At 72.3% G+C, this 55,570-nt stretch carries 52 protein-coding genes and 1 pseudogene (1 of these 53 only partly in view); 18 read left to right on the top strand and 35 right to left on the bottom strand.

What is annotated here, in order from left to right; all coding sequences use genetic code 11:
* Positions 1–145: 145 nt before the first annotated feature.
* From ABZ370_RS26330 to ABZ370_RS26320, 3 genes are all read right to left on the bottom strand, one after another.
* A complete protein-coding gene (locus ABZ370_RS26330; protein ID WP_358625411.1) occupies positions 146–757 on the bottom strand; it encodes an ATP-binding protein in 612 nt (203 codons plus the stop codon).
* 504 nt (positions 758–1,261) lie between these two features.
* The gene (locus ABZ370_RS26325) at positions 1,262–2,251 is read right to left on the bottom strand and encodes an acyl-CoA dehydrogenase family protein (RefSeq protein ID WP_358625558.1); all 990 of its coding nucleotides are present in this window, start codon (positions 2,249–2,251) and stop codon (positions 1,262–1,264) included.
* 8 nt (positions 2,252–2,259) lie between these two features.
* Positions 2,260–3,423, bottom strand: coding sequence for an acyl-CoA dehydrogenase family protein (locus ABZ370_RS26320; protein WP_358625409.1), 1,164 nt, complete (start codon positions 3,421–3,423; stop codon positions 2,260–2,262).
* 177 nt (positions 3,424–3,600) lie between these two features.
* Here ABZ370_RS26320 and ABZ370_RS26315 point away from each other — a divergent pair, with 177 nt between their 5' ends.
* Entirely contained in the window at positions 3,601–5,148 is a 1,548-nt protein-coding gene (locus tag ABZ370_RS26315; RefSeq protein WP_358625407.1) for an AMP-binding protein, read from the top strand.
* 46 nt (positions 5,149–5,194) lie between these two features.
* Here ABZ370_RS26315 and ABZ370_RS26310 read toward each other — a convergent pair whose 3' ends face one another.
* Together ABZ370_RS26310 and ABZ370_RS26305 are read right to left on the bottom strand one after the other, a co-directional pair.
* The gene (locus tag ABZ370_RS26310) at positions 5,195–7,882 is read right to left on the bottom strand and encodes a protein kinase (RefSeq protein WP_358625405.1); all 2,688 of its coding nucleotides are present in this window, start codon (positions 7,880–7,882) and stop codon (positions 5,195–5,197) included.
* Between the two features lie 161 nt (positions 7,883–8,043).
* On the bottom strand, positions 8,044–10,167 hold the full coding sequence (locus tag ABZ370_RS26305) for a serine/threonine-protein kinase (protein ID WP_358625403.1): 2,124 nt from the start codon (positions 10,165–10,167) through the stop codon (positions 8,044–8,046).
* Between the two features lie 213 nt (positions 10,168–10,380).
* On the opposite strand from ABZ370_RS26305, the gene ABZ370_RS26300 reads away from it, so the two are divergent.
* A complete protein-coding gene (locus tag ABZ370_RS26300) occupies positions 10,381–11,556 on the top strand; it encodes a serine hydrolase domain-containing protein (RefSeq protein WP_358625401.1) in 1,176 nt (391 codons plus the stop codon).
* 56 nt (positions 11,557–11,612) lie between these two features.
* Here ABZ370_RS26300 and ABZ370_RS26295 read toward each other — a convergent pair whose 3' ends face one another.
* Positions 11,613–13,319 carry a glycerol-3-phosphate dehydrogenase/oxidase gene (locus ABZ370_RS26295; RefSeq protein WP_358625399.1) on the bottom strand — a complete coding sequence of 569 codons (1,707 nt, stop codon included), beginning with the start codon at positions 13,317–13,319 and terminating at the stop codon, positions 11,613–11,615.
* Positions 13,320–13,564: 245 nt separating this feature from the next.
* Between ABZ370_RS26295 and ABZ370_RS26290 the strand changes: the two genes are divergently transcribed.
* Entirely contained in the window at positions 13,565–14,836 is a 1,272-nt protein-coding gene (locus ABZ370_RS26290) for a nucleotide sugar dehydrogenase (RefSeq protein WP_358625397.1), read from the top strand.
* Positions 14,837–14,898: 62 nt separating this feature from the next.
* On the opposite strand, the gene ABZ370_RS26285 is transcribed toward ABZ370_RS26290, so the two are convergent.
* Together ABZ370_RS26285 and ABZ370_RS26280 are read right to left on the bottom strand one after the other, a co-directional pair.
* Positions 14,899–17,136: a DUF6049 family protein gene (locus ABZ370_RS26285; protein ID WP_358625395.1), complete on the bottom strand. Its 2,238-nt coding sequence runs from the start codon at positions 17,134–17,136 to the stop codon at positions 14,899–14,901.
* A gap of 65 nt (positions 17,137–17,201) precedes the next feature.
* Complete coding sequence (locus ABZ370_RS26280; protein WP_358625393.1) at positions 17,202–18,350, bottom strand: rod shape-determining protein; 1,149 nt, start codon at positions 18,348–18,350, stop codon at positions 17,202–17,204.
* Positions 18,351–18,655: 305 nt separating this feature from the next.
* Here ABZ370_RS26280 and ABZ370_RS26275 point away from each other — a divergent pair, with 305 nt between their 5' ends.
* Entirely contained in the window at positions 18,656–19,312 is a 657-nt protein-coding gene (locus ABZ370_RS26275) for a hypothetical protein (protein ID WP_358625391.1), read from the top strand.
* Positions 19,313–19,412: 100 nt separating this feature from the next.
* Here ABZ370_RS26275 and ABZ370_RS26270 read toward each other — a convergent pair whose 3' ends face one another.
* The 4 genes from ABZ370_RS26270 to ABZ370_RS26255 form a co-directional block, all read right to left on the bottom strand.
* Positions 19,413–20,537, bottom strand: coding sequence for a GuaB3 family IMP dehydrogenase-related protein (locus ABZ370_RS26270; protein ID WP_358625389.1), 1,125 nt, complete (start codon positions 20,535–20,537; stop codon positions 19,413–19,415).
* A gap of 83 nt (positions 20,538–20,620) precedes the next feature.
* On the bottom strand, positions 20,621–22,123 hold the full coding sequence (gene guaB, locus ABZ370_RS26265) for an IMP dehydrogenase (protein ID WP_358625387.1): 1,503 nt from the start codon (positions 22,121–22,123) through the stop codon (positions 20,621–20,623).
* A gap of 127 nt (positions 22,124–22,250) precedes the next feature.
* Positions 22,251–22,862, bottom strand: a complete 612-nt coding sequence (locus ABZ370_RS26260; protein WP_358625385.1) for a sigma-70 family RNA polymerase sigma factor — start codon at positions 22,860–22,862, stop codon at positions 22,251–22,253.
* Between the two features lie 302 nt (positions 22,863–23,164).
* A complete protein-coding gene (locus tag ABZ370_RS26255; protein WP_003948568.1) occupies positions 23,165–23,776 on the bottom strand; it encodes a response regulator transcription factor in 612 nt (203 codons plus the stop codon).
* Positions 23,777–24,173: 397 nt separating this feature from the next.
* Between ABZ370_RS26255 and ABZ370_RS26250 the strand changes: the two genes are divergently transcribed.
* Positions 24,174–24,488, top strand: a complete 315-nt coding sequence (locus ABZ370_RS26250; protein ID WP_009715795.1) for a WhiB family transcriptional regulator — start codon at positions 24,174–24,176, stop codon at positions 24,486–24,488.
* A gap of 177 nt (positions 24,489–24,665) precedes the next feature.
* Here ABZ370_RS26250 and ABZ370_RS26245 read toward each other — a convergent pair whose 3' ends face one another.
* On the bottom strand, positions 24,666–25,586 hold the full coding sequence (locus ABZ370_RS26245) for a LysR family transcriptional regulator (protein WP_358625382.1): 921 nt from the start codon (positions 25,584–25,586) through the stop codon (positions 24,666–24,668).
* A gap of 158 nt (positions 25,587–25,744) precedes the next feature.
* On the opposite strand from ABZ370_RS26245, the gene ABZ370_RS26240 reads away from it, so the two are divergent.
* Positions 25,745–26,518, top strand: a complete 774-nt coding sequence (locus ABZ370_RS26240) for an SDR family oxidoreductase (protein ID WP_358625380.1) — start codon at positions 25,745–25,747, stop codon at positions 26,516–26,518.
* A gap of 162 nt (positions 26,519–26,680) precedes the next feature.
* On the opposite strand, the gene groL is transcribed toward ABZ370_RS26240, so the two are convergent.
* The 3 genes from groL to ABZ370_RS26225 form a co-directional block, all read right to left on the bottom strand.
* On the bottom strand, positions 26,681–28,303 hold the full coding sequence (gene groL / locus ABZ370_RS26235; protein WP_358625379.1) for a chaperonin GroEL: 1,623 nt from the start codon (positions 28,301–28,303) through the stop codon (positions 26,681–26,683).
* Positions 28,304–28,443: 140 nt separating this feature from the next.
* Positions 28,444–28,752, bottom strand: coding sequence for a co-chaperone GroES (gene groES, locus ABZ370_RS26230; RefSeq protein ID WP_358625377.1), 309 nt, complete (start codon positions 28,750–28,752; stop codon positions 28,444–28,446).
* A 218-nt stretch (positions 28,753–28,970) separates the two neighbouring features.
* Positions 28,971–29,861 (bottom strand): polysaccharide deacetylase family protein, encoded by an 891-nt coding sequence (locus ABZ370_RS26225; protein ID WP_358625556.1) that lies wholly within the window; start codon positions 29,859–29,861, stop codon positions 28,971–28,973.
* Between the two features lie 77 nt (positions 29,862–29,938).
* On the opposite strand from ABZ370_RS26225, the gene ABZ370_RS26220 reads away from it, so the two are divergent.
* On the top strand, positions 29,939–31,117 hold the full coding sequence (locus ABZ370_RS26220; protein WP_358625375.1) for a methyltransferase domain-containing protein: 1,179 nt from the start codon (positions 29,939–29,941) through the stop codon (positions 31,115–31,117).
* Here ABZ370_RS26220 and ABZ370_RS26215 read toward each other — a convergent pair.
* Entirely contained in the window at positions 31,114–31,575 is a 462-nt protein-coding gene (locus ABZ370_RS26215; protein ID WP_358625373.1) for an ATP-binding protein, read from the bottom strand. The two genes, ABZ370_RS26220 and ABZ370_RS26215, sit on opposite strands and share 4 nt — an antisense overlap.
* A 158-nt stretch (positions 31,576–31,733) precedes the next feature.
* Between ABZ370_RS26215 and ABZ370_RS26210 the strand changes: the two genes are divergently transcribed.
* The 3 genes from ABZ370_RS26210 (at position 31,734) to ABZ370_RS26200 (ending at position 33,199) form a co-directional block, all read left to right on the top strand.
* Positions 31,734–32,585 carry a helix-turn-helix transcriptional regulator gene (locus tag ABZ370_RS26210; RefSeq protein ID WP_358625371.1) on the top strand — a complete coding sequence of 284 codons (852 nt, stop codon included), beginning with the start codon at positions 31,734–31,736 and terminating at the stop codon, positions 32,583–32,585.
* A gap of 10 nt (positions 32,586–32,595) precedes the next feature.
* A complete protein-coding gene (locus ABZ370_RS26205) occupies positions 32,596–32,799 on the top strand; it encodes a DUF397 domain-containing protein (protein ID WP_358625369.1) in 204 nt (67 codons plus the stop codon).
* A gap of 76 nt (positions 32,800–32,875) precedes the next feature.
* Positions 32,876–33,199, top strand: a complete 324-nt coding sequence (locus ABZ370_RS26200; protein WP_358625367.1) for a hypothetical protein — start codon at positions 32,876–32,878, stop codon at positions 33,197–33,199.
* A 44-nt stretch (positions 33,200–33,243) separates the two neighbouring features.
* Here the strand turns inward: ABZ370_RS26200 and ABZ370_RS26195 are convergent, their stop codons facing one another.
* From ABZ370_RS26195 to tsaB, 5 genes are all read right to left on the bottom strand, one after another.
* Entirely contained in the window at positions 33,244–33,861 is a 618-nt protein-coding gene (locus tag ABZ370_RS26195; protein WP_358625365.1) for a hypothetical protein, read from the bottom strand.
* Positions 33,862–33,981: 120 nt separating this feature from the next.
* Positions 33,982–34,236, bottom strand: a complete 255-nt coding sequence (locus ABZ370_RS26190; RefSeq protein WP_358625363.1) for a hypothetical protein — start codon at positions 34,234–34,236, stop codon at positions 33,982–33,984.
* The gene (tsaD, locus tag ABZ370_RS26185) at positions 34,233–35,357 is read right to left on the bottom strand and encodes a tRNA (adenosine(37)-N6)-threonylcarbamoyltransferase complex transferase subunit TsaD (RefSeq protein WP_358625361.1); all 1,125 of its coding nucleotides are present in this window, start codon (positions 35,355–35,357) and stop codon (positions 34,233–34,235) included. The genes ABZ370_RS26190 and tsaD overlap by 4 nt, the downstream gene beginning before the upstream one ends.
* Entirely contained in the window at positions 35,350–35,853 is a 504-nt protein-coding gene (rimI, locus tag ABZ370_RS26180; protein WP_358625554.1) for a ribosomal protein S18-alanine N-acetyltransferase, read from the bottom strand. The genes tsaD and rimI overlap by 8 nt, the downstream gene beginning before the upstream one ends.
* Before the next feature lie 35 nt (positions 35,854–35,888).
* Complete coding sequence (tsaB, locus tag ABZ370_RS26175) at positions 35,889–36,563, bottom strand: tRNA (adenosine(37)-N6)-threonylcarbamoyltransferase complex dimerization subunit type 1 TsaB (protein WP_358625359.1); 675 nt, start codon at positions 36,561–36,563, stop codon at positions 35,889–35,891.
* Between the two features lie 126 nt (positions 36,564–36,689).
* On the opposite strand from tsaB, the gene ABZ370_RS26170 reads away from it, so the two are divergent.
* Complete coding sequence (locus ABZ370_RS26170; protein WP_358625357.1) at positions 36,690–37,250, top strand: hypothetical protein; 561 nt, start codon at positions 36,690–36,692, stop codon at positions 37,248–37,250.
* A 78-nt stretch (positions 37,251–37,328) separates the two neighbouring features.
* Here the strand turns inward: ABZ370_RS26170 and ABZ370_RS26165 are convergent, their stop codons facing one another.
* The 4 genes from ABZ370_RS26165 to alr form a co-directional block, all read right to left on the bottom strand.
* Complete coding sequence (locus ABZ370_RS26165; protein ID WP_358625355.1) at positions 37,329–37,523, bottom strand: hypothetical protein; 195 nt, start codon at positions 37,521–37,523, stop codon at positions 37,329–37,331.
* 140 nt (positions 37,524–37,663) lie between these two features.
* Positions 37,664–38,161: a tRNA (adenosine(37)-N6)-threonylcarbamoyltransferase complex ATPase subunit type 1 TsaE gene (gene tsaE, locus ABZ370_RS26160; RefSeq protein WP_358625353.1), complete on the bottom strand. Its 498-nt coding sequence runs from the start codon at positions 38,159–38,161 to the stop codon at positions 37,664–37,666.
* A gap of 122 nt (positions 38,162–38,283) precedes the next feature.
* Positions 38,284–39,507, bottom strand: a complete 1,224-nt coding sequence (locus ABZ370_RS26155) for an alpha/beta hydrolase (RefSeq protein WP_358625351.1) — start codon at positions 39,505–39,507, stop codon at positions 38,284–38,286.
* A 2-nt stretch (positions 39,508–39,509) separates the two neighbouring features.
* A complete protein-coding gene (alr, locus tag ABZ370_RS26150) occupies positions 39,510–40,664 on the bottom strand; it encodes an alanine racemase (protein ID WP_358625349.1) in 1,155 nt (384 codons plus the stop codon).
* Positions 40,665–40,772: 108 nt separating this feature from the next.
* Between alr and ABZ370_RS26145 the strand changes: the two genes are divergently transcribed.
* Complete coding sequence (locus ABZ370_RS26145; protein WP_358625347.1) at positions 40,773–42,221, top strand: NAD(P)H-hydrate dehydratase; 1,449 nt, start codon at positions 40,773–40,775, stop codon at positions 42,219–42,221.
* A 485-nt stretch (positions 42,222–42,706) separates the two neighbouring features.
* Entirely contained in the window at positions 42,707–43,474 is a 768-nt protein-coding gene (locus ABZ370_RS26140) for a maleylpyruvate isomerase family mycothiol-dependent enzyme (RefSeq protein ID WP_358625345.1), read from the top strand.
* On the opposite strand, the gene ABZ370_RS26135 is transcribed toward ABZ370_RS26140, so the two are convergent.
* From ABZ370_RS26135 to ABZ370_RS26125, 3 genes are all read right to left on the bottom strand, one after another.
* Positions 43,384–44,550: a winged helix DNA-binding domain-containing protein gene (locus ABZ370_RS26135; RefSeq protein WP_358625343.1), complete on the bottom strand. Its 1,167-nt coding sequence runs from the start codon at positions 44,548–44,550 to the stop codon at positions 43,384–43,386. The two genes, ABZ370_RS26140 and ABZ370_RS26135, sit on opposite strands and share 91 nt — an antisense overlap.
* 7 nt (positions 44,551–44,557) lie before the next feature.
* The gene (locus ABZ370_RS26130) at positions 44,558–45,589 is read right to left on the bottom strand and encodes an aldo/keto reductase (RefSeq protein WP_358625341.1); all 1,032 of its coding nucleotides are present in this window, start codon (positions 45,587–45,589) and stop codon (positions 44,558–44,560) included.
* Between the two features lie 82 nt (positions 45,590–45,671).
* Positions 45,672–46,094, bottom strand: a complete 423-nt coding sequence (locus ABZ370_RS26125) for a VOC family protein (protein ID WP_358625339.1) — start codon at positions 46,092–46,094, stop codon at positions 45,672–45,674.
* Positions 46,095–46,256: 162 nt separating this feature from the next.
* Here ABZ370_RS26125 and ABZ370_RS26120 point away from each other — a divergent pair, with 162 nt between their 5' ends.
* Positions 46,257–47,243, top strand: a complete 987-nt coding sequence (locus ABZ370_RS26120) for a transcriptional regulator (protein WP_358625337.1) — start codon at positions 46,257–46,259, stop codon at positions 47,241–47,243.
* 49 nt (positions 47,244–47,292) lie between these two features.
* Here ABZ370_RS26120 and ABZ370_RS26115 read toward each other — a convergent pair whose 3' ends face one another.
* Together ABZ370_RS26115 and ABZ370_RS26110 are read right to left on the bottom strand one after the other, a co-directional pair.
* Positions 47,293–47,832, bottom strand: a complete 540-nt coding sequence (locus ABZ370_RS26115; RefSeq protein WP_358625335.1) for a GNAT family N-acetyltransferase — start codon at positions 47,830–47,832, stop codon at positions 47,293–47,295.
* Positions 47,832–49,109 (bottom strand): hypothetical protein, encoded by a 1,278-nt coding sequence (locus ABZ370_RS26110; RefSeq protein WP_358625333.1) that lies wholly within the window; start codon positions 49,107–49,109, stop codon positions 47,832–47,834. The genes ABZ370_RS26115 and ABZ370_RS26110 overlap by 1 nt, the downstream gene beginning before the upstream one ends.
* A 141-nt stretch (positions 49,110–49,250) precedes the next feature.
* Between ABZ370_RS26110 and ABZ370_RS26105 the strand changes: the two genes are divergently transcribed.
* Positions 49,251–49,562 (top strand): hypothetical protein, encoded by a 312-nt coding sequence (locus tag ABZ370_RS26105; protein WP_358625552.1) that lies wholly within the window; start codon positions 49,251–49,253, stop codon positions 49,560–49,562.
* Here ABZ370_RS26105 and ABZ370_RS26100 read toward each other — a convergent pair.
* Positions 49,552–49,741 (bottom strand): annotated as a pseudogene (locus ABZ370_RS26100) (TetR/AcrR family transcriptional regulator); the annotation flags it as partial. The gene ABZ370_RS26105 and the pseudogene ABZ370_RS26100 sit on opposite strands and share 11 nt — an antisense overlap.
* A 144-nt stretch (positions 49,742–49,885) precedes the next feature.
* Here ABZ370_RS26100 and ABZ370_RS26095 point away from each other — a divergent pair.
* Positions 49,886–50,422, top strand: a complete 537-nt coding sequence (locus ABZ370_RS26095) for a GNAT family N-acetyltransferase (protein ID WP_358625331.1) — start codon at positions 49,886–49,888, stop codon at positions 50,420–50,422.
* A gap of 14 nt (positions 50,423–50,436) precedes the next feature.
* On the top strand, positions 50,437–50,802 hold the full coding sequence (locus ABZ370_RS26090) for a hypothetical protein (RefSeq protein ID WP_358625329.1): 366 nt from the start codon (positions 50,437–50,439) through the stop codon (positions 50,800–50,802).
* A gap of 324 nt (positions 50,803–51,126) precedes the next feature.
* On the opposite strand, the gene ABZ370_RS26085 is transcribed toward ABZ370_RS26090, so the two are convergent.
* Together ABZ370_RS26085 and glmS are read right to left on the bottom strand one after the other, a co-directional pair.
* A complete protein-coding gene (locus ABZ370_RS26085) occupies positions 51,127–51,495 on the bottom strand; it encodes a holo-ACP synthase (protein ID WP_358625327.1) in 369 nt (122 codons plus the stop codon).
* A complete protein-coding gene (glmS, locus tag ABZ370_RS26080; RefSeq protein WP_358625325.1) occupies positions 51,492–53,339 on the bottom strand; it encodes a glutamine--fructose-6-phosphate transaminase (isomerizing) in 1,848 nt (615 codons plus the stop codon). Before glmS ends, ABZ370_RS26085 begins: the two co-directional genes overlap by 4 nt.
* Positions 53,340–53,508: 169 nt before the next feature.
* Between glmS and coaA the strand changes: the two genes are divergently transcribed.
* Positions 53,509–54,525, top strand: a complete 1,017-nt coding sequence (coaA, locus tag ABZ370_RS26075; RefSeq protein WP_358625323.1) for a type I pantothenate kinase — start codon at positions 53,509–53,511, stop codon at positions 54,523–54,525.
* Positions 54,526–54,588: 63 nt separating this feature from the next.
* On the opposite strand, the gene glmM is transcribed toward coaA, so the two are convergent.
* A protein-coding gene (glmM, locus tag ABZ370_RS26070; RefSeq protein WP_358625321.1) for a phosphoglucosamine mutase crosses the window boundary here: on the bottom strand, positions 54,589–55,570 show its 3' portion. 377 nt of this gene lie beyond the right edge of the window; 982 of the gene's 1,359 nt are visible here — the last part of the coding sequence; the start codon falls outside the window, past its right edge — the gene reads right to left on this strand; the stop codon is at positions 54,589–54,591.

Below are 55,570 nucleotides of genomic sequence, written 5' to 3'. Positions count from 1 at the left end.
CCGGCGCCGAGCCCTGATCAGACGCCGGGCCGCGACCCGCACTCGCCAAGGAACGGCCTCGCGAACACACGGTTCACGTAAGACCCACAGCCCTCGGCGTCCCCTCGCGACGAATCGCTGATCCTAGAGTGATCACTCGGCCACGTCACGTCAACACCTGGTCTGGACTTTGTGGGTTCCGGCCCAGATGCGAGGGCGCACGGGAGGCGCCATGCCCCGTCAGAAGGGGCTTTTCGCGCGCCCCGTGATCGTCGCGCTCGACGCGCTCCGCGCCGTCCGCGCACTCTTTCCGCCGATCGCGGTCGATTTCGCACCAAATGCGCTTGCCCGCGCCCTCGGGCTGCCAGCCCCAGCGATCCGCGAGGCCGTCGACCAGCTCCAGCCCGCGACCGTTGGTGGCCTCCTCGTCGGCGCGGCGCTGACGCGGGGCGCGGGCGCTGACGTCCGCGACCTCGACCCGGACGGTGCCCAGTTCGGGCCCCTCGTCCGCGGCGGACTCCGCGGACCCGTCACCGCCGCCGCCATCCCCACCGGCGGTGCCGCTCTGCGCGGGGAAGCGCATGCGCAGCACGGCGGGACAGCCGGTGTGCACCACGGCGTTGGTGACGAGTTCGGAGATGAGCAGGATCAATGTCTCGGCGAGCGGCTCATCGGCCCCGATACCGGACCCGGCGAGCCGCGAACGCGCCCACCGACGGGCGCGGCTCACCTCCGCGGGGTCGGGCCGAACCTCCATCTGCATCTGAAGCACCTGCACCGCTCACACCATCCGAACCGGCGGACACATCGCCTCATACCTCCAAGAGGTCCTCCAGGAGGTCACGGAACGTGACTCTCCCCCGGCTGCCGCCGGGAGGTACCCCCTTGCGAGAAAGCATGGTTGACGTACAGTCACCCCAACAAGCGCTTCGGTCATATTCCAGCGCCAAGGAGTATGCGTGGGGCATACTGTGCGACGCACGCCCCGAGGACTCGAACAGCGAGGCTTTGCCGGAGCGCGCCCCGTGCGAGCGGGGCACATCGGCGTGCCCGGAGTCGCCCCACGGGCCACGCCGGGTTCGTTGTACCCCAAAACCGCTCGCACCCAACGGAGAGTACCCGAGCCGGAGCCCGACTCCGCCCTGTGACGAGTCACGCCTAGGAAACAACCCGATATCAACGCTCGGTCACCTCAAAGCCTCCGGGGATCTCTCCCAGAGAATGCGACATCCCAACAATTCAGGCGTATCCATGGAGCCGGGTTACAAACCTGTTTCACCGGTCAACAAGAGTCCGGCAGGAGTCCGGCGGCGAGTTCCTCCTCGGCCGCGGCCGCCGTCTGCCACTGCCCGGCGCGCACCCAGGCCCGTTTGAGGTGCAGATGGACATCGGCTTCCCAGGTGAAACCCATCCCCCCGTGCACCTGAAGACAGTCGCGGGCGTTACGGACGGCCGCCTCGTCGGCGAGCAGTTTGGCGGCGGCGATATCACTCGCCTCTTCTGTGACCGCGGCGGCGTACACCACACTTCTGGCTGATTCGGCGCGTACGAGCATCCGCGCGCACAGGTGCTGTACGGCCTGGAAGGCGCCGATCGGACGGCCGAACTGCGAGCGCGCCGTGGCGTGGTCGACCGCCATCCGGACCGTACGGGAGGCGCTGCCGAGCTGTTGGGCGGCGGTCAGCAGGGCCGCCTCGCGGCGCAGCCGGGCGGCGGCGCCGGTGTTCCGCGCGGCCCCGGGGGTCACGGCCGGTGGGTGCACCCGGTGCAGTGGCGTGGCCGGGTCGACGGAGCGGATGCGCCGTGCCGAGTCCCCGAGCGCGGCCGCCGGACACACCTCGGCGTCCTCGCCGTTCAGCACCAGCACGGCGTCGGCCGCCGCCAGATGCTCCACCAGCCGGTCCGCCCCGGCCTCGTCGGTGCCGAGGTCCAGCGCGGTGATGACGGCCGACCCGTCGGCGGCGTGCGCGGCGCCCAGGCCCGCCGCGAGCTGGGTGGCGACCAGCGGCCCCGGGAGCAGCGCGCGGCCCGCCTCCTCCATGACCAGCACCGCCTCCGGCAGTCCGAGCCCCACCCCGCCCGCCGCCTCGGGCAGCCGCAGCGCGAAGAACCCCACCGTGCCGAGCTCCCGCCACAGGGCGCGGTCCGGCCCTGCTCCCACCCCGGGGCCGTCCACCACCGCCCGTAACCGGGCGCGCGGGAAGCGCCGTTCCAGCAGTTCGCGCGTTCCGTCCCGCAGCGCCCGCTGGTCGTCGTCAAGCTGGAAGTCCACGGTCCGGGTCACCGCCCCTTCGGCAGGCCGAGGATGCGCTCGGCGACGATGTTGCGCTGAATCTGCGAGGTTCCGGCCGCGATGGTGTACGAGAGGGACGACAGCCGGTCCGCGACCCACTCGTGCCCGGCGTCCAGCGCGTCCGGGCCCAGTACCTCGGCGGCGGCCTCGTACAGCTCCTGCCGTACCTCCGAGAAGCGGAGCTTGAAGACCGAGCCGCCGACGCCCGGCACCCCGCCGGTGCGCTGCGCCTCGCTCACGTTCCACTGGGTGAGCCGCCACAGCGCCGCGCAGTCGGCGGCGAGCCTCCCGAGCCGCCGCCGCAGTACGGGGTCGTCCCAGCGCCCGTTGGCCTTGGCGGTGCGGGCCAGGGCCTCCAGTACCCGTCGGCAGGCGACGACCTCGCCGACGAAGGCCGTGCCGCGTTCGAAGGAGAGGGTCACCATGGTCACCCGCCAGCCGTCGTTCTCGGCCCCGATGCGGTGGTCGACGGGCACCCGCACCTCGTCGAGGAAGACCTCGGCGAACTCGGCGGTCCCGGCGAGGGTGCGCAGCGGCCGTACGGTCACGCCGGGCGCGTCCATCGGCAGGGCGAGCCAGGTGATGCCCCGGTGCTTCGGCGTGTCGGGGTTTATGGGCGCGGTGCGGACCAACAGTTCGCACCAGTCGGCGATTTCGGCGTGCGAGGTCCAGATCTTGCTGCCGCTGACGAGGTAGCTGTCGCCGTCCCGTACGGCCCGGGTGCGCAGGGAGGCGAGGTCGGACCCGGCGTCGGGTTCGGAGAAGCCCTGGCACCAGACCTGGTCGCCGCGGAGGATCGGCGGCAGCCAGCGGGCCCGCTGGGCGGGGGTACCCTCGGCGGCGATGGTGGGGCCCGCGTGCAGCAGGCCGACGAAGTTGGCGCCGACGTAGGGGGCGCCCGCGCGTTCGGTCTCCTCCAGGAAGATCAGGTGCTGGGTGGGAGTGGCGCCCCGGCCCCCGGCGTCCTCGGGCCAGTGGAGTCCGGCGTATCCGGCGTCGTACAGCATGCGCTGCCAGCCGCAGTCGTAGGCGCGGCGGGCGGGCCAGTCGGCGGGGTCGGGGCGGTCGGGCAGGGTGGGGAGGACGTTCGCGAGCCAGGCGCGCAGTCGGCGCCGGAAGTCCTCCTCGTCCTCGGTGCAGGCGAGATCCATCGGCGGCCGTCCTCACGTTTCTGATGACTCGTCAGACCAGGCGGCAGGGGAAGGCTAGTCCGCGCCCCCTGGACCGACAAGACAGTCGGCCTTACGCTTCCCGCATTATCTGACGAGACGTCAGGTCTACGAAAGACGTCAGATCTACGGGTAGGCCACGGGCCACGGGAGGCCGCGATGACCGACACCGCACATGCCCTCGGCGCGTCGGCGACGCTGTGGGAACTGCTGGAGCGGCGTGCCGAGCTCACCCCGGACGCCCCCGCGCTGATCCAGGCCGCCGCCAGCGGCCGGTACGACCGGCGGCTGACCTTCCGCGCCCTGCTCACCCGCGCGGAGCGCACGGCGGCCGGGCTGTACGCGATGGGGGTGGGCCCCGGCAGCCGGGTCGCCTGGCAGCTGCCCACCCGGCTGGAGACGGTCGTGCTGACCATGGCGCTGGCCCGGCTGGGCGCCGTACAGACCCCGCTGATCCCGTACTACCGCGACCGCGAGGTGGGGTACGCGCTACGGGCCTCCGGCGCCCGGTTCTTCGCCGTCCCCGGGACCTGGCGCGGCTTCGACCACACCGCGATGGCGCACCGGCTGGCCGCGCGGCTGCCCCGGCCGCCGCGCGTCTTCGAGGCGTACGACGCGCTTCCGGTGGCCGACCCGAAGGCGGCGAAGCTGCCGCCGCCGCCCACCGATGGGACCGCCGTCCGCTGGATCTACTGGACCTCGGGCACCACCTCCGACCCCAAGGGCGTGCTGCACACCGACCGCAGCCTCATCGCCGCCGGGTCGTGTCTCGCCCACGCGCTGCGGCTCAGCTCCGACGACGTCGGGTCGATGGCCTTCCCGTACGCCCATGTCGCCGGGCCCGACTACACGGTGATGCTGCTGCTGTACGGCTTCCCCGCCGTGCTGCTGGAGCACTTCGCGCTGCCGGACTCCCTCTCCGCGTACCGGCGGCACGGGGTGACGGTCGCGGGCGGCAGCACCGCCTTCTACTCCATGTTCCTGGCGGAGCAGCGCAAGGACCCCGCGCACCGGCTCATCCCGACGCTGCGGCTGCTGGCCGGTGGCGGCGCCCCCAAGCCGCCCGAGCTGTACTACGAGGTGGTGCGGGAGCTGGGGTGCCGCCTCACCCACGGGTACGGGATGACCGAGGTTCCCATGATCACGATGGGGTCGCCGGACGACGGTGACGAGCTGCTGGCGACGACGGAGGGGCGCCCGCCCGCGCAAATGGAGATCCGCGTCGTGGACGGGGAGGTGCGGCTGCGGGGCGAGGCGGTGTGCGCCGGATATCTGGACGAGGCACAGACCCGGGAGGCGTTCGACGCGGACGGCTTCTTCCGCACCGGCGATCTCGGCCATGTGACGGCGAGCGGTCATCTCGTGCTCACGGGGCGCGCCAAGGACATCATCATCCGTAAGGGCGAGAACATTTCCGCGAAGGAGATCGAGCAGTTGCTGTACCGGCATCCGGATGTGGGGGATGTGGCGGTGATCGGGCTGCCGGACGCGGAGCGGGGCGAGGTGGTGTGCGCCGTGGTGGAGCAGCCGGTGGGGGCGGCGCCGCTGACCGTGGAGGGCGTCGGTTCCTATCTGCGCGAGGTGGGGCTGTCGGTGCACAAGGTGCCGGAGCGGGTGGAGGTGGTGGACGCCCTGCCGCGGAACGAGACGCTCCGGAAGGTGCTGAAGTACCGGCTGCGGGAGCGGTTCGGGGGCGCGGTGCGCTGAACGGTTCGGGGGCGCGGTCCCCGCTGAGGCGGGCGTATCAGCCGGGTCAGCCCGTCGTGCTGTACGTGGCCGTCGCCTGCTCGAAGTGCTTGTTCACCGCGCGGCGCTCGTCGGCGGGGCCTATCGCCAGGACCACGTGGTAGCGGCCGCCGATCAGCATCGCCAGGTTGCGCGCGTACACGGTGCGGCCGCTGCTGTCCCGCCAGCTGAACTGGCCCTCGGCCATCGCCGTCTGCCCGACGTCGATCCGTTTCAGCCCGGAGGACGACGCCCACGCCGAGTCGCGGAACGCGGCCAGTTCGGCCTCCCGGTTCTGCTGGTACGCCATCGGGTCGCCGCCGAACTCGGACACCTTGTCCCGCCCGGCCACGATCACCAGCTCGATGTCGCCGCCGATGTAGCGGACCTGGCCGCGCGCGTTCTCGCCGCGCCGGGTCCAGTCCTCGTCGACGGCGACGGTGAAGCCCTTGGGGTCCTTGCGGACCGCGAAGCCCTTGGCGAGTCCGGCCGGTTCGGTGGACTGGGGTTCATCGGAGCCCGGGTCCGCCGTGCCGTCGTCGCCCTTGCCCGCCTCACCGCCCTTACCGGCCTCGCCCGCGGGTGACGCCGGGTCGTGGACGCTGGTGGGCGCGGGACTCCCGGCGCCCGCCGAGCCCGTACGGTCCTGGCCGCCGGTGTCCTCGTCGCGCGGCATGAACATCATCGCGTACAGCACCGCCGCCGCCAGGCCCAGCAGTATCAGCAGGAGCAGCATCCGCCCCAGCCTGCGCGGCTTGCGGCCCTCAGTCTGCTCCCGCCGCGGGGCCGGGCCCGGTTCGGGCGCGGGCTGCTTCGCCCGCTTGTGCCGCCCGTGCGCGGCCGCCGCCGCCCGGTCCGGGCGGCCCCGGCCCTTGCGCACCAGCCAGCCGCGGCGGCGCACGATCGGCAGCCGGTTGGGGTCGGACGCGCCTCCCGGGCCGAGCGACGGAACGGTGACCGTGCTGCTGCCGACGTCCGGTTCCGGCGCCGACCTGATCAGCGAGCGCAGCCAGCCGCGCAGCTCCTCGAAGTCGGGCCGCTCGGTGGGGTCCTGGCGCATCAACGACTCGACGACGGGGCGCAGCGGACCGCACTCCTCCGCGTAGGCGGGCGCCTCCGCGCACACCATCTGCACCAGCTCGGCGGCGTGCTCCTCGGGGTACGGGGCGTGGCCCTGGACGGCGCGGAAGAGCAGGACGCCGAGCGCCCACAGGTCGGCGGCCGGGCCGACGGGCGGCGCCAGCTGCCAGTTCTCGTGGACGGGACCGGCCTGCTCGGGCGCCCAGCGCTCGGTGACGGCGCCGACCACGACGATCCGCGCCTGCCGGGCCCGTTCGGCGGCGAGCGCGGTGGTGGGGCCGCGCGGCGGGCCGCCGTCCGCCGTGCCGCCGCCGTCCCAGGAGCCGCCGCCGTCCTCCCGGTTCGGCTGCCGGGGCACCACGACGGCGCCTTTCGGCGCACGGGAAGCGGAACCGGAAGCAGCAGCGGAAGAGGAAGCGGAATCGAAACCGGAACCGGAGGTGGTGCCGGGCCAGGGCGCGCCGCCGGTGAGCGGCCCCGGCTCCTGGGCGGGGTGCCGGGGGGTGGCGTCGGCGTTGGCCCGTGCGGCGGCCGCGCGGGCTCCTGCCGCGTACGCGGCGATGGCCTTCGCCCGTGCGGCGCGCGCGGCCGCTCCCGGTGCGTCGTCCGCGGCGCCGCCCTGTGGGTCGTCTCCCGCGCCCTGCGCCGGAATGTACCCGGACCCGTCGGCGGCCCATTCGTCTTTGGACTCCGGCCCGTCCCAGGCGCCCGGACCGATGCCCATGCCGCCCACGTCCGGGCGCCGCCCGTGGTGTTCGTGCGGTCCGGCCGACTCCGGGTAGCCGTGCGCACCGGGCCCCTGGTCGGCGTCGTCCGCGCCGCGCGGAGCGGGGAAGCCGCCCGCCATGCCCTGGTCGCGGTAGACAGGGCCCCGCGCGGCGTGGTGCCGGTCGGGGTCGGCGCTCTCGTAGCCGTGCGGCAGGGCCGGGGTGGGGGCGGCGGCGATGGGAGTGCCGTCGGGCGGCGTGGGGGTATACCCCTCGTCCTCGGCGGCCGTGCCCCGCGGCGACGCGGGCCCGGCACCGGGCCCGGCCGGGCCCCCGTCCAACGGCCTCGGCACCGGGTCGTAGCCGCACAGCGCCTCCTCCGCCGCGCCCGCCGCCAGGCCCATCAGCATCGCGCGGCCGTCGTCGCACAACAGCACCGTGCGGGTGGTGATGTTGCGGTGCGTCCAGCCGTGGGCGTGGAGCGCGCGGAGCGCCGTCAGCACGTCGTTGGCGACCTCGGCGGCGCGGTGCGGGGACAGGTTCTGCTCGGTGAGCAGCGCGGCGAGCGGGCGCCCGGCGACGAGCTCGCTGACGATCCACAGGCTTCCGGCCTCCGCGAAGACATGGAAGACCTGGCCGAGCCTCGGGTGGTCGGGGACCTGCGCCGCGGCGGTCGCCGCGTCCAGGGCGCGCCGTACGGCGGGGTCGCCCGCGCCCCGGGCGGCCGCCCCGCCCGGCGCCCGGCCGGGGTGGCCGTCGTCGTCGACGACTTCGGCGTCGACGACCTCCGGAAGCGGTATCTGCCGCAGATGGACCTGTTGTCCGCTGTAGGTGTCGAAGGCGCGGGTCTCGACGAACTCGTACGCGTCGGCGGGCGGCACGGGCAGGCGATAGCGGTCGGCCAGCACCCGGCCCGCGAACTCGTCCACGACGCCTCCCCTGGCGCACGATCGGCGCGATCAACGTCCCTTTATGCGATCAGCACAGTGCTATCCGTCAATTGTGGTCGTTTTGGCGGGTTCATGCGACTGCGCACGGTCTACGGGCACTCACGATACGGGCCCGCGCGACGCTTCGCCGACAGGAGTGCTCAGTCCGTGATGTCGAAGGTTTTGAACGCCGTGTCGCGCAGCGTGCGGCACTCCTTGTCGTCCCACTTGCTCGCCTCGCAAGTGATCATGATGGAGAAGCCATGGCTGTCGTCGACCTTGAAGCCGCGGTTGAGGACGCGTACGTGCTTACCGTCCTGGTCACGCTCGAACTCCCAGTCCGCGACGGTCGGGTAGCCGCGCCACTGGACCGACTTGATGCCGAGGCCCTTGTACCCGGACATGCTGCTCCGCGCGGCGGCCTCGCCCTTGCGCCACTCGGCGGCCGCGTCGGACTTCGGGGAGGAGGTGAAGTCGATCTGAATACGCGGGATGCTGGAGCCGCCGTAGTACTTTCGGCTGCCGCTGTAGCTCCCGTCGTGCACCGACCATCCCTTGGGCATCGCCATGGTGAAGGGGAAGTCGGAGCTGCTGACGGTCTCGTAGCCGCCGGGCACGGAGGCGTCCTTGCCTTCCCCCTTGCCGCCGCTTCCGCCGTCGTCCCCGCTTCCGCCCTTGCCCTTGCCTTTACCGCTGTTGTCGTCGTCCGCGTCGTCGCCCTTGGACTTGTCGGCGTCGGTCTGCTCCGTCGATCCGCCGGAGGTCTTGCCGTCCGGGGACTGGCTGTTCGTCCCGCCGGACGCGCCCGCGTCCTTGCCGCTTTGCCGGTCGTCCGAGGCCCCGGCCGAGGCCGACGCCTTGGCGCCGGACGCGCCCTTGGCGTTCTTGTCGTCCTCGCCACCGTTGAGGGCGATGGCCAGCACGGTGCCCACGATGACGACCACGACCACCGCGATGATGATCAGCGTCCGCTTGGACACCACATCGGTGATCGGAGCGCGCTGCGGCACCGGGGGGTACGAGCCGGACGCGCCCTCGGGCTTCCCGGAAGCGGAAGACGAGGGAGAAGAGGGAGCGGAACCGGCGGCGGGCTCCCCCTTCTTCGATGCCTTCGGGGCCTTCGAATCCTTCGAATCCTTCGAAAACGAAGCGGCGGCCGCGGAGGCCTTCGAGGACGGGGAGGAAGCGGAGGACGGTGAGGACTTCGAGGCCTGCGGCGATGCCGCGGACTTCGCCGACTCGGCCTTCTTCGACGCCTCCGGCTTCTTCGCCGAGTTCGCCTTCTGCTCGGTCTTCGCGTTCCGCGCGGACTTCAGCGCACCCCGGGCCCGCTCCGCGACAGCCGCGGACTTGGCCCCCGCGGCCGCCTCGTCCTCCGCCGAGGGGGCGGGCGGCAGGGTCATCGTGCGGGTCGCGTCGGGGGCGGGCTTCGGCCCGGCGTCCTCCGTGGCGCTCAGGGCGTGCTCCAGCAGGACCCGTGCGCCGTCATCGTCCAGTCGCTGGTCGGGGTCCTTGTTGAGCAGGCCGTAGATGACCTCCTCCAGCGGACCCGCGTTCTTCGGCGGCTCGACCGGCTCGGTCATCACCGCGGTGAGGGTCGCTATGGCCGTGCTCTTGTCGTACGGCGGTACGCCCTCGACCGCTGCGTACAGCAGGCCGCCCAGCGACCACAGGTCGGCCGGCGGGCCGGGCTTGTGGCCGCGGGCCCGTTCCGGGGAGATGTAGGAGGGCGCGCCGACGAGCATGCCGGTGGAGGTGACGGACGGGTCGCCCTCGACCTGCGCGATACCGAAGTCGGTGAGGACGACGCGGCCGTCGTCCGAGATGAGCACGTTGGACGGCTTCACGTCACGGTGCAGGATGCCCGCCTGGTGCGCGGCGCGCAGCACGTCGAGGACGGCGAGCCCGACCTCGGCGGCGCGCTGCGGGGTGAGCGGCCCGTCGTCCCGGACGGCATCGGCGAGCGAGCGGCCCTCGATCAGTTCCATGACGATCCACGGCCGGTCGTCCTCGTCGACCACGTCGTAGACGGTGACGGCACCGTTGCTGCGGATACGGGCGATCGCCTTCGCCTCGCGCAGCGTGCGGGTGATGAGCCGTCTCTTCTCGTCTTCCTCGACGCTGGACGGGAAGCGCAGCTCCTTGACCGCGACCGTACGGCCGAGGGTCTGGTCGCTCGCGCGCCAGACGGTGCCCATGCCGCCTTGACCGAGGATCTCCCCCAGCCGGTAACGCCCGGCGAGGAGGCGCCCAGTCGAACCCTGCGTCTTCTCAGCCTCCGACATGCGACCCCTCTGCAAATCAACCCACCCTGAACCCACCCTGGGAGAGCCCCCATTGTCTCTCATCCACGACCCCGGGAAAGCCCGGGGTCCGGGGCACGGAGCGGGCACGGTGCGGCGGCCGTCCCGGCACCTGCGAACATCGGAGGGTCCGCAGGAAACGGAAAGGCCCGTGTCATGCCCATCTCCGCCATACGATGGCACAGGCGAGGCCGTATGCCGACCGCCGTGGCGCTGGTCGTGGCCACGGCCGTCGCACTGACGGGCTGTACGGCCGAGGTGGAGGCCCGGGCGAGCGTGGGCGGCGGTGCCCGGAAGGCCGCCGCCGCGAGGGAGGCCGCCACCGCGCGTGCCGCCGCCCGTAAGCAGCGCGGCGCCGTGACGGCGGCCCTGCGGCGACTGGTGACCGGCGGCGAGGCGCCCGGGGCCGCGGCGCTGGTCCGGGACGGGGGCGTGGCCCGGTTCGCCACCGCCGGGGTCGCGGACACCCGGAGCGGGCGGCGCATCGAACGGGACGATCACTTCCGCGCGGGCAGCGTCACCAAGACCGTCATCGCCGCGCTGACGCTGCGGCTGGCCGGTGAGGGCAGGCTCCGCCTGGCCGACACCGTCGAGAAGTATCTGCCGGGACTGGTGCGCGGCCGGGGCAACAATGGCCGAAAAATCACCCTCCGCCAGCTCCTCACCCACACCAGCGGGCTGTTCGACTACACCGCCGACCCGGTGCTGGCGCGTCAGCTGTCGGCAGCGGACGGCACGACGACGCACAGCCCCGCCTCCCTGATACGGACCGCGCTCACCCACCGCCCCGACTTCGCGCCCGGGGCGAAGTGGGGTTACTCCAACACCAACTACGTACTGCTGGGCATGATCGTCGAGCGGGTCACCGGGCGCCCGTACGGTGCCGAGGCCCGGCGCCGGGTCCTCGCCCCGCTCGCGCTGCGCGACACCTCGTTCCCCGGCACCCGCACCACGCTCCCGGACCCGCACGGCCACGCGTACGACGCCCGGGGCGACGGCGCCTGGCGCGACGTCACCGACCTGGACCCCTCGTCCGCCGGAGCGGCGGGCGAGATGATATCGACGCTGGACGATCTGTCCCGTCTGCTCGGCTCGCTGCTGCGCGGCAAGGCGGTGCCGAAGGCCGCGCTGCGGCGGATGGAGGACACCTCGGCGTCCGGCGGCCAGTACGGTATGGGCCTGTTCCCGGTGCGGCTGCCGTGCGGGACGACGGTCTGGGGGCACAACGGCCAGGTCAACGGCTCGTACGCGCTGGCCGTGGCCACCCGCGACGGCCGCCACACCCTCGTCTACCGCCTCAACAGCGACGGACCGCCGGACCCGGACGCCGAGACGGCCCTGCTCACGGCGGAGTTCTGCCCGGCCCGGTGACGCCCGGCCCGACAGTCCCCGGTAGCCCCACCGGCGCGTAGCCCCATCCGCGCGGACTACAGCGGCACGATGTCCGGTGCGCCCAGCCGCGCCGCGTCCGCCGTCAGGTCGTCCGGCTGCCGCTGCGATTCGCGCTCCGCCTCCACCCGCTTCTCGTAGTGCTCGACCTCCTTGTCGATCTGCTCCGGCCCCCAGCCCAGCACCGGTGCCATCAGCTCGGCCGCCTCGCGCGCCCCGCGGGTGCCCCGGTCGAAGGTCTCGATGGAGATCCGGGTGCGCCGGGTGAGGACGTCGTCCAGGTGGCGGGCGCCCTCGTGGGAGGCGGCGTAGACGACCTCGGCGCGCAGATAGTCGTCGGCGGCGGTGAGCGGTTCGCCGAGCGTCGGATCGGCGGCGATCAGCTCCAGCACCTCCTCGGCGAGCGCGCCGTACCGGTTCAGCAGGTGTTCGACGCGGGCGACGTGCAGCCCGGTGCGGCGGGCCATGCGCGCCCGCGCGTTCCACAGCGCGTTGTAGCCGACGGCGCCGACGAGCGGCACCTCCTCGGTGACACAGGGCCCGACCCGGCGGTCGAGGCCGTGGACCGCCTCGTCCACCGCGTCCTTGGCCATGACCCGGTACGTCGTGTACTTGCCGCCCGCGACCACCACCAGGCCGGGCACCGGGTGGGCGACCGTGTGCTCGCGCGAGAGCTTGCTCGTCGCGTCCGACTCCCCGGCCAGCAGCGGGCGCAGCCCGGCGTAGACGCCCTCGACGTCGTCGCGGGTGAGCGGCACTCCGAGGACCTCGTTGACGTGTTCCAGCAGGTAGTCGATGTCGGCGCTGGAGGCGGCCGGATGCGCCTTGTCGAGGTCCCAGCCGGTGTCGGTGGTGCCGATGATCCAGTGCCTCCCCCACGGGATCACGAACAGCACGCTCTTCTCGGTGCGCAGGATCAGCCCGGTCGTGGAGTGGATGCGGTCCCTGGGCACGACGAGGTGGATGCCCTTGGACGCGCGGACGTGGAACTGGCCGCGCTCCGCGATCAGCGCCTGCGTCTCGTCCGTCCACACTCCGCTGGCGTTCACCACCTGGCGGGCCCGGATCTCGAACTCACCCCCCTGCTCCAGATCATGCACCCGGGCACCGACAACGCGGGCGCCCTCGCGGAGGAAGCCGACCACCCGGGCCCGGTTGGCGACGTGGGCGCCGTACCGGGCGGCGGTGCGGACCAGCGAGGTCACGAAGCGCGCGTCGTCCACCTGGGCGTCGTAGTACTGGAGCGCGCCGACCAGGGCGTCCTTGCGGAGGCAGGGGGCGACGCGCAGGGCGCTGGTGCGCGAGAGGTGGCGGTGGACGGGGAGCCCGCGGCCGTGCCCGGAGGAGACCGACATCGCGTCGTAGAGCGCGACGCCCGCCCCGGCGTACATCCGCTCCCAGCCCCGGTGCTTGAGCGGGTAGAGGAACGGAACGGGCTTGACCAGGTGCGGAGCGATCCGCTCCAGCAGCAGTCCGCGCTCCTTCAGCGCCTCTCTGACGAGGGCGAAGTCGAGCATCTCCAGGTAGCGCAGGCCGCCGTGGATGAGTTTGCTGGAACGGCTGGAGGTGCCGGAGGCCCAGTCCCTGGACTCGACCAGTCCGGTTTCCAGGCCGCGGGTCGCGGCGTCCAGCGCGGTGCCCGCGCCGACCACTCCGCCGCCCACGACCAGCACGTCCAGCTCACGGTCCGCCATCCGGGCCAGCGCCTGACCGCGCTCGGCCGGTCCCAGTGCCGGTGTCTTCACCGCTGCCTCCCGTTGTGATCGACGTCACGACGCTCGCCTGATGATTTTCCTGGCTTTCCCCTCGCTGTGCCATGCCGGGGCCGGACCCCGATCGGGCTGCCGCTGCCGCTGCCGCGCGGGCTGTCTCCCGCTGGTGACCGCAACACCGCGTCGTCATCCTCCGTCAATACTGAATACGAGTCATATTTCCGCTTAGTCTGCCTTTGCGCCATCCGGAATCGCCTCGGGAAGGGCGGCTCGCAGTCATGCACGCAGATCTCGCCGTCATCGGACTGGGCCATCTCGGCCTCCCGCTGGCCCAGGCCGCCACCGCCGCCGGTATCCGTACGGTCGGCTACGACCCGGACTCCGGGGCCGCCGACGAGCTGCGGGCCGGACGGCTGCCCACCGGGGCGGGCGACGGTTCGCTGACCGCCGCCGAGCTGCGCCGGATGATCTCCGGCGGCTTCCGGACCACCACCGACCCGGCCGATCTCGGCCGGGTCCGCACCGCCGTGATCTGCTCCCCCACCCCGCTCGGCGAGGACCGCCGTCTCGACCTGTCCGCGGTCGGCGAGGCGGGGCGCACACTGGCGGGGCGGCTGCGCCCGCACACCACTGTTCTGCTGGAATCCACCGTGTACCCCGGCACCACCGAGGAATTCCTGCGCCCGCTGCTGGAGGAGGGGTCCGGGCTGCGGGCCGGGCGCGACTTCCACCTCGCCTACTCCCCCGGCCGCCTCGACCCCGGCAACCGCGTCTACGGCTACGCCAACACCCCCAAGGTCATCGGCGGCCTCACCGCCGCCTGCACCGAGGCGGCCGCCGCGTTCTACGGCCGCCTCACCGAGAAGGTCGTCCGCGCGCGCGGGCCGCGCGAGGCCGAGACCGTGAAGGTCCTGGAAACCAACTACCGGCACGTCAACATCGCCCTGGTCAACGAGATGGCGGCGTTCTGCCACGACAACGGCGTCGACCTGTGGGACGTGGTGCGCTGCGCCGAGACCAAGCCGTTCGGCTTCCAGTCCTTCCGCCCGGGCCCCGGCGTCGGCGGCCACGGCGCGCCGATCGAATGCGACCGGATGACGCACCCGCAGCGCGGGCTCGGCCTCCCGCTGCGCATGGTCGAGCTGGCGCGGCAGGTCAACGGGCGGATGCCGGGCTACGTCACCCAGCGCTGCGCGGCGCTCCTCAACGAGCACGGCAAGTCGGCGCGCGGCGCCCACGTCCTGCTGCTCGGCGTCGGCTACAAGCCGGACGTGGCGGACGAGGAGGGCTCCCCGGCGCGCGAGATCGCCGCCCGGCTGATGGAGCTGGGCGCCCAGCTGGGCTACCACGATCCGTATGTACCGGGCTGGCGGGTCCTCGGCCGCCCGGTGCCGCGCGCGGACGCGGTGTACGAGGCGGCCGCCGAGGCCGACCTGACCGTCCTGCTCCAGCACCACCGCACGTACGACCTCCAGGGCCTGGCGGTCAAGGCCCAGCTACTCCTGGACACCCGGGGCGCCAGCCCGGCGGGAGCCGCCCACCGGCTGTGACGGCCCGGGCCAGCCACCCGCCCACGGCCACGGCCGGACCGCCGCGGGGCCCTGGTGCCGCCTCACCGCCCGGCCGCTCGGCGGCGGGTGGTTCGCAGGCGTAGGGCCGCCGCCAGGGCGATCAGGACCAGGCCGCCCGCCACGAAGGCGATCGCGCCCGACGGTACCGAGCGCACCTCGGCGGTGAAGGTCATCGGGGCGCCCCACGGGCGGCCGTCGGCGCGGGTGTAGAGCTGGGCGGTGAGCCGCACCGGGCCGTTCGCGTGGGCGCTCAACCGGACCCGTACCGTACGGCTCACCGCCCGCGACGCCCGCACCGCGACGGCGTGGCCGACCGCGCGGGCCCGCTCCGGGCGGCTGGAGAACACCCGCAGCTCGACCCCGGTGAGGTCCTGCTGGAGCCCGTTGGCGACCGTGACCGGGATGGTCGCGGAGCCCCCGGTCACCACCACCCTCGACTTGGGCACCAGCCGCACCGAGGCGATCGACGCGGTCAGATAGCGGGCCACGCCCTCCTGGTAGGCGCGCGCCCCCGCCGCGTCGCCCCGCCACCCCGTCGACACCGACCGCGCCAGCGCGGCGCGCACCGAGGCGACCGTGGCGCGCCCGTCGGACAGCACCTTCGCCAGCGCGCGCAGCCGCCGCCGGTCCCGGGCGACCGCCGCCAGCCGCTCCGGCGGCAGCTCGGAGGCGAGCAGCGCGGCCGGATGGCCGCCGTCGTCCCGCAACTCCCCCGCCTCCGGCTCCCGCAGCGCCACCTCCAGCCGGGACGCCTCCAGCCAGCCCGCCTCCTGACCGGCGGCCAGCACCGAGAGCAGGGTGCGCGCGACCCCGACCGGCATCCGGCGCGGCGGTACGACGACCAGGTCGCGGGCCGCGTACGGCAGCTCCCGTACCGCCGTCAGGGTCTCGGCCAGCAGCCGCTGCCGCAGCGCGAGCCGGGCGGGTTCACCGGCGGCGCCCGCGGCGGGGTGGCTGCGGAACAGCAGGGAGGCGACGGTCGCGTCGTACGTCAGCGCGGTGCGCCCGCCGCCGATCGCGACCGCACCGTCGTCCGTGGCGCCCCCGGCGACGAGCGTCGCGCCGTAGGGGCCGGGCCCTTCGCCGGAGGCGAGCACCGTGTTCAGGCCGAGCCGCCCCGCGTATCCGGTGATCCCGGCGTCGAGCATGCCGCCCGCGGGCCAGGCCAGCCCGTCGCGGGCACGGACACCGAGCGCCCGGTTCACCACAGAGGTGCCGGTGGCGGACGCGCGCCGCAGCAGCGCGGCCGTCGCCGGGTCGCCGCCGCGGGCGAGCGAGGCCAGATCGGGGTCCGCGTACGGCAGGGCGATCACGTCCCGGCCGTGCACCGCCTTGCGCAGCGCGGCCAGCCAACCGGCCGCGGCCTTGCCGCCCTTGCCCGCCCGGGCCTCCTGCGGGTCGCTGCTGCCGGGCCTGCGGGCCACCCGGTAGCCGCGCGCCATGGCCTGCGCCTGGACGATCAGGTCGGGGTCGACGGCCCAGGTCACCGGCTCGTCCTCGCCCAGTTCGACCAGCCGCCGCAGCCGCCCGCCGGGGCCGAACGCGGCGGTCAGCGCGTCGTCGCGGAAGACCGGCAGCACGCTGTCGTCGCCGGTGCGCCGTGTCAGCGCCTCCATGTGCGGGACGTCGGTGAGCGGCCACAGGACGGTGGTGCGCAGCCGTTCCAGGCCGGTGCCGTCGGGGTAGACGGGGAGCTGGCCGCGGGTCAGGCCGAGGACGTGGCCGTCCGCACCGGCCGCGGTCACGGTGAGCGGATACGCGCCCGCGCCCTCCAGCCCGAGGCCGGAGACGGGCACGGTGAGGCCGAAGCGGCGCCCGGCGTGGGCGTCGAGCCGGGCGAGGCGGGCGGTGTGGTCGGCGACTTCGGTGCCGTCGGCGCGGGTCAGGAGGGCGCGCGCGGCGTGGGTGGCGAGGGCGCCGCGGGTGTCGGCGGCCCCGGCGGCGGCGATGCGCACGCCGATGTGGACGCCGGTGATCCGCCGCCCGGAGGTGTTGGTGACGGTGCCGCTGATCCTGATCTCACCGTCGTGGCGGATCACGGCAGGGCTCAGCGACCGCAGTTCGACGGCGAGCGGGTACGAGGCGGCAGCGGACCGGGCAGGCGCGAACCGGGCAGAGGCGGGCGCGGCAGAGGCGGGCGCGGCGGTGGCGGGCCCGCCGGGCAGGAGCAGCGCGACCGCCACGGCGATCGTCCGCCCGTACGCCCGTGCTCCTGCCGTCACCTCGCCGCCGTACCTCCCCGCCTGACGATCCGGTCCGGTCCGGTCCGGTCCGGTCACCAGCCCACCACGGCGGCTCCCGGGCCGCACGCCCACGCGGCCCGATGGAGGGGTCCGGCGGCGCCTCAGACCCGCACGGTGTCGGAGCGGCGCGGGCTGGCCTCCATCGCGGCCCGCAGCGACGCGAAGTCCTCGACACAGCGCCCGGTGCCGACGGCGACACAGTCCAGCGGGTCGTCGGCGACCAGCACCGGGATGTCCAGCTCACGGCCGAGCCGTACGTCCAGACCGCGCAGCAGCGCGCCGCCGCCGGTGAGCACGATGCCCCGGTCCATGATGTCGCCCGCCAGCTCCGGCGGGGTCTCGTCCAGCGTGGACCGGACGGCGGCGACGATGCTGTCCACCGGCTCGGAGAGCGCGTGCCGCACCTCGTCTGCGGTGAGTTCGAGCACCTTGGGCAGCCCGGTGGCCTGGTCCCGGCCGCGGATGGTGCAGCGGTCGGGCGGCAGCAGGGCCTGGGTGTCCTCGTTGTCACCGTTGTCGAGCACTTCGACGTTGCGCTCGGTCAGCCGGACGGACGCCCCGGCGCGCGGCGCCGACCAGGAGCCGGTCGGTGAGGCGGACCCGATGGACACCTTGATCTCCTCGGCGGTGCGTTCACCGATGGCCAGCGCGTACTGCTTCTTGACGTACGTGCTGATCGCGACGTCCATCGCGTCGCCCGCCACACGCACCGAGCGCGCCGTGACGATTCCTCCCAGCGAGACGACGGCGACTTCCGTCGTACCACCGCCGATGTCGACGACCATCGAACCGGTGGGCTCGCTCACCGGCAGTCCCGCGCCGATCGCCGCCGCGATCGGCTCCTCGACCAGATGCACCTGCCGCGCCCCGGCCTGGGTCGCCGCCTCCATCACCGCGCGCCGCTCGACGCCGGTGATGCCGGACGGCACACAGACGACGACGCGGGGGCGGGCCAGCCGCCGGGTGCCCATCACCTTCTTGATGAAGTACCGCAGCATGCGCTCGGCCACCTCGAAATCGGCGATGACCCCATCCCGGAGCGGTCGAACGGCGACAATGTTCGTCGGGGTCCGCCCCATGGTCTCCTTTGCCGCCGAACCCACCGACAGCACGTTGCCGTCGACCGTGTTGACCGCCACGACCGACGGTTCGTTGAGCACGATGCCCTTGCCCCGCAGGTACACCAGCGTATTCGCGGTGCCGAGGTCGATGCCCATGTCTCGCCCAGTGAACGACTTGTTCTGCGCCATAAGTTGACATTATTGCTTATGCCGGATTCTGTCCTGTCGGTGCCGAGATTCGCTCCACCGTGCGGATCTGGCCACCGTCACCGGACCATCAGAGGCATCGCCGAATAGCGGATCAATATCCACTTTTACCGGGACACCATGTCTCCATCCGGTCCCAGCCATGTCACGGACCCCGGAAGTGACTTGTCTGGTTGTCATGCACTCCTGTTACTTTATGGCTCGAATCTTTCGCGTTCCCCGCCGTCGCCGCACCTGGGGCACGGCTGTCTTCCGAACGCGAATCACCTTCATCCCCGGGGGATTTCATGAGCCAGAACTGGCAGCAGCCACAGCAGCCGGGCGGTTACCCGCAGCAGCAGACCGGTTACCCGCAGCAGCCCGCGGCGCCGCAGCCCGGCTACGGCTACCCGCAGGGCCAGCAGGCGCCGCAGCAGCAGCCGCAGTTCGGCGGCGGATTCCCGCCGCCCGCGCCGCAGGTGGGCCGCCAGGGCAACCCGCTCGCCGCGGTCGGCGCCGCCGTCGTGGCCGCTCTCGTCGGCGCGCTGGCGTACGCCTTCCTGCTGAGCGCGCTCGCGGACACCGACAAGAACCCGCCGGAGGTGACGAAGTTCGCCTACGCCGGTGTCGCCCTCGGCGCGCTCGTCGGCTTCGTGGTCGCCAAGCTCGGCGGCCGCAACGTGGCGCTGTGGGTGGTCGGCGCGGCTCTGGCACTCGGCGCCGTCTTCCTCGGCGAGCTGTACGGCTACGCCATGATCATGAACGACGCGGCCTCCAACTACGTGGCCGACCTCGGCTCCGCCGCCGCCTCCGCCAAGATCCCGTCCGCGAACGAGATCTTCTTCGAGCACTTCGGCGACCTGTTCGACAGCTGGAAGGAAGACGCCGACGCGATCACCTGGATCTTCCTGATCCTCTCCCCGGTGGCCGCCGCCAGCACCGCCTTCCGGATCAGCAACCGCTGACCCGAAGCGCCCGCACGGCGCACCACGGCACACGACAGGGAAGGCCCCGACCGCATCCGCGGTCGAGGCCTTCCCTGTTGGCCTTGCGTGCTGCGTGCGCTCAGCGCTTGTCGTTCGACGGGGCCACCGTCACCTCGACGCGCTGGAACTCCTTCAGCTCCGAGTAGCCCGTCGTCGCCATCGCCCGGCGCAGCGCGCCGAAGAAGTTCATCGAACCGTCCGGGGTGTGCGAGGGGCCGAGCAGGACCTCCTCGGTGGTGCCGACCACGCCCAGGTTCATGCGCTTGCCGCGCGGCACCTCGTCGTGCACGGCCTCCATGCCCCAGTGGTGGCCACGGCCCGGCGAGTCGGTGGCCCGGGCCAGCGGCGAGCCGATCATCACCGAGTCGGCGCCGCACGCGATCGCCTTCGGCAGATCGCCGCTCCAGCCGACCCCGCCGTCCGCGATCACATGCACATAGCGGCCGCCGGACTCGTCCATGTAGTCCCGGCGGGCGGCGGCGACATCGGCCACCGCCGAGGCCATCGGTACCTGGATGCCCAGCACATTGCGGGTGGTGTGGGCGGCGCCGCCGCCGAAGCCCACGAGCACCCCGGCCGCGCCGGTGCGCATGAGGTGCAGCGCGGCGGTGTACGTGGCGCAGCCGCCCACGATGACCGGGACGTCCAGCTCGTAGATGAACTGCTTGAGGTTCAGCGGCTCGGCGGCACCCGAGACATGCTCGGCCGAGACGGTGGTGCCCCGGATGACGAAGATGTCGACCCCGGCGTCCACCACGGCCTTGGAGAACTGCGCGGTGCGCTGCGGCGACAGGGCGGCGGCGGTGACCACGCCCGAGTCGCGCACCTCCTTCAGCCGCTGCCCGATCAGCTCTTCCTTGATCGGCTCGGCGTAGATCTCCTGGAGCCGGCGGGTCGCGGTGCGCTCGTCCAGCTCGGCGATCTCGGCGAGCAGCGGCTCGGGGTCCTCGTACCGGGTCCACAGGCCTTCGAGGTTGAGCACCCCGAGGCCGCCCAGCTCACCGATGCGGATCGCGGTCTGCGGGGAGACCACGGAGTCCATCGGGGCGGCCAGGAACGGCAGCTCGAAGCGGTAGGCGTCGATCTGCCAGGCGATCGAGACCTCCTTCGGGTCCCGGGTGCGACGACTCGGCACGACGGCGATGTCGTCGAACGCGTACGCCCTGCGGCCGCGCTTGCCGCGCCCGATCTCGATCTCAGTCACGTGGGGTGCCTTTCGCTGGCTTGTTCTGCCGTACCAGTATCGCCATCCCCCGCGCGGAGCCCGTCGCGCGGGGGTCGCCCGGGTTAACGGCCGGAGTAGTTCGGCGCCTCGGAGACCATCTGGACGTCGTGCGGGTGGCTCTCCTTGAGGCCCGCGGAGGTGATCCGCACGAAGCGGCCCTTCTCCTTGAGCTCCGCCACGGACGCCGAGCCGACGTACCCCATGGAGGCCCTCAGGCCGCCGACCAGCTGATGGGCGACCGAGGACAGCGGGCCGCGGTAGGGCACCTGGCCCTCGATGCCCTCGGGGACGAGCTTGTCCTCGGAGAGCACGTTGTCCTGGAAGTAGCGGTCCTTGGAGAACGAGCGGGCCTGGCCGCGGGTCTGCATCGCGCCCAGCGAGCCCATGCCCCGGTAGGACTTGAACTGCTTGCCGTTGATGAAGACCATCTCGCCCGGCGACTCCTCGCACCCGGCCAGCAGGCTGCCCAGCATCACCGTGTCCGCACCGGCCGCGATCGCCTTGGCGATGTCACCGGAGAACTGCAGACCGCCGTCGCCGATCAGCGGCACCTCGGCCGCGTGGCACGCGCGGGCCGCCTCGTAGATCGCGGTCACCTGCGGGACACCGATGCCCGCGACCACGCGGGTGGTGCAGATGGAGCCCGGGCCGACGCCGACCTTCACCCCGTCCACACCCGCGTCGATCAGCGCCTGGGCGCCGTCGCGGGTGGCGACGTTGCCGCCGACCACATCGACCGGCACGTTCGACTTCACCTTGGCGATCATGTCGAGGATGCCCCGGCTGTGGCCGTGGGCGCTGTCGACCACCAGGAAGTCGGCCCCGGCCTCGACCAGCGCCTGCGCGCGGTCGAACGCCTCGTCGCCGACGCCGACGGCCGCGCCGACGACCAGCCGGCCCTCGCCGTCCTTCGCCGCGTTCGGGTACTTCTCGGCCTTCACGAAGTCCTTGACCGTGATCAGGCCCTTGAGCACACCCGCGTCGTCGACCAGCGGCAGCTTCTCGATCTTGTGGCGGCGCAGCAGCTGCATCGCGTCGTCGCCGGAGATCCCGACCTTGCCGGTGACCAGCGGCATCGGCGTCATGACCTCGCGGACCTGACGGCCCCGGTCCACCTCGAAGGCCATGTCCCGGTTGGTGACGATGCCCAGCAGCTTGCCGGAGGCGTCGGTGACCGGGACGCCGCTGATGCGGAACTTCGCGCACAGCGCGTCCGCCTCGTGCAGCGTGGCGTCCGGCCGGACCGTGATCGGGTCGGTGACCATGCCGGACTCGGACCGCTTGACCAGGTCGACCTGGTTCGCCTGGTCCTCGATGGACAGGTTGCGGTGCAGCACGCCCGCGCCGCCCTGGCGGGCCATGGCGATGGCCATCCGGGCCTCGGTGACCTTGTCCATCGCGGCCGAAAGCAGCGGTACGTTCACCCGCACGTTCCGGGAGACCCTGGACGAGGTGTCGACCGCGTTCGGCAGCACCTCGGAGGCGCCCGGCAGCAGCAGCACGTCGTCGTACGTCAGCCCGAGCATCGCGAACTTCTCAGGCACTCCGTCGACGTTGTCAGTCATGACACCCTTCCAAATGGTCTTGCCCCAGCGCGGACTCCCATGCTAACGGCCTTCCCCGGTGTCACATTCCGCCCTGTGGACAACCGACGAATACCGCTGGTGACGCCGTCCGGAGCGACCGGCCGCGCTACTGTTCGGCCAGCGCACGCAGGCGGCTCAGCGCCCGGTGCTGTGCGACCCGCACCGCGCCCGGCGACATGCCCAGCATCTGCCCGGTCTCCTCCGCGGTAAGCCCGACCGCGACCCGCAGCAGCACCAGCTCGCGCTGATTCTCCGGAAGGTTCGCGAGCAGCTTCTTGGCCCATTCCGCGTCGCTGCTCAGCAGCGCCCGCTCCTCGGGCCCCAGCGAATTGTCCGGCTGCTCCGGCATCTCGTCCGAGGGCACCGCCGTGGAACCGGGGTGGCGCATGGCCGCCCGCTGCAGGTCGGCGACCTTGTGCGAGGCGATGGCCACCACGAACGCCTCGAAGGGTTTGCCGGTGTCGCGGTAGCGCGGCAGCGCGCACAGCACCGCGAGGCAGACCTCTTGCGCCAGGTCGTCCACGAAATGACGAGCGTCACCCGGCAGTCGGGACAGCCGGGTGCGGCAGTAGCGCAGGGCGAGCGGATGGACATGGGCCAGCAGATCGTGGGTGGCCTGCTCGTCCCCTTCGACCGCGCGCCCGACGAGGGAACCGATCGCCCCTGTCGCCCCGGGGCTGCCCCCCTTGAGGGGCCCCGGACTCTCGTCGTCGCGCATTGGTCCATGGTGCCTTGGGCCCGGCGGCTCCGTGGCATCGCGTCCATAGTTGTGCGTTGAAGCGTTATGAGCAGGTGCGCCGGTAGTCGTCACGTCCTGCGCTCTCCCCTCACGCCCGACAGACTCGTCCCCGAGGAACTCCACGCCTTCAAGGATGCGGCATCGCGCGAGTAACCGGTACAAGCCGCCGTCACACCTGCTGCCGCGCACGCTCTCGCCCCGCCCGCCATCCGGCGGGCGGGGACCGTAGCGCCCCCGCTGCGCAGCATCTCGATACGAGCCGTCGATACGGGCCGGGCCGCTTAGCGGACCAGGCCCCAGCGGAATCCGAGGGCCACCGCATGGGCCCGGTCGGACGCGCCGAGCTTCTTGAACAGCCGGCGGGCGTGCGTCTTGACCGTGTCCTCGGAGAGGAACAGCTCACGGCCGATCTCCGCGTTGGACCGGCCGTGGCTCATGCCCTCCAGCACCTGGATCTCCCGCGCGGTGAGCGTGGGCGCGGCGCCCATCTCGGCGGAGCGCAGCCGGCGCGGGGCCAGCCGCCAGGTCGGGTCGGCGAGTGCCTGCGTCACGGTCGCGCGCAGCTCGGCGCGCGAGGCGTCCTTGTGCAGATAGCCGCGGGCGCCGGCGGCCACGGCCAGCGCGACCCCGTCGAGATCCTCGGCCACCGTGAGCATGATGATCCGGGCGCCGGGGTCGGCGGAGAGCAGCCGCCGCACGGTCTCGACTCCGCCGAGGCCGGGCATGCGCACGTCCATCAGAATCAGATCCGAGCGGTCGGCGCCCCACCGGCGGAGGACTTCCTCGCCGTTGGCCGCCGTCGTGACCCGCTCGACGCCGGGCACCGTCGCCACCGCGCGGCGCAGCGCTTCTCGGGCGAGCGGGGAGTCGTCGCAGACGAGGACGGATGTCATGGCCGCCCTCCGAAGCTGATGCGCGTCACCTTGAGCCTCCAGGCTGGTACATATCGTCACCTGAGCGATTGACAGCCCCGGATATGTGTCCGAGAGCTTTACCCATCAACCGCCTCCGCACTCTCAACGACGGTCACCCGAAAGAGTTACGGGGTTCGGCGGCCACCTTCGACACTCTACGTGAGCCCTCGGACACGGAGGCGCTTCCCCGTGCAGGTCGCGCCCTGTAACGCCTCCCCCAAAGGTCACCCCCTTCGGTGGCATTTGGCGACCTTGCTTCCAATTTGCCGGTCTGTGTGGCTAGATTCGCAATGAGTCATATTTACATCTACTTACACAGTAGGTGTGCAACCCGGGACACAGCGTCCGCAGCCGATCGCTTCGAGGAGGCAAGGCAATGGCAGATTTCTCCCGTCTTCCCGGTCCGAACGCCGATCTGTGGGACTGGCAGCTCCTGGCAGCGTGCCGTGGTGTCGACAGCTCGCTCTTCTTCCACCCGGAAGGGGAACGCGGCGCGGCCCGCAGCGCGCGCGAGATGTCGGCGAAAGAGGTGTGCATGCGCTGCCCGGTACGGGCCCAGTGCGCGGCGCACGCCCTGGCCGTACGGGAGCCCTACGGGGTGTGGGGCGGACTGACGGAGGACGAGCGCGAGGAGCTGATGGGGCGGGCCCGCCATCGCACGGTCGCCTCCTCGGGAGCCCCGGGGGCCTGAACGGGCTCCCGACTCCCCGCTCATTGCAGAAACGTTCCGTCACCATTGACCCACCGCAGCCCACCGCCGCCCGTGCCCGCAGACGATGGGCGGGCCTTCGCGCGTCAGCGCCGGGTGGGCTTCCGCGTCAGCGTCGTGTGAGCTCTCACGCCTCAACGCCGCGCCGCGTTTCGCGCCTCAGCGCCGCGCCGCCCGCTCCAGCCGGTCCAGGGTCGCCGCCACCGCCGGTACCCGCGCCAGATCCGGCAGCGTCAGCGCCACCACCTCGCGCAGCACCGCGGGCTTGACCTCCAGCGTGGCCGTCCCCTTGGCCCGTACGCACTCCACCGCCAGCTCCGGCAGCACCGCGACCCCGAGCCCGGCCCCCACCAGCCCGACCACCGCCGGGTAGTCGTCCGTCGCGAAGTCGATCCGCGGGGTGAAGCCCTCGGCCTCGCACACCTCGACGAGATGGCGCCGGCACCGCGGGCACCCCGCGATCCACGGCTCCTCGGCCAGCTCCCCGATCCCCACCGTCCCCGCCCCGGCCAGCCGGTGATCCTGCGGGACCATGACCACCAGCCGGTCCCGCAGCAGCGGCCGCACCACCAGGTCGTCCCATCCGGCCGCCGGGTCCGCGCCGGGATCTGCCGCGGGTCCCGCCTGCGGATACCGGAAGGCGAGCGCGATCTCGCAGTCGCCCCCGCGCAGCATCTCCACCGAGCGCGGCGGCTCGGCCTCCACCAGGGAGACCCGCGTCCCCGGGTGGGCGGCGCGCATCCCGGCGAGCGCGGTCGGCACCAGCGTCGAACTGCCGCTGGGGAACGACACCAGCCGCACCCGCCCGGCCCGCAGCCCGGCGAGCGCCGCGACCTCCTCCTCCGCGGCGGTCAGCCCGGCCAGGATGCCCGCCGCGTGCCGCACCAGCGCCTCGCCCGCCTCGGTCAGCCGCATCTCCCGCCCGGTACGGATCAGCAGCGGCGTCCCCGTGGACTGCTCCAGGGCCTTCATCTGCTGGCTGACGGCGGGCTGGGTGCAGCCCAGGTCGCGGGCGGCGGCGGAGAAGGAACCGGTGGTGGCCACCGCGCGCAGCACCCTCAGATGACGAGCCTCGATCATGCCACCGAGCATAAGGGGCACTTGGGTGCGGACCGGAATATCGCGCCGGAGCTTTGACTGATTGGGGTCGGATTGCGAACGGATCGCGGCCCTGGACCGGCCGTCCGGGGCCGCGGTGCCCGGGCGCGGAGTGATCGTCCGGCCGATAACGTGCGCGTATGACGACTGCATTGATTACCGGAACCACGGCGGGCATCGGCTCCGCCTTCGCGAGTCGGCTCGCGGCGGACGGGCACAACCTGGTGCTGGTGTCCCGTGACGAGAAGCGGCTCCGCAACCAGGCCGCCGACCTCCACGACCGGCACGGGGTCGAGGCCGAGGTGCTGCGCGCCGACCTGTCGGAGGACGCCGGTATCGCCGCGGTCGAGGAGCGCTTGGGGGACCGTACGCATCCGGTCGATCTGCTCGTCAACAACGCCGGATTCGGCAACAACGGCCGCTATCTGGAAGCGCCGCTCACCGATGAGCTGCGGATGCTGAAGCTGCACTGCGAGGCGGTGCTGCGGCTGACCAGCGCCGCCGCCGAGACGATGCGGGCGCGGGGCCGCGGCGGAGTGATCAACGTCGCTTCGGTGGCCGCCTTCTTCCCGCGCGGGACCTATGGGGCGAGCAAGGCGTGGGTCGTGCAGTTCACGCAGGGTGCGGCGAAGGACCTGGCGCGGTCCGGGGTGCGGATGATGGCGCTGTGCCCGGGGCTGGTGCGGACGGAGTTCCACTCCCGGGCGGGGATCGAGCCGGAGAACGTCCCGGGCTGGATGTGGCTGGACCCGGACCGCCTGGTCGCGGCGGCCCTCAAGGACTTCGCGCGGGGCAAGTCCCTGTCGATTCCGGACCCCCGGTACAAGGCGATGACGGGCCTGGCGAAGCTGGTGCCGCGGGCGGCCGTGGCAGGCGTCTCCTCGAAGGTGGGCCGATCCCCGGCCAAGGGATGACGATCCCTGGCCGAGGGATGACGATCCCTGGCCGAGCCGCACCACCCGCGCCACCGCGCGAGACGGCAGGGCACCGCCCCCGCGCGAAGGCGCCGCGAGCGCGCGAAGGCGCGGCCGCCCCGGGTCGGGGTGGCCGCGCCTTCGCTTGCGGTGCGGGTCGCGTCAGTGCGCGTGGCCGTGGCCGTGGCCCGCGTCGCCCTCTTCCTCGGCCGGCTTCTCGACCACCAGGGTCTCGGTGGTGAGCAGCAGGGAGGCGATGGAGGCGGCGTTCTCCAGCGCGGAGCGGGTGACCTTGACCGGGTCGATGACTCCGGCCTTCACCAGGTCGCCGTACTCCTCGGTCGCGGCGTTGTAGCCGTGGCCCTTCTCCAGCTCGGCGACCTTCGAGGTGATGACGTAGCCCTCGAGGCCCGCGTTCTCGGCGATCCAGCGCAGCGGCTCGACGACGGCGCGGCGGACGACGGCGACACCGGTGGCCTCGTCGCCCTCCAGGTTCAGGCTGCCCTCCAGCACCTTGGCGGCGTGGACCAGCGCGGAGCCACCACCGGAGACGATGCCCTCCTCGACCGCGGCGCGGGTCGCGGAGATGGCGTCCTCCAGACGGTGCTTCTTCTCCTTGAGCTCGACCTCGGTGGCCGCGCCCACGCGGATCACGCACACGCCACCGGCCAGCTTCGCGAGCCGCTCCTGCAGCTTCTCGCGGTCCCAGTCGGAGTCGGTGGACTCGATCTCGGCCTTGATCTGGTTGATGCGACCGGCCACGTCGTCGGAGTTGCCGCCACCGTCGACGATGGTGGTGTCGTCCTTGGTGACGGTCACGCGGCGGGCGGTGCCCAGCACGTCCAGACCGGCCTGGTCGAGCTTGAGGCCGACCTCCTCGGCGATGACGGTCGCACCGGTGAGGGTGGCGATGTCGCCGAGCATGGCCTTGCGGCGGTCACCGAAGCCGGGGGCCTTCACGGCGACGGCGTTGAAGGTGCCGCGGATCTTGTTGACGACGAGGGTGGACAGGGCCTCGCCCTCCACGTCCTCGGCGATGATCAGCAGCGGCTTGCTGGCGCCGGCCTGGATGACCTTCTCCAGCAGCGGCAGCAGGTCCTGGATCGAGCCGATCTTGCCCTGGTGGATCAGGATGTACGGGTCGTCGAGGACGGCCTCCATACGCTCCTGGTCGGTCACCATGTACGGCGAGAGGTAGCCCTTGTCGAAGGACATGCCCTCGGTGAAGTCCAGCTCCAGGCCGAAGGTGTTGGACTCCTCGACGGTGATGACACCGTCCTTGCCGACCTTGTCCATCGCCTCGGCGATCAGCTCGCCGACCTGCTTGTCCTGGGCGGACAGCCCGGCCACGGCGGCGATGTCGGACTTGGAGTCGATCGGGCTGGCGGAGGCCAGCAGGTCTTCGGAGATGGCCTTGACGGCGGCGTCGATGCCCTTCTTCAGGGCGGCCGGGGAGGCACCTGCGGCCACGTTGCGCAGGCCCTCGCGGACCAGCGCCTGGGCCAGCACGGTGGCGGTGGTGGTGCCGTCACCCGCGATGTCGTTGGTCTTGGTCGCCACCTCCTTGACGAGCTGGGCGCCCAGGTTCTCGTACGGGTCCTCGACCTCGACCTCGCGGGCGATCGTGACACCGTCGTTGGTGATGGTCGGGGCACCGAACTTCTTGTCGATGACGACGTTGCGGCCGCGGGGGCCGATCGTCACCTTGACGGTGTCCGCGAGCTTGTTGACGCCGCGCTCAAGGGCGCGACGGGCGTCCTCGTCGAACTTCAGGATCTTCGCCATGGTTGCGTATGTCCTCTCATTGCGATCCTCGGCCGCCGTACGGAGGCAGCCGCCGTCGCGTCAAAAAAACGAACCGCGCCCCGACCCCGGGTATCTGTGACACGGGCACCGGGGCGCGGCTCAAGGCAAAACTTCGGTGATTACTTCTCGACGATCGCGAGGACGTCGCGAGCCGAGAGGACGAGGTACTCCTCGCCGCTGTACTTCACCTCGGTGCCGCCGTACTTGCTGTAGAGCACGACGTCGCCGACGGAGACGTCGAGCGGAAGCCGCTTGCCGTCCTCGAAACGGCCCGGGCCCACGGCCAGGACGACGCCCTCCTGGGGCTTCTCCTTGGCGGTGTCCGGGATGACCAGGCCGGAGGCCGTGGTCTGCTCGGCCTCGACGGCCTGGACCACAATGCGGTCCTCGAGCGGCTTGATGGCAACCTTGGAGCTGGTGGTCGTCACGATCCGACCTCCCCCTTCGGAGATCTCACGGGGTTAACTGTCTGAGGTGGCGACCAGGTCGATCCGTCGTCGCGGGTGCCGGACCTGCCCGTCGCTGTGTAGCTGGCACTCAGCAGTGCCGAGTGCCAGCCCTGACATTATGACGCGGTTAGCACTCCGTCAACCAGAGTGCCAAGCGAGGCGGCGGCGAACCGCTCGGACGCCCCCGGCCGCGCCGCTCAGATGTAGTCCTCAAGCCGCGCCACGGTGAACCCCTGCGCCTGGATCTCCCGCAGCATCTCGGTGACCATGTCGGTCATGGAATGCCCGTCGAGCTGCTCCGGGCCGCGGAAGTGCGCGAGCACGATGTCCCCCGGCCGGAGCCCGCTGCCGGAGCGGTACACGAGCCCCTTGGGCTCCATCTCGGCGCGCCACAGCACCGCCTTGTTCAGCCCGCACTCCGCCGCCGCCCGCAGCGTGTTCCGGTCGTAGTCCCCGTACGGCGGGCGGAAGAGGTGGGGCTGGAGACCGAGGCGTTCGCGGAGGACGTCCTGCTGGCCGCAGATCTCGTGGAGCTGGGTCTCGTAGTCCTTGCCCGCCAGGCTGGGGTGGGTGAGCGTGTGGTTGCCGATCCGGTTGCCGAGTTCGCGCAGCGCGCGGAAGTAGCCGTAGTGGTCGCCGATCACCTCGTCCTCCAGGAACTGGGTGAACGGCAGCCCGAGGTCGCGGGCCTGGTCGATGAAGGCCGGGTCCTTCTCGATCCCGTCGTCGAACGTCACGAAGACCACCCGATCGGTGGTGTCCACCTGCCGGATGACCGTCGCCAGCCCGGACACCGGCGGCCACACCGGCGCGAGCGCCGGCTTGACGGCGGGCGGGGGCGGCGGGGCCAGCGGACGGTCGAGCCCCCAGCGGCGGTACCCGTCCGGCGGCGGGTGCGGGCCGTTCTCGCGCCCGGTGGTCCTGGAGACGGAGGAGGGGGACGACGCGGAGGGCGAGGCCGACCGCGTGAGACCGGCCGCCTTCCCCGTCCTGGCGCGCGGCTCGGGGCCGGAGCCCCCGCACCCGGCGAGCAGAGCCGCCGCGGCGGCGAGAACCAGACACCCGGAAACACCACTCTTCAGCATCATCACAAAAGTGATCTTCTGTTCCCCCGTGCGCGCCCGCGCGCCGCACGGGTGCGAATGCCCTCCCCGGAGCGGGGAGAATGGGCCATGTGGACGTTGACGCCTTCGACTCACTGCTCGGCGACGAGGGGCAGGCGCTGCTCTCCGCGCTCCGGGACTACGACCCGGCGCGGGAGCTGGCCACCGCGACCCGGCTGCGCCGCGACCATCCGGCCGCCCTGGTCTCGGCGGCCCTGACCCAAGCCCAGCTGCGGCAGCGGGCGGTGGCCAAGTTCGGGGCGGAGGACGCCCATCGGATGTACTTCACGCCCCACGGCGTCGAGCAGGCCACCCGTACGTCCGTCGCCGCCTATCGCGCCGACCGGATGGCCGGATTCGGGGTGCGCGGCGTGGCCGATCTGTGCTGTGGCATCGGCGGCGACGCGATCGCGATGGCGCGGGCCGGGCTCACCGTCCTGGCCGTCGACCGCGACCCGCTGACCTGCGCGGTCGCCCGGGCCAACGCCGACGCGCTGGGCCTGTCGCAGCTGATCGAGGTGCGCTGCGCCGATGTCACCGGCGTCGACACCTCGTCGTACGACGCCGTCTTCGTGGACCCCGCCCGGCGCGGCGGCCGGGGCCGGGTCTTCGACCCCGAGGCGTACTCCCCGCCGCTGTCCTGGGCCATCGAGGCGGCCCGCACCACCCCGCACGCCGCCCTCAAGATCGCGCCGGGCGTTCCGCACGAGGCGGTGCCGGAGGACGCGGAGGCCGAGTGGATCTCGGATCAGGGGAACGTGAAGGAGGCCGTGTTGTGGTTCGGCACCGCCCGCCCCGGGATGCGCCGCTCCACCCTGCTGCCCTCCGGCCACTCCCTGCTCGGCGCCCAGCTCCCGGACCCCGAGCCCGGCCCGGTCGGCCGCTGGCTGTACGAACCGGACGGCGCCGTCATCCGCGCCCATCTCGTGGCGGACGTCGCGGCCCGGATCGGCGGCCGTCTCATCGACCCGACGATCGCCTACATCACCGCGGACGAGCTGCGCCCGACGCCGTACGCCACCGCGTACGAGATCACCGATGTGCTGCCGTTCAACCTGAAGAAGCTCCGGGCGCTGCTGCGGGAGCGCGAGGTCGGCGTCGCGACCATCAAGAAGCGCGGCTCGGCCATCGAGCCGGAGCAGCTGCGCAAGAAGCTGCGGCTCGAAGGGCGCAACGCCTGCACGATCCTCCTGACCCGCTCGGCGGGCGCCCCCACGATGCTCCTGGGGCACCCGGCCTAGCTTTTGTGCTCCGCGAGGAGTTCGAACCACACGCCCTTCGCGTACACCCCCGACGGGTCCGCGTCCGCCGTGCCCCAGGCGTCGGCGAGGGCGGCGACCAGGCCGAGGCCCCGGCCGTGGAGGCGGTCGCCTGCGGGGAGGCGGGCGGCGGTGGGGAGTTGCGCGGAGGCGTCGTAGACGAGGACCCGGAAGCGGGGCGGCTCGATCATCACGCTCAGCGACAGGGAGTCGCCCTCGGCGTGCAGGAACGCGTTGGTGGCCAGTTCGGAGGCGCACAGGGTGGCCACGTCGACCAGGTCCTCCTGCCCCACGGAGTTCAGCACGCAGGCGACGAAGTCCCGGCAGACCTTGGCTGAGGTGGCGTACCGGTTGCTCTGGAGCGTGTAGACGTACGGGTCCTTGGAGGGAACAGGCGGGCGACGTGGTGGACGGTCGTCGGACTCGTAGTCGGACTCCATGGGTCAACTCCCTGCGAAGGGGCCTATATCGCGCGTACCGTTACAGCGATCAACGCGCGGTAGCGGCACCGGCACCCAAGGTAGGGCAGCGGCACAAACAACTGCTACGGTCCCGTTGAATTTCGCCGACAATTACTCCTTTAGGGTTATGGAGGGCCATGCCACCCAGAAGCGTCCCGACCGCGCGTCAAGTCCGGCTCGGAACAGAACTGAGGAGGATGCGCGAGGACGCGGGCCTCAGCATCCAGGAGGCCGCCGACCGGCTGGGCATCAACCGCACCCACATCACCAACCTGGAGCTGGCCCGCTTCGGCGTGAGCGAGGAGCGGGTACGGGCGCTCGCCGCCATCTACACCTGTCCCGACTACGCGTACGTCGACGCGCTCGTCTCCATGACCGGCGAGCGTAAGGGCGGTTGGTGGGAGGAGTACCGGGGGCATATCGCCACCGGCGGGCTCGACCTCGCCGAGTTGGAGTACTACGCGACGAGTCTGCGCGTGGTCGAGCTGATGTTCCTGCCGGGCCTGCTGCAGACCGAGGAATACGCCCGGGCCGTGCTCGACGAGGCTGTTCCGGCGTGGTCGCCGCCCGAGCTGCGGCGCAGGCTGTCCCACCGTATGAAGCGCCGGGACATCCTCGACCGGGACACCCCACCCCCATGCACCTTCATCATCCACGAGGCCTGTCTGCGCCTGCGGTTCGGCGGGCCGCAGCTCATGCGCAGACAGCTGGACAGCCTGCTGGAGGCCTCGACACGGGAGAATGTCACCGTGCGGGTCATTCCCTTCGAAGCGGGCGGGTTCCCGGTCTCCGGGGTATCGATGACCTATGCCTCGGGTCCGGTGCCACAGCTGGACACGGTGCAGCTCGACGCCGCGCACGGCCCCATGTTCCTGGACGCCGGGACCCAGCTGACCAATCACCGGGCGGTGCTGGCCCGGACGATGAAAGTGACCCTCCCCCAGAAGGAGTCACGTGACATGATCCACGGCATAGCCCAACATCTCTGAAGGCAAGGAAATGTCTGAGATCAACTGGCAGAAGTCCTCCTACTCCACGCAAGGGGACGGCAACTCCTGCATAGAGCTCGCTTCCCTGGGCCCGGACGCCATAGCGCTGCGCGAAAGCGACGATCCCGGCACCGTGATGACCACCACCCCGGCGAAGCTGCGGCCCCTCCTCCACGCCATCAAGGCGGGCGAGTTCGACCACCTCGCGAGGTAGTACTCCGGACCGGCTCCGGTCATGGCACGATCATCCCGCTGATGGTCCGGACCGGAGGGTGGCAGGGGCATGGAACGTGAGTGACGAGAAGCGGCCCGTATCGGACCAGGAAATGTCCGATCTCCTTCAGGACCTGGAGGAGATGCTGCGCTACCTGGAGGAGACGGTCGCGGGCCTGGACCAGTTGGCGAAGACGGTCGGTGACGACCCGAAGGGCCCCGCGGCGACCGCGCACAAGAAGCTCCAGCGGGACGCCTACCGGGACGCGGTGCGCGTCCGGCAGATGCTGCTGCACGTCGAGGACGCGACGAAGCGGCGCGGCGAGAGCCTGGGCGAGCGGTATCTGGAGCTGCTGCACCGCTTCCAGTCGATGCAGCGGTCGTCAGACGCGTCCGGCTGACCGGCTTGACCGGCTGACCGGCCCGCGTCCCCTCGGCCCTCGGCTCAGTCCTCGGCGTCGTCGGGGCTGAGTTCGCGGTTGACCAGACGGTAGTAGCCGATCGCCTTCAGCAGGCCCAGACCGCCCGCCACCGCGAAGACGACGGCGATCCCCATCGCCACCCCGAACGTCTCCGAGCCCAGGTCCGACATCGCCGTGGACGCCCCCAGTACCAGCCCGAGGCAGCACAGCAGCAGCGACGGCAGCAGCCACAGCAGGGCGCTGCCCGACACCCGCCAGTGCGGCAGCGTCTGCGGATCGCGCCCCAGCTCCGCCCAGTCCCGCAGCCGCGCGCCGACGAACACGTCCCGCCGGATGCCCGAGGCCAGGCCCAGGCTGGAGGGGACGGTGGCGCCGAGCGCCAGCCCGAGGAAGATCACGCCGAGGATGTGCTCGACGATCTGACCGGTCACCAGGAACTGGAACCCGGACACCGCCAGCGTCCACCCCAGCGCGAACACCAGCGTCAGCAGCCACAGCAGCAACGCCCGGTGCGGCGCCATGTACCAGCGCGACAGCGTCCCCATGGCCCGGGCCCGGTCGGCGAGCAGCCCGGCGCGGTCGGGCCAGGGCCGCAGGTCCGGGGCGGGCGGAGGTGGTGGCAACGCGTCGGGCGGGGTCATGGAACGCAGTCTCTCAGTTCTCCCGGAGGCGTGGACTTCATTCCTCCGGGGCTCACAGGAACCGGCCGGTACGCGACCCCCGCCGTCGTGAAACGCGTGACCCGACCGTCGCGAAACGCGCTACCCGACCGACTCGAAGCGCCAGCGGTGGACGGCCCGGCGCGCCAGGTCCGGGCCCGGCTCGGGCAGTTCGGGCAGGCCCGGGGTGTCGTACGTACCGTCCCACCACGTGATCACGAGCACCCGGTCCTCGGGCGCGCGGAAGGTCTCGCGGCGCAGCGGCGCCGGGTCGAGGGGCTGGTCGGCGGCCCAGGCGAGCAGTTCCCCGCCCCGGCCCTCGACGGCGCGGGCTTCCCACATCAGGGCGACGGTCATGCGTAGAGGTTCTTCCGGCTCAACTCGTGAACATGGTCGTGATCGTGGGCGTGGCCGTGATCGTGGTCGTGCGACGCGGGCGCCGGGACGTGGGGCTCCGTCACCGGGAGGGAGGAGTCGGCCGACAGGTCCCAGGCCGAGACGGACCGGCCGCGCGCGACCATCTCCGCGCCGAGCGCGGCGACCATCGCGCCGTTGTCCGTGCACAGCTTGGGGCGCGGCACGCGCAGCGTGATGCCCGCGTCCTCGCAGCGGCGCTCGGCCATGGTGCGCAGCCGGGAGTTGGCGGCGACGCCGCCGCCGATCATCAGGTGATCGACGCCCTCGTCCTTGCAGGCGCGGACGGCCTTGCGGGTCAGGACGTCGGCCACCGCCTCCTGGAAGGACGCCGAGACGTCGGCGACCGGGACCTCCTCGCCCGCCGCCCGCTTGGCCTCGATCCAGCGGGCCACGGCCGTCTTGAGGCCCGAGAAGGAGAAGTCGTACGCGGCGTCGCGCGGGCCGGTCAGCCCGCGCGGGAAGGCGATCGCGTCCGGGTCGCCGTCGCGGGCGATGCGGTCGATGACGGGGCCGCCGGGGAAGCCGAGGTTGAGCACCCGGGCGATCTTGTCGAACGCCTCGCCCGCCGCGTCGTCGATGGTCGAGCCCAGCGGCCGGACGTCCGAGGTGATGTCGGGCGCGAGCAGCAGCGAGGAGTGGCCGCCGCTGACCAGCAGCGCCATTGTCGGCTCGGGCAGCGCGCCGTGTTCGAGCTGGTCGACGCAGATGTGGGAGGCGAGGTGGTTGACGCCGTACAGCGGCTTGCCGAGGGCGTACGCGTACGCCTTGGCGGCCGAGACGCCGACGAGCAGGGCGCCCGCGAGGCCGGGACCGGCGGTGACGGCGATGCCGTCGAGGTCGGAGGCGGCGATTCCGGCGTCCTTCAGGGCGCGCTGGATGGTCGGGACCATCGCCTCCAGATGGGCGCGGCTGGCGACCTCGGGGACGACGCCGCCGAAGCGGGCGTGTTCGTCGACGCTGGAGGCGATCGCGTCGGCGAGCAGGGTGTGGCCGCGGACGATCCCGACGCCGGTCTCGTCGCAGGAGGTCTCGATGCCGAGGACGAGCGGTTCGTCAGCCATGGCTCTTAGTCCCTTGTACGAATGTTCCTACGGATGAGGGGGTCGCGGCGGCCGTCGCCGGGCCGGTCAGCCGCATGACCAGGGCGTCGACGTTGCCCGGCTGGTAGTAGCCCTTGCGGATGCCGATGGGCTCGAAGCCGAAGCGCTCGTAGAGGCGCTGGGCGCGGGTGTTGTCGACGCGCACTTCGAGGAGTACTTCGCGGCATTCGAAGGCGGTGGCGGCGGTGAGCAGATCGGTGAGCAGGCGGGCGCCGAGGCCGGTGCCCCAGTGGTCGCGGGCGGTGGCGATGGTCTGCACGTCGCCGGTGCGGTCGAAGACGGCCAGCCCGGCGTAGCCGACTATGCGGCCGCCGGTCTCGGCGACCGTGTAGTGGCGGGTGGCGGCGCCGCCGCGGGCGTGCGCCAGCTCGGACCAGAACATCCCCTGCGACCAGGCGTCCTCGGGGAACAGCTCCTCTTCGAGCGTCAGCACCCGGTCGATGTCCCACCAGCGCATCTCGCGCAGCGCGACGTCTTCGTGGGCCGTGTCCGTCACTTGGGGGTGACCACCTTGTAGTTGGCGGGCACCTGGGCGTCGGGGCGGCGCAGATAGAGCGGCCGGTCGGGCAGCAGCTCCTCGCCGCGCGCCAGCTTCTCGGCGGCGAGGGAGGCCAGCGCGCCCGCCGACTGGTACTCGGGCATGCCCGCGGGGACGTCCGCGAAGGCGTCCGGGTAGAGCAGGGCGCCCGCGCCGACGGCCGGGAGCCCGGCGACGCCGGGCCGCTCGGTGAGGTCGGCGGGGTGGTCGACGGCGGGGTCGGTGACCCGGGTGCGCGGGTCGTCGTACCGCGCCCAGTAGACCTCCTTGCGGCGGGCATCGGTGGCCACCACGAAGGGGCCGGTGAGCCCGGCCGACCCGGCGGCGTACGCGATCCCGTCCAGCGTGCACAGCCCGTGCACGGGCACGTCCAGCGCGGCCCCGAAGGTGGCCGCGGTCACCAGTCCGACCCGCAGCCCGGTGTACGGGCCCGGGCCGACCCCGACGACGATGTCCGTCACGTCCCCCAGCTCCACGCCCGCCGTCCCCAGCGTCCGGTGGACGGCGGGCAGCAGCAGCTCGCCGTGGCGCCGGGCGTCGACCTCGGCGGTCTCGGCGAGGACTTCGGCGCCGTCGTGGAGAGCGACGGTGACGGCGGGGGTTGCGGTATCAAGCGCGAGCAACAGCACGAGGACAGCCTACGGCGCCGCCGGGGACGGTCGCGGTGGACCGGTCGCGTCCGTCCTCCGGTGCTACCGTCGTGATATTGCGTACGGGCGGTAAGCACGTACTGACCACAGGAGAGGGTGGCCACCGTGCCAAGGAGCAGCACCGGGCCCGCCGTGGCCGTTCTGACCGCCGCGGCGCTGGGCGCCGTCGGCTTTCTCGGCTACCAGGCCAAGGCCACTGCCCCTGAGCACCCCACCGAGGAGCGGAGCAGCTCGCACGCGAGCGACTCCAAGGGCAAGACGAAGGACAAGGCGCGGAAGAGGCCCGCCGCGCTGCCCGCGGGCTCCGGCACCGGCGTGCGCGTCGTCTACGCCCTGGGCGACAGCCGGGTGTGGCTGGTCGGCGCCGACGGCAAGGCCACCCGCACCTTCGCGGTGGGCGCCAGCTCGGCGAGCCCCGACCCGGGCACGTACCAGGTCACGTCCCGTAACCCGAGCGGTGTGGGGTCGGACGGGGTCCAGGTGGAGCACGTCGTGGTGTTTCACCAGGACGAGGGAGTGACGTTCGGTTTCAGTGCGGCCATGGACGGGGGAATGCCCGATCCGCAGGCCCAGAAGAAGACCGGCGCGGTGCGGGAGTCCCGGGCGGACGGCACGGCGCTGTGGGCGTTCGCGCAGCCGGGCACGAAGGTCGTCGTGACCGCCTAGTCATGGCCGTTCAGTCGTGACCGCTTGGTCGTGACCGCTTGGTCGTGACCGCTTGACGCCGCGCGGGTCCGTGACGGGCTACGCCGCGTCGCGCTCCGGCTCGTCCGCGGGGCGCTGGTGCTGGTTCTGGTGCGCCTCCGGCTCGGCGGGGACCTCGGCCGGTGGAGTGGAGACGGCGTTCGCCGCCGCACAGGCCGCCAGCAGGTCCCTCATCGACGGTGACCGGCCATCGCGCCGGGGGTCGTCCAGGGCAGTGGGCTCTTGGGCCGACATGGATGCCTCCTGAGGGTCCTGGGGGGCAGGAGGTTAGGTACGCCTAACCGCGCTTCCCCTACCATGTGACCACGCCCGATGCCCAGAGCGCAACATCATGCCGACGGCCTGTCGGAAACTCTCCCGAATCTCCCCAGGACCTATCCCGCGAGCGCCGCCAGGTCCTCGTGCGCCCAGCGCGGCCCCACACCCGTCACGGCGACGCCGCGTACGTCGCTCTCCGCGGCGTCCGTCCCGGCCGTCCGCTCGATCACCACATGCAGCCGGTCCTCGGACAACTCCTCGACCTTGCCCTCGCCCCACTCCACCGCGATCACCGAGTCCGGCAGCGAGACGTCCAGGTCCAGGTCCTCCATCTCGTCCAGCCCCCCGCCCAGCCGGTAGGCGTCGACGTGGACCAGCGGGGGGCCGTCGGACAGGGAGGGGTGGACGCGGGCGATCACGAAGGTCGGGGAGGTGACCGCGCCCCGTACGCCCAGGCCCTCGCCCAGGCCCCGGGTCAGCGTGGTCTTGCCCGCGCCCAGTTCCCCGGTGAGGAGCACGAGGTCGCCGGGGCGCAGCAGTTCGGCGAGCCGGCGGCCCAGGTCCCGCATCTGCTCGGGCGAGGTGACGGTCATGCGCGTGGTGCCTACGTCCATACCGGCCGATGGTACGGGCCGGGACCGGGCGCCGCGTTCGCCGAGCCGCCCGGGCCGCCCCGCCCGAACGAGGGCGGACGCGGCTGGCTAACCCCCGGCCGAGCGGCAGCGGACGCGGCTGGCTAACCCCTGGCCGAGCGGCGGCCCGCGCCGTTCCCGGGGACGCCCCCGGCCGCGCTCACCACCTGGGTCAGCAGCTCGGCCAGATGTCCGTTGACCACCTCGGGGTGCTCCAGGATCACCAGATGGCCGCCGTCCTCGACGATCACCAGCTCCGCGCCGGGCAGCAGCTCCGCGATGGCCTCGCTGTGTTCCATCGGCGTGATCAGGTCCTTGTCCCCGGCCAGCACCAGCACCGGCACCCCGTCGAAGGACGGCAGCGCGGCCGCCTTGTCGTGGGCGATGAACGCCGGATAGAACTCGGCGACCACATCGATCGGCGTCGCCTCGATCAGCCGCTCCGCGAACCGGGCCACCCCCGGGTCCACGTCCTTCGTCCCGAACGAATAGCGCTTGATCAGCCCCGCGAAGAGGTCCGCGGTCGCCCGGCGGCCCCGCTCCACCAGCTCGACCTGCCAGCCGAGCGCCTTGAGCAGCCCGGGCAGCACCCGCCGCACCGCGTTCATGCCGACCACCGGAAGGCCGAAGCTGACCTCGCCGAGCCGCCCCGCCGAGGTGCCGACGAACGCCGCGCCGACCACCCGCTCGCGGATCAGCTCCGGGTACTGGGCGGCCAGCGCCATCATCGTCATGCCGCCCATGGAGTGGCCGACCAGCACCAGCGGCCCCTCGGGCGCGACCGCGTCGATCACGGCCTTCAGATCGCGGCCGAGCTGGTCGATGTCGACCTGGGTGCCGTTCGTCTGGGCGCAGCCGCGCTGGGAGCGGCCGTGGCAGCGCTGGTCCCAGTAGACGGTGCGGACCACATCGCGCAGCGCGGCCCGCTGGAAGTGCCAGGAGTCCTGGGCGAGGCAGTAGCCATGGCTGAAGACGACGGTCACCGGGGCGGTGGGCGCCCGGCGCGCGAACCGGCGCTTGCGCCGGGTGGGCGCCGCCGGTTCACGTATCTCCTCGACCTCGTAGTACAGCTCCGTGCCGTCATCGGCGACCGCCCGGCCGGGGGTGCCGCGCAGCGTGCCGTACGGGCCCTCCGCGTCCAGCGCGAGGCGCGCCTTGCGCCGTACACCGCGGCCGACCGTCAGCCGCTCCAGGGCGACGCCCATCGCCGCGCCCGCCGCGACCACGCCGATCGCGGCTCCCGCGAACCCGGCGCCCCGGCGCCAGCCCACGGCCGTGGCCCCCGCCGCGACCTTCGCCGCCGTTTCCACCGTGCTGTCCTCGCCCATGGTCAGATCCCTGTGCCCCCGAGGTCACCTACATAAACGCGGGGGACCCGCGCGCTGATCCGGGTGACGATCTCATACGCGATCGACCCCACGGCACGCGCCCAGTCCTCCGCGGTCGGCTCCCCATTGTCGCCGGGGCCGAACAGCACCGCCTCGTCCCCCGGCCGCGCGCTGTCGCCGCCGAGGTCGACCACGAACTGATCCATGGCCACGGTGCCCGCGATGGTCCGCCACTTCCCCGCGACCAGCACCGGGCCGGTGCCCGAGGCGTGCCGCGGAATCCCGTCGCCGTAGCCGAGCGGCACCAGCGCGAGAGTGGTCTCGCCGGGGGTGACGTAGCGGTGCCCGTACGAGACGCCGTGTCCGCCCGGCACCCGCTTCACCGCGGCCAGCGAGGCCGTCAGCGTCATCGCCGGGCGCAGCCCGAAGTCGGCGGGCACGCCCAGCTCGGGGCTCGGCGAGATCCCGTACAGGGCGATTCCGGTACGCACCAGGTCGAAATGCGACTCGGGCAGGGTCAGGGCCGCCGCGGAGTTGGCCAGATGCCGTACCTCCGGCCGCAGCCCCGCCCGCTCCGCCTGGTCCAGCATCGCGCGGAAGACGTCCAGCTGGGCGGCGATCGACGAGTGGCCCGGCTCGTCCGCGCACGCGAAGTGCGACCACAGCCCGGTCACCTTCACCGTGCCCTCCGCCTCCGCGGCCAGGGCCTCGGCGACCAGTTCCGGCCAGTCGGCGGGCGGGCAGCCGTTGCGGCCGAGCCCGGTGTCCGCCTTGAGCTGGACGCGTGCGGTGCGCCCGCACGCGCGGGCCGCCGCGGCGGCCTCGCGCAGCGCCCACGCCCCGCTGGCCGACACGTCGATGTCCGCCTCGATCGCCTGCCGCCACGGCCCGCCCGGCGTCCACAGCCAGCACATCAGCCGGCCCTGGTCGCCCGCCGCGCGCAGGGCGAGGGCCTCCTCGGGCGTGGCCGTGCCCAGCCAGCCCGCGCCCGCCGCACGGGCGGCGCGCGCGCACGGGACCGCGCCGTGGCCATAGCCGTCCGACTTGACCACGGCCATCAGCTCGGCGGTGGGCGCCGCGTCACGCAGCGCCCGAACGTTGTCCCGCAAGGCGGTCAGATCGACCACGGCACGGGCGCGCATCGGTGTCTCGTCCATCTCCGTCAGTGTCTCAGGGTCCGTGCCCCAAACCGATCCGCAGACCGGAATGTGTGGTTCCCCGCGCTTCCGAGCGAGGAGTGCCCTCCGTTCGGGAGACTATGAGCCATGAGGATCGCCTACAGCGTCGAGACCGTACGGGCCGCTGAACAGGACCTGATGGCGCGGCTGCCCGAAGGAACACTCATGCAGCGCGCGGCAGCCGGGCTCGCCGCCGCCTGTGCCGACCTGCTGCACCGCGTCTACGGGGCCCGCGTCGCCCTGCTGACCGGCAGCGGCGACAACGGCGGTGACGCGCTCTACGCCGGTGCCCGGCTGGCCCGGCGCGGCGCCGGGGTCACCGCCGTCCTGCTCGCCCCCGACCGCGTCCACCCCGGGGGCCTGCGCGCCCTGCGCGCGGCGGGCGGCCGCGCGGTGACCGCCTCCGACGACACTCTCGCCCACGCCGCCCTCACTCGTGCCGACCTCGTCCTCGACGGCATCGTCGGCATCGGCGGCAAGGGCGGCCTGCGGGAGGAGGCCGAGCGGCTGATCCGGCTGGTGCGCGGCACCGTCGTCGCCGTCGACCTCCCCAGCGGCGTCGACGCCGACACCGGCGAGGTGCGGGGCTCGGCGGTGCGCGCCGACGCCACCGTCACCTTCGGTACGTACAAGCCCGGGCTGCTCATCGACCCCGCCCACGAGCACGCGGGCGCCCTCCGCCTGGTCGACATCGGCCTCACTCCGTACCTCCCGGCCGCCCCGGACGCGGAAGCCCTCCAGCACGACGACGTGGCCGACCTCCTCCCCCGCCCCACCGCCGAGAGCGACAAGTACCGGCGCGGCGTCGTCGGCGTCGTCGCGGGCTCCGCCCGCTACCCGGGCGCCGCCGTCCTCGCCGTCGCGGGCGCCCTGCGCGGCGGCGCGGGCGCCGTACGGTACGTCGGCCCCGGCGCCGACACCGTCATCGCGCGCTTCCCCGAAACCCTCGTCCACACCGGGCCCCCGGCCAAGGCGGGCCGCGTCCAGTCCTGGGTCGTCGGCCCCGGCCTCGGCGACGGCGCCGCGGCCCGGCACTCCCTGGACGACGTCCTCGGCTCCGACATCCCCGTCCTCGTCGACGCCGACGGCCTCCACCTCCTCCCCTCCGGCGGCCTCCACGGCCGCACCGCGGCCACCCTCCTCACCCCGCACGCGGGCGAGGCGGCGGCGCTGCTCGGGGTGAGCCGCGAGGAGGTCGAGTCCGGCCGACTGGCCGCCGTACGGGCCCTGTCCGACAAGTACGGCGCGACCGTGCTGCTCAAGGGCTCCACCACCCTGATCGCCTCCCCCGGCCACCCGGTGCGCGTCAACCCCACCGGCACCGGCTGGCTCGCCACCGCGGGCAGCGGCGACGTCCTCTCCGGCCTCACCGGCTCCCTCCTCGCCACCGGCCTCACCGCCCGCGACGCGGCCTCCACCGGCGCGTACCTCCACGGCCTGGCCGCCCGCCGCACGACCGCCCCGTCGGGCGCACCGATCGCGGCGTACGACGTGGCGGCGGCCATCCCCGACACCTGGCGGGACGTACTGGCGTGAGGGTGGGCGCGCCTGGGGTTCGGTGGTGGGTGCGCCTGGGGTGCGGCTTTGTGTGTGGTGCGCCTGGGGTTCGGTGGGTGGTGCGGGTGCGGGGCCTCCGGGGCAGGGCCCTGGACTCGTATATTTTTGGCGCCGGTGCCCGGAGACGTGGGGTGGGCCGGAAGTGTGCGCCACAAATACACGTCATCGTCCAGCACCCCACCCCTGCGACCCCGCCCCCTCCCCCGGCGGCCCAGCCATCCGCCCACCCCCGGCCCGCCCGGCGGCGGGCAGTCGGGCGAGGTGGGCACGACCCCGCCCCCTCTCGCCTCGTCAGCGGCTCCGTACCCCCCCGTTGTGGGCAATCGTTCCGCAGGGCGGGACGGGTGGGCACAACCCGGCCACCGGCCCGTACCCGGCGGCGAAACCCGACCGGGCAGGTAGCGAGCCGCACGAAGGTCCGTCAGGACGGCGGTCATCGCCCCCTCGGCCCCTACTCTGACGCCATGACGCTCCTGGGCTTCGACCGCTACCACGCCGAAATCGTGCGGCAGACCGACCTGTTGAGGACGTGCCTCAAGGAAGCCGACCCGACGGCCCCGGTGCCGTCCTGCCCGGACTGGGACCTCGGCCAGCTCGTGCGCCACCTCGGCGGCGCCCACGGGTGGGCCGAGACGGCCGTACGCACCCGGGCGGCCGAGCCCGTCCCGGACGATCCGGTCAACGACGTCCCCCGCCGCACCGGCGAGGACCCCGCCGCCCTGGGCGCCCGGCTCGCCGACGGCGCCGTACGTCTGGCCGACGCGCTGCGCGACGCCGGGCCCGACACGGCGGTGTGGACCCCGGGCCCCGGCGGGACGGCGATGTTCTGGGCGCGCCGGATGACCCACGAGACCCTGATCCACCGGGCGGACGCCGCGCTGGCGGTCGGCGCCGAGTTCGCCGTGTCCGAGGAAGTCGCCCTCGACGCCCTGGACGAGTGGCTGACGTACAGCACACTCGCCGAGGCGTACGAGGGCACCCCCGCCCTGCTCGGCCCCGGCCGCACCGTCCAGCTGCACGCCACCGACACCGGCTCCGACTGGCTGGTCGACCTCACCGGGGACGCCCCCGTCCTGCGCCACACCGCCCAGCCCGCCGCCGTCGAAATCCGCGGCACCCTGACGGACCTGCTCCTGCTCGTCTACCGGCGGCCCGCCCCCACCGTGAAGGTCACGGGCGACACGGCGCTGCTCGAACTGTGGCTGACGCGATCGGGTTTCTGGCTGCGGTGATCGCCCCAATCGATGTCTTCGTCCAGGAAGGCGGCCAGGGCTTGCCCTTCGGCGTGGACGGCTTCTCGGTCCGTGGTGGTGAGGGGGCGGAGCGGGGTGATGACGAGTTGGTTGTCTCCCACGGTCCAGGTGGCGGAGACGCGTCCGTCGACGAGGACGGCGCGTAGACCGGCGACGGACAGGCCGAGGTGGACGTCATCGATGATGCGACTGCGGTCGTGGTAGCCGAGGATCGCGTTGTCGAAGGCCGGGAGGAAGCGGACGGGCGCGGGGGTGTCGGCGTGCGGGCGCGGTGCGTCGGGCAGGTCGAGGAGTTCGCGGCCGCGTTCATCGCGGAAGGTGACGAGCTCTTCGCGGACGGCCTTGACGGCAGCCGGGAGGCCGGCGAGGCCGCACCAGGAGCGGATGTCCGCTGTGGCAGCGGGGCCGTACGCGGCCAGGTAGCGCCGTACCAGTTGTTGCCCGGTCGGGTCGGTGGCATCGGGGGAAGGCGGGGCGATGTCGCGTCCGAGCCAGGTGGCCAGGGGCAGGTTGCGCACGCCTGCCGTGGTCTGCCACAGACCGCGGGGCGGGAGTTGGACCATCGGAATCAGGGCGGCGACGAGTAGTTCGCCCAGGGCGCGGCGTGGTGGCGTGGGCCAGCGGTCTCGCAGTGCCCGGACGAGTTCGGCCATGGTGCGGGGCCGGTGGTCGGCCATGACCGCTCTGCCCGCGGCGGCGACCTCGTCGGGGTCGATACCGGCGAGTTCGCGCCGGTAGGTGGCCAGCACCCGTTGGCGCAGCATGGTGTCGTGGCGGGCTCGCCAGGCCAGCGCGTCGTCGGCGGCGACGAGGTGGACGGTGCGGCGCATCAGGTGTGTGCGCACGACTTCCCGTCCTGTCAGCAGGTCGTCCAGAGTGTTTGGCTTGAAGGCGTGGAGCCGGGACCACAGGCCGGTGAATGGCTCCTGTGGTTGTTGGGCCTGCATTCCGCACAGATGGGCCACGGCGTCGCGGGCCGGTGTGTCGGTGCGGTCGAGCAGGTACTGGCGGGCGAGGGTCGCGCGGTTGAGGGTGCGGGTGTCGAGGACGGTCATGGCGTTCTCAGGCCGCGGCCCGCTCGTCGACCGGCCGCCGGCGCAGGGCGGTCAGGGCGAGGGAGGGGGGCGTGTAGGAGACGTCCAGGGGGCTGATATCGGTGCCGGGCGCGACGATCGCGTCGATCCGGTCGAGAACGTCGTCGTCGAGTGTGGTGGTGGCGCCCGCGAGGAGATCTTCCAGTTGGTCCATGGTGCGCGGGCCGACGATGGCGGAGGTGACGTCCGGGTGGGCGGTGGCGAAGGCCACGGCCAGGTGGGTGAGGGACATTCCGGCCTGTTCGGCGACCAGGAGAAGCTGTTCGACGGCGTCGAGCTTGCGCTCGTCGGTGAGGTGCTGGGGGACCCAGTGCATACGGGCGTTGTCCTTCCGCGGGGCGCCCTTGCGGTAGCGGCCGGTGAGCAGGCCCATGGACAGGGGGCTCCAGACGAGGACACCCATGCCGTAGCGGCGGCAGGTCGGCAGGACCTCACGCTCGATGGCGCGGTTGAGGATGGAGTACGTGGGCTGCTCGGTGCGCAGACGGTGCAGGGCGCGTCGCTGGGACACCCACTGGGCCTCGACGATCTCCGGGGCCGGCAGGTTGGAGGAGCCGATCGCGCGGACCTTCCCGGCGCGTACGAGGTCGGTGAGCGCGGAGAGGGTCTCCTCGATGTCCGTGTGCGGGTCGGGGTGGTGGATCTGGTAGAGGTCGATGTAGTCGGTCCGCAGCCGCCGCAGCGAGTCCTCGACAGCGGTGACGATCCAGCGGCGTGAGCTGCCGCGGCGGTTGGGGCCTTCGCCCATCGGGCCGTTGAATTTGGTGGCCAGCACGATGTCGTCGCGGCGCCCCTCGAGGGCCTTGCCGACGATCTCCTCGGTCTCGCTGTAGCCGTACACGTCGGCGGTGTCGACGAAGTTGATGCCGCTGTCCAGCGCGCGGTGGACCATGCGCGCGCAGTCGTCGTGGCCGGGGTTGCCCAGTTTGCCGAACATCATGGTGCCCAGGCAGTAGGCGCTGACCTCGATACCGGTACGTCCCAGTTGCCGCATTCGCACGGTGACCCGCTTCCTTCGCTTCTCTCGACCGGACCCGCGGGGCCGGTGCGGCGGCGCTGTCCGTCGCACCGGCCCGGGCGGGTCAGCCGTTGTAGGGGGCGGTGACGTCCAGGACCCAGGTCACGCCGAAGCGGTCGCTGAGCATGCCGTACAGCGGCGCCCAAGGCGCGGCCTCCAAGGGCCGCACCACCGTCGAGCCGTCCGACAGTTTCCGCCACAGGGCGCTGATCTCGTCGGCGTCGTCGCCGCGCACGGAGACGAAGAAGGGGTTCTCGCCCTGGTTCCAGGGCAGCTGGGAGGGCACGTCGTAGGCCATGACGTGGAAGCCGTTGTCCCCGGCCACTTCGCCCCACATCACCCAGTCCGCCTCGTTCTCGTTCTGCACACTGCCGGCGTCCTTGTAGGTGACGGCGACGACCCGCCCGCCGAAGACGGACTGGTAGAAGTCCAGCGCCTCGCGCGCGGCCCCCCGGAAGTTCAGGTGGGTGGTGGTCGTGACGGACATGGCCCGCTCCTTGCCTTGGGTTCCTCGGATGTGCGCCGCCGCGCCGGAAGAGACACGGCGCGGCCACCGTGACCTGGGGCTGTGTCCCCCAGGCGGCTCGTGGACCACCATGGCAGGGGTAGTGGACAGGTTGTGTCCTGTACTGGAGAGAGAATGGTGGGCATGCAGAAAACGTCCTCGCGGCTGCTCTCGCTGCTCTCGCTGCTCCAGACGCGCCGTGGCTGGTCCGGCGAGGACCTCGCCGAACGGCTCGGCATCACCCCGCGCACGGTCCGCCGCGACATAGATCGCCTGCGGGAACTCGGCTACCCCATCACGGCCGCCAAGGGCCCCGCCGGGGGATACCGCCTCGACGCCGGTGGGCACCTGCCCCCACTGCTGTTCGACGACGGCCAGGCCGTCGCTCTGGCCGTCGCCCTGCAGACCGCCGCCACCGGCACCACCATCGCCGAGGACGCCGCACGCGCCCTCACCGTGATCCGCCAGGTCATGCCGTCCCGCCTTCGCCACCGCATGGACATGCTGCGCGTCACGGCCGTCCGCCCGCCCGAGAGCGGCGACGCCTCACAGGTCGACACCCAGGTCTTCACGGACCTGAGCACCGCCATCCACTCCCGTGAGGAACTGCGTTTCGACTACGCGCAGGACCGTAACGCCGCGGCTGAGCAGCAGCGCCGCCGGGTGCAGCCCCACCATCTGGTCACCTGGAGCGGCCGCTGGTACCTCCTGGCCTGGGACCTCGACCGCGACGACTGGAGGACCTTCCGCGTCGACCGCATCCACCCGCGCCCACCGACCGGCCCCCGCTTCACTCCGCGCGAACTGCCCGGAGGCGACGTGCCCGCCTTCATCACCAGCCGATTCCGCGGCTCCGACGGCACCACCACCGACTGGCCCTGCCGAGGCGAAGTCGTCCTCGACCTTCCCGCCACCGCCGTCGCCCCCTTCGCCGAGGACGGAATCGTCGAAGAACTCGGCCCGGACCGCTGCCGACTCGCCCTCGGCTCCTGGTCATGGACCGGCCTGGCAGCCACCATCGGCCGCTTCGACGCCGACATCGAAGTCATCGGCCCACCCGAACTCAACGCCGCCTTCGCCCACCTCGCCACCCGCTACGCCAACGCCGCCCGCACAACCACCGCGCCCTGAGGGCGTCAGCGCGACGACCGTGGTCACGCGCCCGATTCAGTGACGCCGGTCAGCTCAGATCGAGAACCATCACGTCATGCAGGTCGGCGCCGTCCCATGGGTGCGCCTCGCCCACCTTGCGGTACCCCCACGACCGGTAGGCCGCCTGCGCGGCCTCGACGTCGGGCCGGGCATTGAGCAGGACGCGCTCCTCCGTGCCGTCGGCAAGGACCGCCTCGTGCAGCCGACGCGCCACGCCCAGGCGGCGCCACGGCGCACGCACGGCCAGCTCCATCAGCCCGAACGTCCGCCGCCCGTCCTCGCGGCGCAGCTCGTCGCTCACCGGTGTGGTGAGCCGGTCCCACCAGCCGGTCTGGGGGCTGAGCGGATAGCCATACGCGATGCCGACCGGCTCACCGTCGCCCGTGCGGGCGAGGGCTCCCCGGAAGGTGGCCTTACGGACCTGCGAGCGGAACCGCCGGAAGTTGGCCTCGACCGAGTCTGAGGTCTTGTCGTACGGCGGCTCGGCGAAGGCTTCGGCGTAGACCAGAGTGAAGGCGTCCTCGGCCCTCGACGCCGCTACGCCGCCCATACGCTCAACAGTGATCATCACCGGCCACCCTCTCGCGTCGCCTCACGAATGCGTTCGACCACGTCACGCGCAGCGGGGGCATCGGCGCGTACGGCAGAACGCCCGAAATCCCGTAGACGGCCCCGCAGCCTTGCCGAAGACACGCCGCCGCAGGCATCGAGTACGCCCATCATCTCGTTGCATGCCTCCTCGACCTCGCTGGTGTGGAGCAGCGTCTGCGCGAGACGGGCCCGGTACCAAGCGGTGTTACGGGTGTAACCACCGCCGAGCCCGGCGACTGCGGAGCGCAGGAAGGGCACGGCTCGCGCGGGCTGACCCTCAGTGGCGTAGTAGGCCGCCGTCGCATAGTCCACCTCAACGGGACCGGCGAACCGCGCCCACCGCGGCACATCCGAATCGGTGTCTGTACGTCCCTGGTACGAAACGGCGCGGCTCAACGCGCGACGCGCGCCGGACAGATCGCCCGCCTGCCCCGCCGCGCTGGCCTCGCGCAGCGAGATCACCAAGTGCACCGTGGGCCCCGCACCCGCCTGGTGTGCGAGACGGTAGGCACTCTCGATGGCCGACGCCGCCTCCCACATGCGGCCTGCATCGACGGAAAGCAGGGAAAGCGTGTTGAGCGCACGCACCTGCAACAGCGGATCGTCGATGAGCTGCGCCGCCGTCATAGCTTCCATGCAGGCAGCGCGGGCTTCTCCGGGCGGTCCACCGTCGTATCCGAACCATGCCCGGTGACAGGCGATTTCGCAGACCATCGTCTGAAGGTCACGACCGACTCTGCTCGTGTAGGCGCCGTCGCTCAGAGCACGCGTGATGCCCCGCTCAAGCTGGTGGGCCCGCGCCTTCGCTGGAAGGCTTCCGGATTTGTGGTCGACCGTATAGAGGTCGGCAAGCCCCGCGCGGAACCCCGCCACGTCACCGGCACCGACACGAGAACCATGCCGGTTCGGGAGGATCGCCGCTGCGGCGATCGCCCCGGGCCCGGTGACGAATGCTCGACGTCTCACCTCTTCATCGTCGCCGATCCTTCCGGCAACCGTACGCCGGCGCGAGGGAACGTCGAATCCCATCTCGGCCAGCGGGAGGCCGAACATCGCTTCAAGCACTGCCTGTTGACCCGGGTGCGGTAACGGCGGAGGCGACTCGCTCTCCCACCGCCGGAGCTGGCGGACGCTCACCGAGGCATCGATACACAACCGGACGGCCTCACGCACGAAGGCAGCAACAAAGGTCACCTGGGTATATCCCGCACTCTTGCGCAACCCCGCAAGCACGCTACCGCCACCGTCCGCCATCAACGTCTCCCCACGCACATGACCGTCCACTCAGCGTAGCGAAACGTCCGCCCAAACGTCCGGTGGCCAGGGACCTTCACCTCCCAAGGAAGCGCTGCACTGGTGGGGTACACGCAAGACCCCAGCCAATGGGAGCTGACGATGACCGGCCTACGCCTGCTGCCCTGGTCCGACCCGGAGGGCAGGCCCTGCTATCTGTCGTCGGACAACGACGACAGTCCCCTCAACCGACGCGCTGACCAGATCGAGGCACTACAACTGTCCATGGGGACGCAGTTGCTCGGCCACGCCCGCGCGCTACTGGACGAGCACAAAACGGGCACGCAGGAGCTTCGCTTCCTCTCGGAGCGGCTATGCGAGGCGCTGCGCGACGTGCTGCGAGTGGCGGAGAGCAGAGGCGGACGGCTTCCCGACCAAGACGAGGAAGGCGATTATCTGCGGCTCAATCGATGACCGTGGCCACGACCTTGTGGACGGCTTCGGGCATCCGGCCGGGTGCCGTGTCGGTCGGCGAACAGCATGTGCGCGGTCGCGGCATCGGCCAGGATCGGGATGCCGGTGGGCCTGGCCTCGCGCAGCCGGGAACGCAGTTCATCCCGGGAGGTAACGAGGCTGACAATCGCCACCGCGACCATGAATGTCCCCGGTGGCGCCGGGGCCCACCCTCGGGTGGCCCGGATGCTGGAGGTGCTCGGGGACAGGCTCCGTTCCACGGCGCACCGCAGCGAGGGCTCCAAGACGTGGGACGCTTACACCGACTCCCGAAGGGACGACTCGTGACATCCGCGGCCATTGAACTCCGGCACTTCCGCGAAGTGGAACCCGTCTGGTCCACGCTGATCTCCGTCTACGCCGAGGTGCGGGCGGACCGGCTGCGTGACCCGCACTACTCCGTCGAGCGGTACGGCGAACGCCTGGCCCGGCACGCCTCCGAACCCGGCTGGGAGGCGGTGGTCGGTTACGACGGGGACGAGGCCGTCGGGTACGCGTACGGCAACACCATCGAGCACGGTGACCGTTATTGGAAGCGGGTCACGCGACCGCTGTCACCGGCACTTACCCAGGTCCCGACGCTGGCGCTCAAGGAAATGATGGTCCGCGCCCCCTGGCGCAAGACCGGAGCCTCTCGCGGCATCCATGACGAGCTGCTCGCCCGGCGGTTCGAGGAGCAAGTGACGCTCATGGTCAACCCGCTGGCGGGTGAGGGAAAGGTCCACCGGCTGTACGCGTCATGGGGATACGAGGACATCGGAGAGAGCCAGCCATCGCCGGACTCGCCGGTTCTGATGGCCATGGTGCGTCTGACACGGTGACGAAAGGAGCAGGGATGTCGCAGACCGAGGGTGCTCGGCTGTTTCGGAAAGCTTGGATCACGGGGGTGCGGCGGCACTTTCCCGGGGAGCCCAAGGCTGGCTATCTGACGCCCTGGGAGGACACCCCGGAGTGGGAGCGGGCGGCTGCCGGGGCGGTGTACGCGCAGGTGCGGCAGTTCGTCGAGGTGAGCGAGGGGCATGCGGCGCGCCTTACGCGGGAGCAGAAGGGACGCTTCGTCGCGACGTGCTGGGCCGCGCAGATGTACCGGCACTTCGAGGACCCCAAGCCCGGTTACGTCGCCGACTGGCTCGATCTCCCCGACTGGCAGCGGGAGACAGACGCGGACATCTTCGAGGCCATCGAGAAGGACCTCAGCTGACACGCGTCCCCTCCCGCCCGAACGGGGAGTCGCCGACGATGCGCGAGGGGCCGGGGTCGCACCCACCCCTGCCCGACCGCCCGTCGCCGGGCTAGCCGGGACCGGAGCGGGGCCCGGAACCACCGGCGGGTAGCCGCTACTCGGCGGGAGGGGGCGGGGTGGCAGGGGTGGGGTGCTGGACGATGACGTGTATTTGTGGCGCACACTCCCGGCCCACCCCACGTCTCCGGGCACCGGCGCCAAAAATATACGAGTCCAGGGCCCTGCCCCGGAGGCCCCGCGCCCGCACCACCCACCGAACCCCAGGCACACCCACCACGGCCCTCACGCCTCCGCGATCACCACCGCCGACGCGACCCCCGCGTCGTGGCTCAGCGAGACGTGCCACGACCGGACGCCCAGCTCGTCGGCCCGCGCCGCGACCGTGCCGCGTACCGACAGGCGGGGGCGGCCGCCGGGCTCGGTCCATACCGAGGCGTCCGTCCAGCGCAGGCCGCCCGGGGCGCCCAGGGCCTTGGCCAGGGCCTCCTTCGCGGCGAAGCGGGCCGCGAGGGAGGCGGGGCCGCGCCGCTCGCCGCTCGGCAGGAGCAGCTCGGCCGGAACGAACAGGCGCGATGCCATGCCGGGCGTACGGTCCAACGCGGCGGCGAAGCGGTCCACGGCAGCCACGTCGATGCCTACGCCGACGATCACTCGACCGTGACCGACTTCGCCAGGTTCCGCGGCTGGTCCACCTCGTTGCCGCGGGCCGTGGCCAGCTCGCACGCGAAGACCTGGAGCGGCACGGTGGCCACCAGCGGCTGGAGCAGCGTGGGGGTGACGGGGATCTCGATGAGGTGGTCGGCGTACGGGGCGACCGCCTCGTCGCCCCGCTCGGCGATCACGATGGTGCGGGCGCCACGGGCCCGGATCTCCTGGATGTTGGAGACGATCTTGTCGTGGAGGACGGACCGCCCGCGTGGGGAGGGCACCACGACCACCACCGGCACGTCCTGCTCGATGAGCGCGATCGGGCCGTGCTTGAGCTCGCCCGCCGCGAAGCCCTCGGCGTGCATGTACGCCAGTTCCTTGAGCTTGAGCGCGCCCTCCAGAGCTACGGGGAAGCCGACGTGGCGGCCCAGGAAGAGGACGGTGTTCTTCGGGGCCAGGCTCCGGGCCAGCTCCCGCACCGGCTCCATGGTCTCCAGGACCTCTTCCACCTGGGTGGCGATCTCGGACAGCTCGCGGATCACGGAGAGGATCTCGTCGCCCCACTTGGTGCCGCGTACCTGACCCAGGTACAGAGCCACCAGGTAGCAGGCGACGAGCTGGGTGAGGAACGCCTTGGTGGAGGCGACGGCGACCTCGGGCCCGGCGTGGGTGTAGAGGACGGCGTCGGACTCGCGCGGAATCGTGGAGCCGTTGGTGTTGCAGATGGCGAGCACCTTGGCGCCCTGCTCACGGGCGTGCCGCAGCGCCATCAGGGTGTCCATGGTCTCGCCGGACTGCGAGATGGCGATGACGAGGGTGCGCTGGTCGAGGATGGGGTCGCGGTAGCGGAACTCGCTGGCCAGCTCGGTCTCGCAGGGGATGCGGGTCCAGTGCTCGATGGCGTACTTGGCGATCATCCCGGCGTGGTAGGCCGTACCGCACGCCACGATGACGACCTTGCTGACCTCGCGCAGCACGGAGGCGGGGATGCGGACCTCGTCCAGACAGAGGTTCCCGGCCAGGTCGATGCGGCCGAGGAGGGTGTCGGCGACCGCCTTCGGCTGCTCGGCGATCTCCTTGAGCATGAAGTAGTCGTAGCCGCCCTTCTCGGCGGCGGAGGCGTCCCAGTCCACGTGGTAGGGCCGGACCTCGGCGGGGGCGCCGTCGAAGTCGGTGACGGTGACGCCGTCCCGGCGGGCCTCGACGACCTGGTCCTGGCCCAGCTCGATGGCCTCGCGGGTGTGGGCGATGAAGGCGGCCACATCGGAGGCGAGGAACGCCTCGTCCTCGCCGACGCCGACGACCAGCGGCGAGTTGCGGCGCGCGCCGACCACCACGTCGGGCGCGTCGGCGTGCACGGCGACGAGGGTGAAGGCGCCCTCCAGCCGGCGGCACACCTGGCGCATGGACTCGGCGAGGTCGCCGCAGGAGGAGAAGGTCTCGGCGAGCAGATGCGCGACGACCTCGGTGTCCGTCTCGGAGGCCAGCTCATGGCCGCGGTCGGCCAGCTCGGCGCGGAGGGCGGCGAAGTTCTCGATGATGCCGTTGTGGACGACGGAGACCCGGCCCGCGTTGTCCAGGTGCGGATGGGCGTTGGCGTCGGTCGGCCCGCCGTGGGTGGCCCAGCGGGTGTGGCCGATGCCGGTGGTGCCGCTGGGCAGCGGCCGGTCGGACAGCTCCTTCTCCAGGTTGGCGAGCTTGCCCGCCTTCTTGGCGGCGGCGAGCCCGCCGTCGGCCAGAACGGCGACCCCGGCCGAGTCATAGCCGCGGTACTCCAGCCGCTTGAGCCCGGCGAGGACGACATCGAGGGCGGACTGCCCTCCCACGTAACCAACGATTCCGCACATGCATTGCAGCGTACGACCCACCGGTCCGGGGCCATACCACCGCCCGCGCGTCGGCCCGCCCATTTACGGGCATACCGCACGCGGCGCGCGCACACCAGCCACGGCCGGGGTGACCGACCCCACGCCCCCGGCTCGTCGCTCCGGCGGGTCCAGCCATGACAATGAAGGGATGATCACGTCTTCCGCGCGCGAGGCGCGCACCGGGCCCGCGCGCTCCTCGCAGCGGCGGGGCGGCGAGGCGACCCCGTATGTGGACCTGTCCCGGGCCGAGTGGAGCGCGCTGCGGGACAAGACCCCGCTGCCGCTGAGCGCCGACGAGGTCGAGCGGCTGCGCGGGCTGGGCGACGTCATCGACCTGGACGAGGTACGGGACGTCTATCTGCCGCTGTCCCGGCTGCTCAACCTGTACGTGGCCGCCACCGGCAACCTGCGCGGCGCGCTGAACACCTTCCTCGGCGACGCCAAGAACGGCCAGGGCCCCCAGACCGGCACCCCGTTCGTGATCGGCGTGGCGGGCAGTGTCGCGGTCGGCAAGTCGACGACGGCCCGGCTGCTGCAGGCGCTGCTGGCGCGCTGGCCGGACCATCCGCGGGTGGAGCTGGTCACCACCGACGGCTTCCTGTACCCGAACGCCGAGCTGCACCGGCGCGGGCTGATGTCCCGCAAGGGGTTCCCCGAGTCGTACGACCGCCGGGCGCTGACCCGCTTCGTCGCGGACGTGAAGGCGGGCAAGGACGAGGTCTCGGCGCCGGTCTACTCCCACCTGATCTACGACATCGTGCCGGGCGAACGGCTGACGGTGCACCGCCCCGACATCCTGATCGTCGAGGGGCTGAACGTGCTCCAGCCCGCGCTGCCCGGCAAGGACGGGCTGACCCGGGTCGGGCTCGCCGACTACTTCGACTTCAGCCTGTACGTGGACGCGCGTACGGCCGACAACGAGCGCTGGTATCTGAGCCGCTTCCGCAGGCTGCGCGAGACGGCCTTCCAGGACCCGTCCTCGTACTTCCGCAAGTACACCCAGGTCTCCGAGGACGAGGCGCTGGACTACGCCCGGATGCTGTGGCGGACGATCAACGAGCCGAATCTGCGGCAGAACGTGCAGCCCACGCGGGGACGGGCGACGCTGGTGCTCCGCAAGGGCCCGGACCACAAGGTGCAGCGGCTCTCCCTGCGCAAGCTGTAGCGGTTCCCGGGGGCGGAGCCCCCGGACCTCCGCTCCTCACACGCCGGAGAGCCTTGAGACCGACTATCCCAGGGCCGACTTCACGGCGTCGGCCAGGCGGCCCGCCACCGAGCGGGCCTGGTCGATGTCGGCGGCTTCGACCATGACGCGGACCAGCGGCTCGGTGCCCGAGGAGCGCAGCAGGACGCGGCCCGTCTCGCCCAGCTCGCGCTCGGCCTCGGCCACGGCGGCGGCCAGGTCGGCGCTGCTGGAGACGCGGGACTTGTCGACGTCGGGGACGTTGATCAGCACCTGCGGCAGGCGTTCCATCACCCCGGCGAGGTCGGCCAGGGTGCGGCCGGTCGCGGCGACGCGGGCGGCCAGCATGAGGCCGGTGAGGGTGCCGTCGCCGGTGGTGGCGTGGTCGAGGGCGATGACGTGGCCGGACTGCTCGCCGCCGAGGGCGTAGCCGCGGCTCTTCATCTCCTCCAGCACATAGCGGTCGCCGACCGCCGTCTGGACCAGCTCGACGCCCTCCCGCCGCATGGCGAGCTTGAAGCCGAGGTTCGACATCACGGTGCCGACGACCGCGTTCCCGCGGAGCGTGCCCGCCTCGCGCATGGCGAGGGCGATGACGGCGAGGATCTGGTCGCCGTCGACCTCGCGGCCCGTGGAGTCCACGGCCAGGCAGCGGTCGGCGTCGCCATCGTGGGCGATGCCGAGGTCGGCCTCGTGTTCGACGACGGCGGCCTGGAGCGGCGCCAGGTGGGTGGAGCCGCATCCGGCGTTGATGTTGAGGCCGTCCGGCTCGGCGCCGATCGTCACGACCTCGGCCCCGGCGCGGGCGAACGCCTCCGGGGAGACCCGGGAGGCGGCGCCGTGGGCGCCGTCGATGACGACCTTGAGGCCCTCCAGGCGGTTGGGGAGGACGCCGACGAGGTGGGCGACGTAGTTGTCGAAGCCCTCCGCGTAGTCGCGCACCCGGCCCACCCCGGCGCCGGTGGGCCGGTCCCACGGCTCGCCGGAGGCGTGCACGCGGTAGGTGGTCTCGATACGGTCTTCCAGC

Source organism: Streptomyces sp. NPDC005962 (assembly GCF_040629205.1).
GTDB lineage: Bacteria > Actinomycetota > Actinomycetes > Streptomycetales > Streptomycetaceae > Streptomyces.
Note: the sequence above shows the minus strand (reverse complement) of the source record. Positions and strands in the feature narration are given on the sequence as shown.

Bases quoted from the DNA above. Each gene is read 5' to 3' on its own strand.
- ABZ370_RS26320 (WP_358625409.1), bottom strand. From the start codon at position 3,423: ATGGATCTCGCCTGCACCGAGGACGAGGAGGACTTCCGGCGCCGACTG.
- ABZ370_RS26315 (WP_358625407.1), top strand. From the start codon at position 3,601: ATGACCGACACCGCACATGCCCTCGGCGCGTCGGCGACGCTGTGGGAA.
- ABZ370_RS26305 (WP_358625403.1), bottom strand. From the start codon at position 10,167: ATGTCGGAGGCTGAGAAGACGCAGGGTTCGACTGGGCGCCTCCTCGCC.
- ABZ370_RS26300 (WP_358625401.1), top strand. From the start codon at position 10,381: ATGCCGACCGCCGTGGCGCTGGTCGTGGCCACGGCCGTCGCACTGACG.
- ABZ370_RS26290 (WP_358625397.1), top strand. From the start codon at position 13,565: ATGCACGCAGATCTCGCCGTCATCGGACTGGGCCATCTCGGCCTCCCG.
- ABZ370_RS26280 (WP_358625393.1), bottom strand. From the start codon at position 18,350: ATGGCGCAGAACAAGTCGTTCACTGGGCGAGACATGGGCATCGACCTC.
- ABZ370_RS26275 (WP_358625391.1), top strand. From the start codon at position 18,656: ATGAGCCAGAACTGGCAGCAGCCACAGCAGCCGGGCGGTTACCCGCAG.
- guaB (WP_358625387.1), bottom strand. From the start codon at position 22,123: ATGACTGACAACGTCGACGGAGTGCCTGAGAAGTTCGCGATGCTCGGG.
- ABZ370_RS26260 (WP_358625385.1), bottom strand. From the start codon at position 22,862: ATGCGCGACGACGAGAGTCCGGGGCCCCTCAAGGGGGGCAGCCCCGGG.
- ABZ370_RS26255 (WP_003948568.1), bottom strand. From the start codon at position 23,776: ATGACATCCGTCCTCGTCTGCGACGACTCCCCGCTCGCCCGAGAAGCG.
- ABZ370_RS26250 (WP_009715795.1), top strand. From the start codon at position 24,174: ATGGCAGATTTCTCCCGTCTTCCCGGTCCGAACGCCGATCTGTGGGAC.
- ABZ370_RS26245 (WP_358625382.1), bottom strand. From the start codon at position 25,586: ATGATCGAGGCTCGTCATCTGAGGGTGCTGCGCGCGGTGGCCACCACC.
- ABZ370_RS26240 (WP_358625380.1), top strand. From the start codon at position 25,745: ATGACGACTGCATTGATTACCGGAACCACGGCGGGCATCGGCTCCGCC.
- groL (WP_358625379.1), bottom strand. From the start codon at position 28,303: ATGGCGAAGATCCTGAAGTTCGACGAGGACGCCCGTCGCGCCCTTGAG.
- ABZ370_RS26225 (WP_358625556.1), bottom strand. From the start codon at position 29,861: ATGATGCTGAAGAGTGGTGTTTCCGGGTGTCTGGTTCTCGCCGCCGCG.
- ABZ370_RS26220 (WP_358625375.1), top strand. From the start codon at position 29,939: ATGGGCCATGTGGACGTTGACGCCTTCGACTCACTGCTCGGCGACGAG.
- ABZ370_RS26215 (WP_358625373.1), bottom strand. From the start codon at position 31,575: ATGGAGTCCGACTACGAGTCCGACGACCGTCCACCACGTCGCCCGCCT.
- ABZ370_RS26210 (WP_358625371.1), top strand. From the start codon at position 31,734: ATGCCACCCAGAAGCGTCCCGACCGCGCGTCAAGTCCGGCTCGGAACA.
- ABZ370_RS26205 (WP_358625369.1), top strand. From the start codon at position 32,596: ATGTCTGAGATCAACTGGCAGAAGTCCTCCTACTCCACGCAAGGGGAC.
- ABZ370_RS26195 (WP_358625365.1), bottom strand. From the start codon at position 33,861: ATGACCCCGCCCGACGCGTTGCCACCACCTCCGCCCGCCCCGGACCTG.
- ABZ370_RS26190 (WP_358625363.1), bottom strand. From the start codon at position 34,236: ATGACCGTCGCCCTGATGTGGGAAGCCCGCGCCGTCGAGGGCCGGGGC.
- tsaD (WP_358625361.1), bottom strand. From the start codon at position 35,357: ATGGCTGACGAACCGCTCGTCCTCGGCATCGAGACCTCCTGCGACGAG.
- rimI (WP_358625554.1), bottom strand. From the start codon at position 35,853: ATGCGCTGGTGGGACATCGACCGGGTGCTGACGCTCGAAGAGGAGCTG.
- ABZ370_RS26165 (WP_358625355.1), bottom strand. From the start codon at position 37,523: ATGTCGGCCCAAGAGCCCACTGCCCTGGACGACCCCCGGCGCGATGGC.
- tsaE (WP_358625353.1), bottom strand. From the start codon at position 38,161: ATGGACGTAGGCACCACGCGCATGACCGTCACCTCGCCCGAGCAGATG.
- ABZ370_RS26155 (WP_358625351.1), bottom strand. From the start codon at position 39,507: ATGGGCGAGGACAGCACGGTGGAAACGGCGGCGAAGGTCGCGGCGGGG.
- alr (WP_358625349.1), bottom strand. From the start codon at position 40,664: ATGGACGAGACACCGATGCGCGCCCGTGCCGTGGTCGATCTGACCGCC.
- ABZ370_RS26145 (WP_358625347.1), top strand. From the start codon at position 40,773: ATGAGGATCGCCTACAGCGTCGAGACCGTACGGGCCGCTGAACAGGAC.
- ABZ370_RS26140 (WP_358625345.1), top strand. From the start codon at position 42,707: ATGACGCTCCTGGGCTTCGACCGCTACCACGCCGAAATCGTGCGGCAG.
- ABZ370_RS26135 (WP_358625343.1), bottom strand. From the start codon at position 44,550: ATGACCGTCCTCGACACCCGCACCCTCAACCGCGCGACCCTCGCCCGC.
- ABZ370_RS26125 (WP_358625339.1), bottom strand. From the start codon at position 46,094: ATGTCCGTCACGACCACCACCCACCTGAACTTCCGGGGGGCCGCGCGC.
- ABZ370_RS26120 (WP_358625337.1), top strand. From the start codon at position 46,257: ATGCAGAAAACGTCCTCGCGGCTGCTCTCGCTGCTCTCGCTGCTCCAG.
- ABZ370_RS26115 (WP_358625335.1), bottom strand. From the start codon at position 47,832: ATGATCACTGTTGAGCGTATGGGCGGCGTAGCGGCGTCGAGGGCCGAG.
- ABZ370_RS26110 (WP_358625333.1), bottom strand. From the start codon at position 49,109: ATGGCGGACGGTGGCGGTAGCGTGCTTGCGGGGTTGCGCAAGAGTGCG.
- ABZ370_RS26105 (WP_358625552.1), top strand. From the start codon at position 49,251: ATGACCGGCCTACGCCTGCTGCCCTGGTCCGACCCGGAGGGCAGGCCC.
- ABZ370_RS26090 (WP_358625329.1), top strand. From the start codon at position 50,437: ATGTCGCAGACCGAGGGTGCTCGGCTGTTTCGGAAAGCTTGGATCACG.
- glmS (WP_358625325.1), bottom strand. From the start codon at position 53,339: ATGTGCGGAATCGTTGGTTACGTGGGAGGGCAGTCCGCCCTCGATGTC.
- coaA (WP_358625323.1), top strand. From the start codon at position 53,509: ATGATCACGTCTTCCGCGCGCGAGGCGCGCACCGGGCCCGCGCGCTCC.